Source organism: Streptomyces flavochromogenes (genome assembly GCF_000717595.1).
Taxonomy (GTDB): Bacteria; Actinomycetota; Actinomycetes; order Streptomycetales; family Streptomycetaceae; genus Streptomyces; species Streptomyces flavochromogenes.
The window spans coordinates 281,537-336,691 of sequence record NZ_JNZO01000006.1 but is presented as its reverse complement, the minus strand read 5'-3'; the positions used below and the strand labels follow the sequence as shown (position 1 = coordinate 336,691).

General features: G+C 72.7%; 51 protein-coding genes and 7 tRNA genes (1 of these 58 running past the window's edge). 22 read left to right on the top strand and 36 right to left on the bottom strand.

The features are described 5' to 3' along the window. On the bottom strand, positions 1–13 hold the 5' end (the start) of the coding sequence (gene pgsA / locus IF00_RS0109285; protein ID WP_030316221.1) for a phosphatidylinositol phosphate synthase. 650 nt of this gene lie to the left of the window's left edge; the window shows 13 of its 663 coding nt (coding positions 1–13); the start codon lies at positions 11–13; its stop codon lies off the left edge, out of view. A gap of 271 nt (positions 14–284) precedes the next feature. Here pgsA and IF00_RS0109280 point away from each other — a divergent pair, with 271 nt between their 5' ends. Then, positions 285–2,480: an elongation factor G-like protein EF-G2 gene (locus IF00_RS0109280; protein WP_030316218.1), complete on the top strand. Its 2,196-nt coding sequence runs from the start codon at positions 285–287 to the stop codon at positions 2,478–2,480. A 196-nt stretch (positions 2,481–2,676) separates the two neighbouring features. After that, positions 2,677–4,335 (top strand): hypothetical protein, encoded by a 1,659-nt coding sequence (locus IF00_RS0109275; RefSeq protein ID WP_030316216.1) that lies wholly within the window; start codon positions 2,677–2,679, stop codon positions 4,333–4,335. A 125-nt stretch (positions 4,336–4,460) separates the two neighbouring features. Here the strand turns inward: IF00_RS0109275 and IF00_RS0109270 are convergent, their stop codons facing one another. Then, positions 4,461–5,024, bottom strand: coding sequence for an HIT family protein (locus tag IF00_RS0109270; RefSeq protein WP_030316214.1), 564 nt, complete (start codon positions 5,022–5,024; stop codon positions 4,461–4,463). A gap of 65 nt (positions 5,025–5,089) precedes the next feature. On the opposite strand from IF00_RS0109270, the gene IF00_RS0109265 reads away from it, so the two are divergent. Further along, positions 5,090–5,767 (top strand): potassium channel family protein, encoded by a 678-nt coding sequence (locus IF00_RS0109265; protein WP_030316212.1) that lies wholly within the window; start codon positions 5,090–5,092, stop codon positions 5,765–5,767. 16 nt (positions 5,768–5,783) lie between these two features. Here the strand turns inward: IF00_RS0109265 and thrS are convergent, their stop codons facing one another. From thrS to IF00_RS0109250, 3 genes are all read right to left on the bottom strand, one after another. Next, a complete protein-coding gene (gene thrS / locus IF00_RS0109260) occupies positions 5,784–7,760 on the bottom strand; it encodes a threonine--tRNA ligase (RefSeq protein WP_030316210.1) in 1,977 nt (658 codons plus the stop codon). A gap of 150 nt (positions 7,761–7,910) precedes the next feature. Next, the gene (locus tag IF00_RS0109255; RefSeq protein WP_030316208.1) at positions 7,911–9,239 is read right to left on the bottom strand and encodes a hypothetical protein; all 1,329 of its coding nucleotides are present in this window, start codon (positions 9,237–9,239) and stop codon (positions 7,911–7,913) included. Next, positions 9,239–9,805: a DUF4365 domain-containing protein gene (locus IF00_RS0109250; RefSeq protein ID WP_030316206.1), complete on the bottom strand. Its 567-nt coding sequence runs from the start codon at positions 9,803–9,805 to the stop codon at positions 9,239–9,241. Before IF00_RS0109250 ends, IF00_RS0109255 begins: the two co-directional genes overlap by 1 nt. 121 nt (positions 9,806–9,926) lie before the next feature. Here IF00_RS0109250 and IF00_RS0109245 point away from each other — a divergent pair, with 121 nt between their 5' ends. Then, positions 9,927–10,655 (top strand): 3'-5' exonuclease, encoded by a 729-nt coding sequence (locus IF00_RS0109245; protein WP_030316204.1) that lies wholly within the window; start codon positions 9,927–9,929, stop codon positions 10,653–10,655. A gap of 67 nt (positions 10,656–10,722) precedes the next feature. Here the strand turns inward: IF00_RS0109245 and IF00_RS0109240 are convergent. Together IF00_RS0109240 and IF00_RS0109235 are read right to left on the bottom strand one after the other, a co-directional pair. Continuing rightward, positions 10,723–10,794, bottom strand: a tRNA-Val gene (locus IF00_RS0109240). A gap of 74 nt (positions 10,795–10,868) precedes the next feature. Continuing rightward, on the bottom strand, positions 10,869–11,330 hold the full coding sequence (locus IF00_RS0109235) for an SRPBCC family protein (RefSeq protein ID WP_030316202.1): 462 nt from the start codon (positions 11,328–11,330) through the stop codon (positions 10,869–10,871). Positions 11,331–11,422: 92 nt separating this feature from the next. Between IF00_RS0109235 and IF00_RS0109230 the strand changes: the two genes are divergently transcribed. Continuing rightward, on the top strand, positions 11,423–13,948 hold the full coding sequence (locus tag IF00_RS0109230; RefSeq protein ID WP_030316199.1) for an SCO7613 C-terminal domain-containing membrane protein: 2,526 nt from the start codon (positions 11,423–11,425) through the stop codon (positions 13,946–13,948). 58 nt (positions 13,949–14,006) lie between these two features. Here IF00_RS0109230 and IF00_RS0109225 read toward each other — a convergent pair. Together IF00_RS0109225 and IF00_RS0109220 are read right to left on the bottom strand one after the other, a co-directional pair. Continuing rightward, positions 14,007–14,081: transfer RNA gene (locus IF00_RS0109225), tRNA-Val, on the bottom strand. 54 nt (positions 14,082–14,135) lie between these two features. Then, positions 14,136–14,558 carry a TIGR02611 family protein gene (locus tag IF00_RS0109220; protein ID WP_030316197.1) on the bottom strand — a complete coding sequence of 141 codons (423 nt, stop codon included), beginning with the start codon at positions 14,556–14,558 and terminating at the stop codon, positions 14,136–14,138. 190 nt (positions 14,559–14,748) lie between these two features. Here IF00_RS0109220 and IF00_RS0109215 point away from each other — a divergent pair, with 190 nt between their 5' ends. Continuing rightward, positions 14,749–15,162, top strand: coding sequence for an SsgA family sporulation/cell division regulator (locus IF00_RS0109215; protein ID WP_015032345.1), 414 nt, complete (start codon positions 14,749–14,751; stop codon positions 15,160–15,162). A 191-nt stretch (positions 15,163–15,353) separates the two neighbouring features. Continuing rightward, positions 15,354–15,911 carry a CGNR zinc finger domain-containing protein gene (locus tag IF00_RS0109210; protein WP_030316191.1) on the top strand — a complete coding sequence of 186 codons (558 nt, stop codon included), beginning with the start codon at positions 15,354–15,356 and terminating at the stop codon, positions 15,909–15,911. A 101-nt stretch (positions 15,912–16,012) separates the two neighbouring features. Here IF00_RS0109210 and IF00_RS46065 read toward each other — a convergent pair whose 3' ends face one another. Further along, positions 16,013–16,177 (bottom strand): hypothetical protein, encoded by a 165-nt coding sequence (locus IF00_RS46065; protein ID WP_167346850.1) that lies wholly within the window; start codon positions 16,175–16,177, stop codon positions 16,013–16,015. Between the two features lie 122 nt (positions 16,178–16,299). Continuing rightward, entirely contained in the window at positions 16,300–16,749 is a 450-nt protein-coding gene (locus IF00_RS0109200) for a hypothetical protein (protein ID WP_051820006.1), read from the bottom strand. Between the two features lie 137 nt (positions 16,750–16,886). Here IF00_RS0109200 and IF00_RS0109195 point away from each other — a divergent pair, with 137 nt between their 5' ends. After that, positions 16,887–17,402, top strand: a complete 516-nt coding sequence (locus tag IF00_RS0109195; protein ID WP_030316188.1) for a DsbA family protein — start codon at positions 16,887–16,889, stop codon at positions 17,400–17,402. A gap of 43 nt (positions 17,403–17,445) precedes the next feature. On the opposite strand, the gene IF00_RS0109190 is transcribed toward IF00_RS0109195, so the two are convergent. Genes IF00_RS0109190 through IF00_RS0109180 form a run of 3 tightly spaced genes read right to left on the bottom strand, consistent with a single transcriptional unit; the run spans position 17,446 to position 20,235 of the window. Further along, positions 17,446–18,285, bottom strand: coding sequence for a GNAT family N-acetyltransferase (locus IF00_RS0109190; protein WP_030316187.1), 840 nt, complete (start codon positions 18,283–18,285; stop codon positions 17,446–17,448). A gap of 55 nt (positions 18,286–18,340) precedes the next feature. After that, entirely contained in the window at positions 18,341–19,171 is an 831-nt protein-coding gene (locus IF00_RS0109185; RefSeq protein ID WP_030316185.1) for an aminotransferase class IV, read from the bottom strand. Further along, positions 19,168–20,235: a chorismate-binding protein gene (locus IF00_RS0109180; RefSeq protein WP_030316183.1), complete on the bottom strand. Its 1,068-nt coding sequence runs from the start codon at positions 20,233–20,235 to the stop codon at positions 19,168–19,170. Before IF00_RS0109180 ends, IF00_RS0109185 begins: the two co-directional genes overlap by 4 nt. A gap of 232 nt (positions 20,236–20,467) precedes the next feature. Here IF00_RS0109180 and IF00_RS0109175 point away from each other — a divergent pair. The 5 genes from IF00_RS0109175 (at position 20,468) to IF00_RS0109155 (ending at position 20,953) form a co-directional block, all read left to right on the top strand. Continuing rightward, positions 20,468–20,540: transfer RNA gene (locus IF00_RS0109175), tRNA-Gly, on the top strand. Between the two features lie 39 nt (positions 20,541–20,579). Continuing rightward, positions 20,580–20,653: transfer RNA gene (locus IF00_RS0109170), tRNA-Cys, on the top strand. Between the two features lies 1 nt (position 20,654). After that, positions 20,655–20,726: transfer RNA gene (locus IF00_RS0109165), tRNA-Val, on the top strand. A gap of 39 nt (positions 20,727–20,765) precedes the next feature. Continuing rightward, a tRNA-Val gene (locus tag IF00_RS0109160) sits at positions 20,766–20,837 on the top strand. A gap of 41 nt (positions 20,838–20,878) precedes the next feature. After that, positions 20,879–20,953, top strand: a tRNA-Val gene (locus IF00_RS0109155). Between the two features lie 89 nt (positions 20,954–21,042). On the opposite strand, the gene IF00_RS0109150 is transcribed toward IF00_RS0109155, so the two are convergent. The 3 genes from IF00_RS0109150 to IF00_RS46060 all read right to left on the bottom strand — a co-directional run bounded on the left by IF00_RS0109150 (position 21,043) and on the right by IF00_RS46060 (position 22,683). Next, positions 21,043–21,333 carry a TFIIB-type zinc ribbon-containing protein gene (locus tag IF00_RS0109150; RefSeq protein ID WP_015032353.1) on the bottom strand — a complete coding sequence of 97 codons (291 nt, stop codon included), beginning with the start codon at positions 21,331–21,333 and terminating at the stop codon, positions 21,043–21,045. Positions 21,334–21,379: 46 nt separating this feature from the next. Continuing rightward, on the bottom strand, positions 21,380–22,366 hold the full coding sequence (locus IF00_RS0109145; RefSeq protein ID WP_030316182.1) for an aminoglycoside phosphotransferase family protein: 987 nt from the start codon (positions 22,364–22,366) through the stop codon (positions 21,380–21,382). A gap of 149 nt (positions 22,367–22,515) precedes the next feature. After that, the gene (locus tag IF00_RS46060; protein WP_030316180.1) at positions 22,516–22,683 is read right to left on the bottom strand and encodes a hypothetical protein; all 168 of its coding nucleotides are present in this window, start codon (positions 22,681–22,683) and stop codon (positions 22,516–22,518) included. 512 nt (positions 22,684–23,195) lie between these two features. Between IF00_RS46060 and IF00_RS0109135 the strand changes: the two genes are divergently transcribed. Then, on the top strand, positions 23,196–24,404 hold the full coding sequence (locus IF00_RS0109135; RefSeq protein WP_030316179.1) for a serine/threonine-protein kinase: 1,209 nt from the start codon (positions 23,196–23,198) through the stop codon (positions 24,402–24,404). Between the two features lie 127 nt (positions 24,405–24,531). Here IF00_RS0109135 and IF00_RS0109130 read toward each other — a convergent pair whose 3' ends face one another. From IF00_RS0109130 to IF00_RS0109095, 8 genes are all read right to left on the bottom strand, one after another. Then, positions 24,532–25,350, bottom strand: a complete 819-nt coding sequence (locus IF00_RS0109130; protein WP_030316178.1) for a TrmH family RNA methyltransferase — start codon at positions 25,348–25,350, stop codon at positions 24,532–24,534. 73 nt (positions 25,351–25,423) lie between these two features. Then, entirely contained in the window at positions 25,424–26,677 is a 1,254-nt protein-coding gene (cobA, locus tag IF00_RS0109125) for a uroporphyrinogen-III C-methyltransferase (RefSeq protein ID WP_030316177.1), read from the bottom strand. 222 nt (positions 26,678–26,899) lie between these two features. After that, positions 26,900–30,463 (bottom strand): nicotinate-nucleotide--dimethylbenzimidazole phosphoribosyltransferase, encoded by a 3,564-nt coding sequence (cobT, locus tag IF00_RS0109120; protein WP_030316176.1) that lies wholly within the window; start codon positions 30,461–30,463, stop codon positions 26,900–26,902. Between the two features lie 326 nt (positions 30,464–30,789). Further along, positions 30,790–32,022 carry a precorrin-6y C5,15-methyltransferase (decarboxylating) subunit CbiE gene (cbiE, locus tag IF00_RS0109115; RefSeq protein WP_030316175.1) on the bottom strand — a complete coding sequence of 411 codons (1,233 nt, stop codon included), beginning with the start codon at positions 32,020–32,022 and terminating at the stop codon, positions 30,790–30,792. A gap of 67 nt (positions 32,023–32,089) precedes the next feature. Further along, positions 32,090–32,725, bottom strand: coding sequence for a GNAT family N-acetyltransferase (locus IF00_RS0109110; RefSeq protein ID WP_030316174.1), 636 nt, complete (start codon positions 32,723–32,725; stop codon positions 32,090–32,092). A gap of 196 nt (positions 32,726–32,921) precedes the next feature. Next, the gene (locus tag IF00_RS0109105; RefSeq protein WP_030316173.1) at positions 32,922–33,779 is read right to left on the bottom strand and encodes a MetQ/NlpA family ABC transporter substrate-binding protein; all 858 of its coding nucleotides are present in this window, start codon (positions 33,777–33,779) and stop codon (positions 32,922–32,924) included. Positions 33,780–33,872: 93 nt separating this feature from the next. Beyond that, complete coding sequence (locus IF00_RS0109100; protein WP_030316172.1) at positions 33,873–34,541, bottom strand: methionine ABC transporter permease; 669 nt, start codon at positions 34,539–34,541, stop codon at positions 33,873–33,875. Continuing rightward, positions 34,538–35,605, bottom strand: coding sequence for a methionine ABC transporter ATP-binding protein (locus IF00_RS0109095; protein ID WP_030316171.1), 1,068 nt, complete (start codon positions 35,603–35,605; stop codon positions 34,538–34,540). Before IF00_RS0109095 ends, IF00_RS0109100 begins: the two co-directional genes overlap by 4 nt. A gap of 573 nt (positions 35,606–36,178) precedes the next feature. Between IF00_RS0109095 and IF00_RS0109090 the strand changes: the two genes are divergently transcribed. Then, positions 36,179–36,541, top strand: a complete 363-nt coding sequence (locus IF00_RS0109090) for a hypothetical protein (protein ID WP_030316170.1) — start codon at positions 36,179–36,181, stop codon at positions 36,539–36,541. A gap of 2 nt (positions 36,542–36,543) precedes the next feature. Then, positions 36,544–36,978 (top strand): hypothetical protein, encoded by a 435-nt coding sequence (locus IF00_RS0109085; RefSeq protein ID WP_030316169.1) that lies wholly within the window; start codon positions 36,544–36,546, stop codon positions 36,976–36,978. A 1-nt stretch (position 36,979) separates the two neighbouring features. On the opposite strand, the gene IF00_RS0109080 is transcribed toward IF00_RS0109085, so the two are convergent. The 3 genes from IF00_RS0109080 to IF00_RS0109070 form a co-directional block, all read right to left on the bottom strand. Next, the gene (locus tag IF00_RS0109080; protein WP_030316168.1) at positions 36,980–37,474 is read right to left on the bottom strand and encodes a GNAT family N-acetyltransferase; all 495 of its coding nucleotides are present in this window, start codon (positions 37,472–37,474) and stop codon (positions 36,980–36,982) included. A gap of 36 nt (positions 37,475–37,510) precedes the next feature. Next, complete coding sequence (locus IF00_RS0109075; protein WP_030316167.1) at positions 37,511–38,068, bottom strand: sigma-70 family RNA polymerase sigma factor; 558 nt, start codon at positions 38,066–38,068, stop codon at positions 37,511–37,513. Between the two features lie 178 nt (positions 38,069–38,246). Continuing rightward, the gene (locus IF00_RS0109070) at positions 38,247–39,434 is read right to left on the bottom strand and encodes a glycerophosphodiester phosphodiesterase (protein ID WP_030316165.1); all 1,188 of its coding nucleotides are present in this window, start codon (positions 39,432–39,434) and stop codon (positions 38,247–38,249) included. Between the two features lie 220 nt (positions 39,435–39,654). Between IF00_RS0109070 and IF00_RS0109065 the strand changes: the two genes are divergently transcribed. After that, positions 39,655–40,326 carry a lysophospholipid acyltransferase family protein gene (locus tag IF00_RS0109065; RefSeq protein ID WP_030316163.1) on the top strand — a complete coding sequence of 224 codons (672 nt, stop codon included), beginning with the start codon at positions 39,655–39,657 and terminating at the stop codon, positions 40,324–40,326. Between the two features lie 71 nt (positions 40,327–40,397). On the opposite strand, the gene IF00_RS0109060 is transcribed toward IF00_RS0109065, so the two are convergent. Together IF00_RS0109060 and IF00_RS0109055 are read right to left on the bottom strand one after the other, a co-directional pair. After that, complete coding sequence (locus tag IF00_RS0109060) at positions 40,398–41,942, bottom strand: MFS transporter (protein WP_030316161.1); 1,545 nt, start codon at positions 41,940–41,942, stop codon at positions 40,398–40,400. After that, the gene (locus IF00_RS0109055) at positions 41,939–42,490 is read right to left on the bottom strand and encodes a TetR/AcrR family transcriptional regulator (RefSeq protein WP_030316159.1); all 552 of its coding nucleotides are present in this window, start codon (positions 42,488–42,490) and stop codon (positions 41,939–41,941) included. The genes IF00_RS0109060 and IF00_RS0109055 overlap by 4 nt, the downstream gene beginning before the upstream one ends. 84 nt (positions 42,491–42,574) lie before the next feature. On the opposite strand from IF00_RS0109055, the gene IF00_RS0109050 reads away from it, so the two are divergent. Continuing rightward, positions 42,575–43,084: an HAD domain-containing protein gene (locus IF00_RS0109050; protein ID WP_030316157.1), complete on the top strand. Its 510-nt coding sequence runs from the start codon at positions 42,575–42,577 to the stop codon at positions 43,082–43,084. Between the two features lie 25 nt (positions 43,085–43,109). Here IF00_RS0109050 and argH read toward each other — a convergent pair whose 3' ends face one another. After that, positions 43,110–44,537: an argininosuccinate lyase gene (gene argH / locus IF00_RS0109045; RefSeq protein WP_030316154.1), complete on the bottom strand. Its 1,428-nt coding sequence runs from the start codon at positions 44,535–44,537 to the stop codon at positions 43,110–43,112. Positions 44,538–44,769: 232 nt separating this feature from the next. Between argH and IF00_RS0109040 the strand changes: the two genes are divergently transcribed. Together IF00_RS0109040 and IF00_RS0109035 are read left to right on the top strand one after the other, a co-directional pair. Then, positions 44,770–46,107: a hypothetical protein gene (locus IF00_RS0109040; RefSeq protein WP_051820004.1), complete on the top strand. Its 1,338-nt coding sequence runs from the start codon at positions 44,770–44,772 to the stop codon at positions 46,105–46,107. 186 nt (positions 46,108–46,293) lie between these two features. Beyond that, positions 46,294–46,998, top strand: a complete 705-nt coding sequence (locus IF00_RS0109035; RefSeq protein WP_030316150.1) for a L,D-transpeptidase family protein — start codon at positions 46,294–46,296, stop codon at positions 46,996–46,998. A 7-nt stretch (positions 46,999–47,005) separates the two neighbouring features. Here the strand turns inward: IF00_RS0109035 and IF00_RS0109030 are convergent, their stop codons facing one another. From IF00_RS0109030 to argC, 5 genes are all read right to left on the bottom strand, one after another. Beyond that, positions 47,006–47,536 (bottom strand): arginine repressor, encoded by a 531-nt coding sequence (locus IF00_RS0109030; protein ID WP_030316147.1) that lies wholly within the window; start codon positions 47,534–47,536, stop codon positions 47,006–47,008. A 7-nt stretch (positions 47,537–47,543) separates the two neighbouring features. Next, the gene (locus IF00_RS0109025; protein WP_030316145.1) at positions 47,544–48,758 is read right to left on the bottom strand and encodes an acetylornithine transaminase; all 1,215 of its coding nucleotides are present in this window, start codon (positions 48,756–48,758) and stop codon (positions 47,544–47,546) included. Next, complete coding sequence (argB, locus tag IF00_RS0109020; protein ID WP_030316143.1) at positions 48,758–49,678, bottom strand: acetylglutamate kinase; 921 nt, start codon at positions 49,676–49,678, stop codon at positions 48,758–48,760. The genes IF00_RS0109025 and argB overlap by 1 nt, the downstream gene beginning before the upstream one ends. Further along, the gene (gene argJ / locus IF00_RS0109015) at positions 49,675–50,853 is read right to left on the bottom strand and encodes a bifunctional glutamate N-acetyltransferase/amino-acid acetyltransferase ArgJ (protein ID WP_030316141.1); all 1,179 of its coding nucleotides are present in this window, start codon (positions 50,851–50,853) and stop codon (positions 49,675–49,677) included. Before argJ ends, argB begins: the two co-directional genes overlap by 4 nt. An 88-nt stretch (positions 50,854–50,941) precedes the next feature. Continuing rightward, positions 50,942–51,970 carry an N-acetyl-gamma-glutamyl-phosphate reductase gene (argC, locus tag IF00_RS0109010; RefSeq protein WP_030316139.1) on the bottom strand — a complete coding sequence of 343 codons (1,029 nt, stop codon included), beginning with the start codon at positions 51,968–51,970 and terminating at the stop codon, positions 50,942–50,944. 531 nt (positions 51,971–52,501) lie between these two features. Here argC and argG point away from each other — a divergent pair. Then, positions 52,502–53,956: an argininosuccinate synthase gene (gene argG, locus IF00_RS0109005; RefSeq protein WP_030316137.1), complete on the top strand. Its 1,455-nt coding sequence runs from the start codon at positions 52,502–52,504 to the stop codon at positions 53,954–53,956. 165 nt (positions 53,957–54,121) lie between these two features. Then, positions 54,122–54,988, top strand: coding sequence for a sigma factor-like helix-turn-helix DNA-binding protein (locus IF00_RS0109000; RefSeq protein WP_030316135.1), 867 nt, complete (start codon positions 54,122–54,124; stop codon positions 54,986–54,988). Positions 54,989–55,155: the final 167 nt, after the last annotated feature.

The window sequence follows — 55,155 nt, the reverse complement described above, 5'->3', positions numbered from 1 at the left end:
ACTTGTTCAGCATGGCCTTCCCGAGGTTCGGTGGGCCGCGCGGCCCCTACGACCACCGGCTCACCCATCGTAGCCACGCGCGCCCCGGCGTACGGGCGGCACCCGCCCCGTCACGCCCGCGTCCCCCACGACGGCCCTCCCCGTGTACGACGTATGGACGCCTCCTTGCGTCGGTGCAAAGCTCGAAGGACCACCGCGGGCACCCGCCGGAGCCGTACCGCGACACACCACTCCCCCGCGCCCGCGTCCCGCCGCACCGTGCGAGCAGTCGGGAGGAACACATCATGGGTGACAAGGCGAACACGGCCGCCGGAGCCGCCGGCAGGGCTTTGACGGCCGACCGGCCCGCGGCCGTACGGAACGTGGTGCTGGTCGGCCACAGCGGATCAGGCAAGACGACCCTGGTCGAGGCGCTCGCGCAGACCGCCGGGGCGCTCAACCGCGCGGGCCGGGTCGAGGACGGCGGCACCGTCTCCGACTACGACGAGATCGAGCACCGCCAGCATCGCTCCGTACAGCTCTCCCTCGTTCCGGTCGGCTGGGACGGGTACAAGATCAACCTCCTCGACACCCCCGGGTACGCCGACTTCGTCGGGGAGCTGAGGGCCGGTCTGCGAGCGGCGGACGCGGCCCTCTTCGTCGTCTCGGCCGCCCAGGAGGCGGACGCCGTCGCCGCCTCCACCCGGATGATCTGGGAGGAGTGCGCCGCCGTCGGCATGCCGCGCGCCATCGTCGTCACCCACCTCGACACCGCCCGCACCGACTTCGGCGAGCTCACCGAGGTCTGCGCCTCGCTCTTCGGCCACGACGACCCGGACGCCGTCCTGCCCCTCTACCTCCCGGTGCGCGGCGAGGAGGGCGCCGACGGGCACGCGCCCGCGACCGGTCTGGTCGGCCTGCTCTCGGAGCGGATCTTCGACTACTCGACGGGGGTACGGCAGGAGAACCCGCCCGACGAGGCCCAGCGGGAGCTGATCGCGGAGGCCCGTGCCCGGCTGATCGAGGGGATCATCGCCGAGAGCGAGGACGAGACCCTGATGGACCGCTACCTCGGTGGCGAGTCGATCGATGTGAAGACGCTCGTCGACGACCTGGAGAAGGCCGTCGCCCGGGGCGCCTTCCACCCGGTGCTCGCGGCCGCCCCCGCCGCCGACGGCGGTACGCAGGGCCTGGGCACCCTCGAACTCCTGGAGCTCATCACCGGCGGCTTCCCGTCCCCCCTGGAGCACGAGCCGCCCGCCGTGACCACCCCGGACGGGCAGCCCCGTCCGCCCCTCACCTGCGACCCCGACGGTCCGCTCGTCGCCGAGGTCGTGAAGACCGCCGCCGACCCCTATGTGGGCCGGGTCTCCCTGGTCCGGGTCTTCTCCGGCACCCTGCGTCCGGACGAGACCGTCCACGTCTCCGGTCACGGCCTGGCCGACCGGGGTCACGAGGACCACGACGTCGACGAGCGGGTCGGCGGCCTCACCTCTCCCTTCGGCAAGCAGCAGAGGCCCATGGCGCACTGCATCGCCGGGGACCTCGCCTGTGTGGCCCGGCTGGGCCGCGCCGAGACCGGCGACACGATCTCCGCGAAGGACGATCCGCTGCTGATGGAGCCGTGGAGCATGCCGGAGCCGCTGCTCCCGCTGGCCGTCCAGGCCCACGGCAAGGCCGACGAGGACCGCCTCTCCCAGGGTCTCTCCCGGCTGGTCGCCGAGGACCCCACGCTGCGCCTCGAACAGAACCAGGACACCCGGCAGGTGGTCCTGTGGTGCCTGGGCGAGGCCCACCAGGACGTCGTCCTCGAACGCCTCCGCGGCCGGTACGGGGTCCAGGTCGACGCCGTGCCGTACAAGGTGTCGCTGCGCGAGACCTTCGGCGGCGCCTCGGCGGGCCGGGGCCGGCACGTCAAGCAGTCCGGCGGCCACGGACAGTACGCCATCTGCGAGATCGAGGTGGAGCCGCTCCCGCCGGGCAGCGGCATCGAGTTCGTCGACAAGGTGGTCGGCGGCGCGGTCCCCCGGCAGTTCATCCCCTCGGTGGAGAAGGGCGTACGGGCCCAGGCCGCGCGCGGTGTCGCGGCCGGCTATCCGCTCGTCGACATCCGGGTCACCCTGAAGGACGGCAAGGCCCACTCGGTGGACTCCTCCGACGCCGCGTTCCAGACGGCCGGGGCGCTCGCCCTGCGCGAGGCGGCGGCCGAGGTCGCCGTCCACCTCCTGGAGCCGGTGGCCGAGGTCCAGGTCCTGGTGCCCGACGAGTACGTCGGTCCCGTGATGAGCGATCTGTCGGGGCGGCGGGGCCGGGTCGTCGGCACCGACCAGGCCGGTCCCGGGCGGACCGTGGTCCGGGCCGAGGTGCCGGAGATCGAGATCGGGCGGTACGCGATCGATCTGCGCTCCGTGTCGCACGGCACCGGCCGGTTCGACCGTACGTACGCCCGGCACGAGCCGATGCCTTCGCACCTCGCCGAGAAGGTCCGCGAACAGGCCTGAAAGGGCGCGTGGTTGAGGGAGTGGCAGGGAAGTGAAGCGGTGAACGTTCGCCCGGCACCTGTCGGGCGAACGTCATTCGGCCTCGATATCCACAGGCGGTGACGCACACGACGGTACCCGGTTACGCTGTGGTGCCCAGCTCAGAAGGTGTGCGGGGCGCGGCAGTTGGGAACAGCCCGCACAAGTAACCGCGGCGATGGGGGCGGCAGTGGCGATCGATGGCTTCGGACCCGGGGCGCAGGTCCCCCTCATGGGCACGGGCGGCGGTACGGGGGCGACGAACGCGCTCGCGTCCGCCGCGTACCGCGACAGCCCGCTCGACACGATCCAGCAGGCCGACAACGACCTCTACAAGACGACGCTCAAGGCCGGGAAATGGGAGAAGCTCTTCCGCCCCGACCTCGGCGAGGCCTTCTCCCGCGCGGTGCAGGTCCGCCTGCTCGGCGGCGGACGGAAGGCCCTCATCCAGTCCTTCGGCGCCGAGCCGCAGCCGGTCGTCGAGCACTGCCTCGCGGCCACCCACATCCGCCGCCGGCGCGACGCCCGGCTGACCCTGGTCACCTTCGTCTGCGGCGTCCTCTTCCTGCCCGGGCTGCTGCTCTGGCTCGGTGTCATCCAGCTGCGCCGCCTGGCCGCCGGCTCCGAGAACAAGCGGACGAGCGTCGTCGGCACGGTCCTGCTGTGGGCGGCGGGGATCTTCACCGCGCTCGTGCTGCTCAAGCTGCCCTTCGACGGGATCCTGCCGAACTATCTGCGCGCCATGCTCGTGGCGCCGGTCATCGGCTGGTTCCTGGCCCGCCGGATCTGCGACCGGTCCGCCGTCGACCTCCGGGAGCGCTGGACGGGTCTGCTGAGCGGCAGTGGCGCCGGTCCGCAGGTGCCCAAGTCCGTTCCGCAGGACCCGGGCGAGAAGTCGGCGGAGGAGCTCCGGCTGAACCTGGAGAAGCTCTCGGCCGAGCAGCAGTCCAACATCGCGTTCTACGCCGGGCCCAAGGGCATCCTCGGTCTGGGCACCCGCTGGGGCAGCTGGACCCTCGCCGAGGAACTCGTCCCCGTGGCCGGACGGGAGATCCACGACTTCCGCGCCTGGGACGTCATCCGCAAGATCCACGATCAGCTCACGCTCCTGGAGCGCGGCTCCCTCAAGACCGGTTTCCCGAAGCCGACCGTCAAGCACTGGGTCGTCTCCGCGGTCGGCGAGGGAGCCGACGAGGTCACCCGGCCCGAGGGCGACAACATCGTGCACTTCCAGGTCAAGCCGCACGAGATACAGCGCATCTGCAACGACCAGCAGTTCGGCGCCGGCAACCGTCACTATCTCGGCGTGCAGTTCACCCTCTGGGACGGGAACCTCGTCCTCACCATGATGGTCACGGTGACCTCGCTGCACCACACGCTCAGGATCGAGGTCACCGGCCACGCGCTCGGCCCCGTGCACGGCCTGTTCACCACGAAGCCGAAGGCCAAGACCAAGGAGGTCTCCAAGTCGGTCCGCTTCTGGGAGACGAAGGAGATCCAGCAGCCGCTGCTGACCACCGACGACATCGTCCGGCTGGCGGTGCGCGCCCCGCTCACCTGGTACCCGCCGGTCCTGGAGTTCCTCGGCGGCAAGATGGTCCTGCCCGAGCCCTTCGGTCTGCGGCACGTCTGGGCCGGTCCGCTCTGGAAGAACCGCTTCATGGCCGACGACGCCATACGGATGGCGACGCCGGTGCTGCGCGCGGTCCACTCCGCGACCCTGAAGTTCCTCGACGAGCACAACGTGGACACGGAGCGCTTCACCAACCGCTCGCTGGTCCTCAGCGGCGGCATCCAGGAGCCAGGACCCAAGAAGGCCGACGTCTACGACGCGTGACGGGGCGCCGTACGCGAGGGGGCCGGGCGACGACCGTGACGGCCCCCGCAGGCAACGGCCGTGACCGGATCGCACGGCGAAGGGCCCGGGTCCACTTCTGTGACCCGGGCCCTTCGTCGTGCGGATCAGACGGTGGCCGGCCAGGCGTCGGCCAGCATCTTCCGGGTGTCCGCGAGGAGCTGCGGCAGCACCTTGGTGTGCCCGACGACCGGCATGAAGTTGATGTCCCCGCCCCAGCGCGGCACCACGTGCTGGTGCAGATGGGCGGCGATCCCGGCGCCCGCGACGGCGCCCTGGTTCATGCCGATGTTGAAGCCGTGCGCGCCGGAGGCCGCCCGCAGCGCGACCATGGCGCGCTTGGTGAATTCGGCGAGCTCCGCCGTCTCCGCCGCGTCCAGGTCCGTGTAGTCGGCGACGTGACGGTAGGGGACGACCATGAGGTGACCGCCGTTGTACGGGTACAGGTTGAGGACCGCGTACACGCTCTGGCCGCGGGCGATCACCAGACCGTCCTCGTCCGACTTCGCCGGGATCGAGCAGAACGGACAGCCGTCCTCGGCGCCCGGCCCGGTCGGCTTGTTCTCGCCCTGGATGTACGCCATCCGATGAGGCGTCCACAGGCGCTGGAACGCGTCCCGCGTCCCCACTCCGATCTGCTGCTCCGGCTCAGTCGTCATGCTGTGCAGCATATTGCGTCGCCCGTTCGGAACGTGTCGCCGGGGCGGAAGATCCATTCAGCGGCCATGCTGATCCGATGGACGCGAGGCCGGAGAAGCAGGAGCGCTGGGACCGCCGCATGGAAACGCCGCTCGCGGTGGCATCCCTGGTCTTCCTCGCCGGGTACACGGTGCGGGTGCTCGCCCACGGGATGGACCAGGTCTGGCTGGACGTCTGCCTGGCGGTCACGCTCGGGGCGTGGGGCGTCTTCATCGTCGACTACGTGGTGCGGCTCCGGCTCAGCGGCCTCGGTCCCCTGCGCTTCGTCCGCGCGCATCTCCTGGGCACCATCGTGCTGCTGCTGCCGCTGCTGCGGCCGCTGCAGATGGTGAGGATCTACGAGCGGATCCAGCGCCGCCGCGACAAGCCGCGCCTGACCCTCTACGCCCGCGTCATGGCCTACTGCAGCCTCACGGTCGGCCTGCTCGGTTTCGCGGGCGCGCTCGGCGTCTACCAGCACGAGCGCACCGCCTCCGGGGCGACGATCCGCACGTTCGGCGACGCCCTCTGGTGGGCCGCCGAGACGCTGACGACGGTCGGCTACGGCGACGTCACCCCGGTGACCACGACCGGCCGGTTCATCGCGGTGGGCATGATGGCGTGCGGAGTGGCTCTGATCGGGGCTGTCACGGGTTCGTTCTCGTCCTGGCTGATCCAGACGTTCACGCGGGAGGACGAGAAGAGGCCCCCGGGCGGTACCCCGGGGGCCTCCTGAGCTCGTTCGCGGTCCGTCAGACCTGGACGCGGTCCTCGACGATCTTGGCGATCTTGGCGATGGCCTCGTCGACGGGGATGCCGTTCTCCTGCGAACCGTCGCGGTAGCGGAAGGAGACGGCGCCGGCGGCCATGTCCTCGTCACCCGCGATGATCATGAACGGAACCTTCTGCTTCTGCGCGTTGCGGATCTTCTTCTGCATCCGGTCCGAGGACGAGTCGACGTCCACCCGCAGGCCCTGCTTCTTCGCCTTGGCGGCGAACTCGTGCAGGTAGTCGACGTGCGCGTCGCCGATCGGGATGCCGGTCGCCTGGACGGGCGCCAGCCACGGCGGCATCGCGCCCGCGTAGTGCTCGAGGAGCACGGCGAAGAAGCGCTCGATCGAGCCGAACAGCGCGCGGTGGATCATGACCGGGCGCTGCTTGGTGCCGTCCGGGGCGGTGTACTCCAGGTCGAAGCGCTCCGGCAGGTTGAAGTCGAGCTGCACGGTCGACATCTGCCAGGTACGGCCGATGGCGTCGCGTGCCTGCACCGAGATCTTCGGGCCGTAGAACGCGGCGCCGCCCGGGTCGGGGGTCAGCGGGAGCCCCTGCTTCTCGGCGACCTGCTGGAGGACCGCGGTGGCCTCCTCCCAGATCTCGTCCGAGCCGACGAACTTCTCCGGGTCCTTGGTGGACAGCTCCAGGTAGAAGTCGGTCAGGCCGTAGTCGCGCAGGAGGTTCAGGACGAAGGTGAGGGTCTTGTCGAGCTCCTCCGCCATCTGCTCCTTGGTGCAGTAGATGTGCGCGTCGTCCTGGGTGAAGCCGCGGGCCCGGGTCAGGCCGTGCACGACGCCCGACTTCTCGTACCGGTACACGGTGCCGAACTCGAAGAGACGGAGCGGCAGTTCACGGTACGAACGGCCGCGCGCGTCGAAGATCAGGTTGTGCATCGGGCAGTTCATGGGCTTGAGGTAGTAGTCCACGCCCTCGTCGAGCTGCATGGGGGGGTACATGCCCTCGGCGTACCAGTCCAGGTGGCCCGACTTCTCGAACAGCTTGCCCTTGGTGGCGTGCGGCGAGTAGACGAACTCGTAGCCCTCCTCCTCGTGGCGCTTGCGCGAGTAGTCCTCCATGACCCGGCGGATGATGCCGCCCTTGGGGTGGAAGACGGCGAGGCCGGAGCCGATCTCGTCCGGGATGGAGAAGAGGTCGAGCTCGTTGCCCAGCTTGCGGTGGTCGCGCTTCTCGGCCTCGGCGAGGAAGTCGAGGTGGGCCTTCAGCTCGTCCTTCGACGGCCAGGCGGTGCCGTAGATGCGCTGGAGCATCGGGTTCTTCTCGCTGCCGCGCCAGTAGGCGGCGGCGTTGCGCATCAGCTTGAACGCCGGGATGTTCCGGGTGGTGGGCAGGTGGGGACCGCGGCAGAGGTCCTTCCAGCACAGGTCGCCGGTCTTGGCGTCGATGTTGTCGTAGATGGTCAGCTCGCCGCCGCCCACCTCGACGTCGGCGCCGTCGTCGGTCGACGCGGAGCCCTTGATGCCGATGAGCTCCAGCTTGTACGGCTCGTCCGCCAGCTCGGCGCGGGCGTCCTCGTCGGTCACCACACGGCGGGCGAAACGCTGGCCGCGCTTCTGGATCTCCTGCATCTTCTTCTCGATGACCTTGAGGTCCTCGGGAGTGAAGGGCTTCTCGACGTCGAAGTCGTAGTAGAAGCCGTCCCGGACCGGCGGGCCGATGCCCAGCTTGGCCTCGGGGAAGAGCTCCTGCACGGCCTGGGCCATGACGTGCGCGGTCGAGTGGCGCAGGATGTCGAGACCGTCCGGGGAGGAGATCTCCACGCCCTCGACGACATCGCCGTCGGCGAGCTCGTACGACAGGTCCTTCAGCTCGCCGGCCACACGGGCGGCGATGATGGTGCGGTCGTCGGCGAACAGGGCGCCGGCGGTGGTGCCCGCGCTCACCGCCCTCTCCTCTGCTTCCGAGGCGGACTGGACGGTCACACGGACTTCAGACACGGGTACTCCGTACATAGGGGCGCAAGCAGACACGAGGTGCCGGCGCCGGCGGTGCGCGACAGGTACGAGGTGCCGCGCACGGCCGATCCTACCGAGGCCGCGGGGGCGCCCGCGAAACGGTTTCCCGCCCGCCGGGCCCCGCCGCGGACCTCACTCCTCGTCCGGCCCGCACGCCTCCTCGAAGAAGTCCGCGTTCTCGGTGGCCCCCTGGAGCGACTTCATCAGCCGGTCCCGCTCGGTCTCGTCGACATGGACGGGGACGACCCCGGAGGCGTCCGTGAGGCGGCGGAAGCCGCCCCGGCTCTCCAGCCGGCCCACCACCCGGATCGGGAGCCCGACGAGATGGGCGTGCCCGGCGGTGCGGTACGCCTCCTCGTCCAGGCTGACACGGACGTGCGGGACCTCCGCCCCGCCGAGCACCCGGAGCCGTACGGTGCCCTCGCCGCGCGGCCCGGAGCGGCGCATCCGGACGACGGCGCCGGTCAGCCGGACCGGTACGGAGGGCTCGTCGGTCAGGTAGCGGGCGCTCGCCTCGCGCAGCGCGGGCAGGTCGCCGGGCGAGAACTCGACCGGTTCGGGACGGGCGGCGCAGCCCTCGGGCGCCCCGGCGGACGGCGCCCACTCCAGGGCGATCCTGGCTCCCTCGGTGCCCCGGACCAGGGCCACGAGCGCCTCGGTGAGTTCGCGGCTGACGCCCGCCTCGACGGCCGCGTCGAAGGCCTCCATGCCACCGGTGGCCCGCTGGTAGTCGGTGGCCTCACGGGCCGCGTGGAGGGCGTGGTAGAGCCGGACGGCGATGGGGCGGCCGGGCGAGACGGGCAGGAACGCGGTGAGCCCGCGCCCGCCGGGTGCGGCGCCGACGACGACGGTCTCCAGGGAGGCCTGGGCGGGGCGCCGGTGCCGGGCCCCGTGGTAGCCGGCCCGGCCCCGTACGGCGAGGGCGCCGGCGAGGAGGAGCTGGCGCGCGGCGGACCTGAGCTGTTCCTGCACGGTCCAGGGGACGATGCCGGCCGGGCCCGGGGGCACGTCGCGCCACCAGCGGATCTCGTCGCTGGGCACGGCGAGGCCGGTGAGGACCTCGCGGGCGGAGGGCGTGGCGCTGCGGGCGAGGGCGGTGAGCGCCTCGCCGAGCAGGTCCTCGCAGTCCGGGAAAGCACGGCTCTCCGGCACGAGCAGGCTGGTGCCGGTGCCGCTGCCGGGCGGCGTCCAGCGGCTGTAGCGCCCGGCCGCCCCGCCCCGCCGCCGCCAGCCGTGGCGGGCGAGCAGGGCGCCGAGGACACGGGGGTCGACCCTGCCGGGGTCGGGTGTGCCCTGGCTGTCGGCCCAGGGGCCGGTGGGCGGTGCCGGAACGCCGGTCCACGGCCCGGGGGTGTCCCCGGGCGCCGGATGGGGACGGTAGGGCGGAGGAACGGAGACGGGGCCGTGTCCGGCCCCGCTGCCCTCGTCCCCGAACCCCGGTTCGTCGATCGGTCGGTGCATCAAGGTCTCCCTCCCACGCCGACCCGGGTCATGATCTCGCAGAGCGCCCGGTCGTCGAAGATCCGTGTCGTCGGTACGCGCACGGTGGTCCGGCGCTGCCCCGTGACCGGGTGTCCGGCCAGGTTGATCCAGTAGCAGCAGTGCCGCAGGTCCAGCCGGTCGTGGCTCGCTCGCAGCCAGTCCTCCTGTGACCTCGGGACGAGCATCACGACGAGGATCTTGTGCACGGACACCGGGGTCCTGGCGAGCTTCACCAGGTGGTCGTTGTCGAGGGTGAACGAGAAGGTCTTCCCGGGCGGGCGCGGCGGTATCTGGTAGGTGCACTTGAGCTGCACCTTGATGGTCACCTCGTCGTCGACCGTGTGGCCGGGCGAGCCGTGGCTCACGTGCCAGTCGATGCCGTTGTCCGGAAAGGGCTGGGACAGCGAGCAGCCGGCCGCGGCGGCGACGGCGTGCAGGTATCCCACCTGGAGGGTCTCCATGCAGGCGGTGGTGGCGAGTGAGCCGCGCGTCGGTGCCAGCCGCTGGGGCGGCAGCCCTCCCGACTCGGGCTGGGCGAGCGCCATGTCTTCTTCCTTCCCCGTCCCTTGTGTTGTGACCGGTCCGCGTACGGCGCAAACAGTCCGGGTATCACCGTTTCGGGGCAGGGGGTTGGCCATCTGCCGCACGTGTGCAGGGAGTTCAGTGATGACGATGCACTGGTACGAAGGGCCCCTGGCCGCTTTCGACACGGAGACCACAGGAGTCGACGTCGAGGGCGACCGGATCGTGTCCGCCGCCCTCGTCGTGCAGGACACGGTGGGGGCACGGCCGCGGGTGACGCGGTGGCTGGTCAATCCGGGCATACCGGTGCCCGAGGGGGCCACCGCCGTGCACGGACTGACGGACGATCACCTCCAGCGGAACGGCCGGTGGCCGGCTCCGGTGATGGAGGAGCTGGCGCGCGCGCTGGCGGAGCAGAGTGCGGCGGGGCGTCCGCTGGTGGTGATGAACGCGCCGTTCGATCTGACGATCCTCGACCGCGAGCTGCGCAGGCACCGGGCGTCCACGCTCGGCGACTACCTGGGGGGCACGCCGCTGGTCGTGCTCGACCCGCGGGTCCTGGACAAGCATCTGGACCGCTATCGGAAGGGCCGCCGGACGCTCACGGACCTGTGCGCGCACTACGAGGTGGAGCTGGCGGGGGCGCACGACGCGGCGGCGGACGCGACGGCGGCGCTCGATGTCGTACGGGCGGTGGCGCGGCGCTTCTCGTCGCGGCTGGAACGTCTGACGCCGGCGGAGCTGCACACGCTGCAGGCGGTGTGGCACGCGGCGCAGGCGCGGGGCCTGCAGGCGTGGTTCACCCGGCAGGGGACGCCGGAGACCGTGGACCCGTCGTGGCCGCTGCGGCCGGAACTCGGCACGGCGGCCTGAACCGGGCCCGGCGGCCCGGCACATGAGAGAGGCCGGCCCGTCTTTCGACGGACCGGCCTCTACCCGGTGGGCGATACTGGGATCGAACCAGTGACCCCTTCGGTGTGAACGAAGTGCTCTCCCGCTGAGCTAATCGCCCGGGAACGGGTTGAACCATACAGGCCTCCCGGCCCTTCGTTCAAACCGTCCCGCCCGCCGCCCGGCCACCGCCTCTCAGGGACGCCCTTCGAGCGGCCTCCGCAGAGCGGCGGCGATCCCCCTCCTCCCTCCCCGCATCATCAGGGCGTGGTTGGCACGGAAGACGGGCCGTCCGGGGACGGCGAGGGCGCGCAGCAGACGGGCCCGGACCTCGACCTCCTGCTCGTACAGGGCGTGGGTGCCGGTGCCTTCCGGGGTGAGGGTCCAGCGGGCCCAGCCCTCCAGGTCGCCGTCGAGTCCGAACTCCAGGACCCCGGCCGCGGGGTCACGGCGCAGGGCGCGGGCGGTGACGACGATGTCGTACGGGAGCAGGGAGCGAAAGCGGGCGGTGCCGGTGGTGTCGTCGACGGGGACGACCTCGCGGACCTGGGGCCACCAGCGCGGGTACTCCTCGGCGCGCTCCAGGACGGCGTAGACGGCCTCGGGCGGGGCGGCGAGCCGCCAGACGCTGCGGAAGCGGTACCGGCACCAGTCCATGCCCCCAGTGTGGACGTACTCAGGCCGCGGGAGCCGGAAGATGAGTATCCGCACGCATTCCCGCCGGGTGTGGCGGGGGCCACACTCCGGGCATGGACAACTCCCTGCCGCCCGCGGAAGAGCTCGCGCTCGTCGACCGTGAGCTGGCCCAACTCGACGCACGCCGGTCCCAGTTGCTGGCCCGGCGGGCATGGCTGCTCCGCGTGCTGTACGCGCCGGTGGCGTCGACGGCACCCGGCCCGTTCCCGGCGGCGCCCGGCCCGCGCCCGCCGGTGGCGGACTCGACGCCCCGGAGCGCGCAGAACGTGCTGCTGACGCTCGGCGGCACGCTGCTGACGATCGCGGCGATCGCGTTCACCCTGGTGAGCTGGGGGTCGATGGGGATCGGCGGTCGTTCGGTCGTCCTGTTCGTGGTCACCTCTGCCGCGCTGGCGGCGCCGGTGGCGCTGCTGCGCCGGAGCCTGGTGTCGACGGCCGAGGCGGTGGCGGCGCTGGGTCTGGTCCTGATGGTGCTCGACGCGTACGCGCTGCACCGGGTGGCACTGCCGGAGACGGACGGCCTCGGGTACACGGCGGTCGCCGCCGCGGTCCTCGCGGGCGCGTGGACGGCGTACGGCTCGGCCCTGTCCCGGCTGCGGATCCCGCTGCCGGTGGCGGTGGTCGCGGGGCAGCTGCCACTGCCGCTCGGTGTGCTGGCGGCCGGTGGCGGCCCGACGGCGTTCGCGTGGGCGGCGCTCGTCACGGCCGCGGCGGACGGCGCGGTGATCCTGTGGACCCGCCCGGCGGCGGTCCGGATCACGGCGGCCGTCGGTGCGACGGCACTGGGCGGCTGGACGCTCCTGACGGGCGGCTGGCTCTCGCTCACCTCGCCGTGGAGCGGCGCAGCGCTGCTCCTGGCGGCCGCGGCGCCGACCTTGTACGCGGCCCGGCGCCTGCCCACCCTCGCGGTGGCGGCCTCGGCCGTCGCCGGCCTGGCGGCGGTCGCGGCGGCGGGCGGCCTGCTCCGCCCGGCCGTCCCGACGGACTGGACCGTGCCGGCGTACGTCCTGTGCGGACTCGCGCTGGCGTCGGTGTGGCTCCTGAGCGCGGCCACGACCGGGGACGGAGCCGCCGAGGAGGCCGGGAGGCGGCTGCCGGGCGGCATCCGGCTCGGGCTCGCCGGCGCGGGTGCCGGAGTCGCGGCGCTCGGGGTCGTCTGGGCACTGCCGCCGGTGGCGGCGGGGCTCCTCGGGCCCATGGCCCGGACGACGGAGGTGTGGTCCGGTGAGCACGCCGGGCGGGCGCTGACCTCGTACCCGGGGACGGCCGTCCTCGTCCTGGCGGTGGCCGCCGCCGTCCTCGCGGCCGTCCCCCGGCTGTGGGCCCGCTGCGGCACCCTCGCCCTGGTCTGGGCGCTGCTCACGGCGCTGCCGGTCTCCCTCGGCCTGCCGTACGCGGTGACGCTCGCCCTCCAGCTCCTGACGACCGCGGCCGCGCTCGCGTGCGCCGTCCGGCCGGGCCCACTGACGGGTGGCCTGCGCCGCCGGGAACCGGCCGAAGGCCCCGGCACGCCGGGGTCGGCGCCGCCCGCCGCCGCGGCAGCCCCGTCCGCTCCCGGCTCCCCCCGGGGCACCTGGGCGCCTGCCCGGCCCCGCCCCCAGGCTCCGGCCACGGAGCCCGGGACCGTCCTGGGCTGGATCGCGTACGCCGGCGGGCTGGCGTCCGCCGTGAGCGCGGTCACGCTCGCTCTGGACGTGCGGGAGGCCACGTTCGCCGCGCTCGGGACGCTGCTCGTACTCCTCGTCGGCGTGGCGGTGCTCGGGGCGGGCGCGCGCCGGGTGGTCGCCGCCTGCGCCGCGGTGCTCACCGCGACCGGGCTCGTGGTGGCGGTGGCCGCCGCCGGCGGGTTCGAGGACCACTGGACGGCGCTCGCCCTGCTGCTCGTCCCGGCGGCGACGGCCGCCGTCGGCGCCAAGGCCCGGCCGGTGGCCCTGCCGGTCGAGATCACCGGTGCGGTCGTGGCGCTCCCGGCGTTCGCGCTCGCCGTCTCCCGGCCCGCGTTCCTCGCGCTCGCCCTGGCCGGCGGCGGCGTGATCGCGGCGGCGACGGCCGTGCGCCCCGAGCGGCGGCGGTTCGCCTCGTGGACGGCGGCGGTGCTCTTCCTGCTGGCCACCTGGGTGCGGCTCGCGGTGTGGGAGGTGACGACCCCTGAGGCGTACACCCTGCCGGTGACCGTACCGGCCCTCGTCGTCGGCCTCCTGCGGCGGCGCCGGGACCGGGAGGCCTCGTCCTGGACGGCGTACGGACCGGGTCTCGCGGCGACGCTGCTGCCGAGCCTCGTCGCGGCCTGGACGGACCCGGAGTGGGCGCGGCCGCTGACCCTGGGGGTCGCCGCCCTGGCCGTGACACTGCTCGGCGCACGGTTCCGGCTGCAGGCGCTCCTGGTCCTCGGCGGCTCGGTACTCGCCCTGGACGGACTGCACGAGCTGGCGCCGTACGTGGTGCAGGCCGTGGGCGCGCTGCCGCGCTGGCTGCCGCCGGCCCTGGCCGGACTCCTGCTGCTCGCGGTGGGCGCCACGTACGAGCAGCGGCTGCGGGACGCCCGGAGGCTGCGGGACCGGGTCGCGCGGATGCGGTGAGCGGAGGGGGTATGCCGAAGGCCCGAGACGAGGTTCCGTCTCGGGCCTTCGGACCGGGTGGTGGGCGATACTGGGTTCGAACCAGTGACCCCTTCGGTGTGAACGAAGTGCTCTCCCACTGAGCTAATCGCCCCGGTGCACCGCAAACATTACCGCATGTCAGCGGGGCTCCCGCACCATCCCAGGGTCACTCGTCGATCTTCCACGGCATGACGAAGCCGAACTTCCACAGGTAGACGCCGAGCAGGGCGGCGATGATCACCAGGCCGACGGTGGTGAGGATGATGTTCCTGCGGCGGACCTTGGGGTCGAGTGCACGCTGTGCGGCCTCCGTGACCTTGCGCTTGGTCCAGCGGAGCACCAGCTGGGCCCAGACGAACTCGGTCGCCCAGATCGCCATGCCGCCGAAGATGACCAGCCAGCCGGGGCCCGGGAGCGGCAGCATGACCACTCCGGCGCCGACCACGGCGAGTCCCACGATGAAGACGCCGACCTGCCAGCTCAGATGGAGGCCTCGTCGGGACTTGATGAAGTCCGGTGCGCGGGATCCCAGTTCGGCTTCCTGGCCGTCTGCGGACTCCCCGGTGCGCTCGTCACTCTCCGCATTCATGGTCCCCAACTTACCGGACGCGGAGCCCCCACCGGAATGGCGGTATTACCGCAGGTCACACGCCCCCGAACGAGCTACCTGAACGATCACAAAACCGACAGAGGGGTTTACAACGGCACCGGAGGTGGCATGTCGATTTCGCCGACGTGCGAATCCCCGAGCGCACACTGAGCGAAAGGCCCTGGCGCTTATGAACACCACGGTCAGCTGCGAGCTGCACCTGCGCCTCGTTGTGTCGAGCGAGTCCTCACTGCCTGTACCCGCGGGCCTGCGGTATGACACGGCCGATCCCTATGCCGTGCACGCCACCTTCCACACCGGAGCCGAGGAGACGGTCGAGTGGGTCTTCGCCCGCGACCTTCTCGCCGAGGGGCTGCACCGGCCCACCGGCACGGGCGACGTCCGCGTCTGGCCGTCCCGGAGTCACGGTCAGGGAGTCGTCTGCATCGCGTTGAGCTCCCCCGAGGGAGAAGCCCTGCTCGAGGCCCCGGCGAGGGCCCTGGAGTCGTTCCTGAAGCGGACCGACGCCGCCGTGCCACCGGGCACCGAGCACCGGCACTTCGATCTCGATACGGAGCTCTCCCACATCCTGGCCGACAGCTGAGCCAGGCCGAGAGCCGCACGGCGCCGTCCGACTCGGGGCGACGGCGCCGCGCGGGCAGCCACATAGGCACGACACCGGCGCTCCCCACCGCGCAGCCGGCGCGGTGGAGGGCGCCGTTGTCCTTTTCCCGGTCGCGCTAAAGTCAGCGCCATTCCGCGGGCGCCCGCCCGCGGCCGGCCAGGGAGCGAATCGTGCTGATCCCCCACGACACCCGGATCGCCCTCGACACAGTCGTCGATCTGATGAACACCGCGCCGCAGGGCGACCGGGCCGACGAGCTCGCGGACATCCAGGGGCTGCGGACCTTCGTACGCGCCCACAAGATCAGTGACGTGGGCGACCTCGGTCCGGCCGATCTGCGGGCCGTGCGCGAGGTGCGCGAGAAGTTCGCGGCGGTCTTCTCGGCCCCCGAGTCCCGGATCGCGGCCCCCCTGATCAACCAGCTGGTGGCGGGTGCGGGGACCACGCCCCAGCTCACCGACCACGACGGCTACGACTGGCACGTGCACTACTTCGCCCCGGGCGCATCGGTGGCCGACCACCTCGCGGCCGACTGCGGCATGGCGCTGGCGTTCATCGTGGTGGCGGGCGAGCAGGAGCGGCTGCGGCGCTGCGAGGCGCCGGACTGCGGCCGGGCCTTCGTCGACCTCTCCCGCAACCGCTCGCGCCGCTACTGCGACAGCCGCACCTGCGGCAACCGACTGCACGTGGCCGCGTACCGGGCACGCCGCAAGGAGGCCGCCGGCTGAGGCCGAGGCAGCGGCCGGGCTCGGGGCCGGGGCCGCAGCCGGGGCCGCAGCCGGGCCCGAAGCCGAGGCCCGGCCCGCGACGGGGCCCGGGCCGGGGGTCTTCACAGGACGAAGAGATCGTGCACGGCGGCCATGAGCAGCAGACAGCCGATCACCCCGAGAAAGATCATCAGCGGGGGCTGGGAGAGCGCGAACAGACAGCCGCGCGGCTCTTCGGCAGGGGCATCGGGGGCGGCGGGGACGGTCTCCCGCGAGGTATCCAGCATCTCGGGGGGATGATCGCGCACGCGGGACCCGGAAAATCCCGCAACACGCCCCATCGCAAGGGGTGTTCACCCCTTCCCGTGGATCGCCGGACGATCACGGGAACGGGAACGGCCAGAAGCGGTCAGATTCCGTGCTTCTTCAGAATCGCCTCGATGTCGCTGAAGTCCTCTCCGGCCGGCGCGCCGGTCCGTGGCTTCGCCGTCACGGCGCGCGAGGGCGACGACGCCGCCGGGGCCACGGCACTCGGCTCCGTCCCGCCGGTGGTCTCCTTGCGGCCGCCCCGGCGCCGCTCCACGGCCCGGGTGGACATGAACAGCAGCCAGGCGGCGCCCAGGACACCGAAGCCGGCCCAGGCGACCGGGCTGAACGCCGTGTCCACGAGCCATTCGACGGCGCCCGTCATCACCAGACCGATCGGCACCAGGGAGTAGGCGGCGATCCGGGCCGCGGCCAGGAATCGCTTCCGGTACGCCGTGATCGCGGCGATGCCCAGGCCCGCCGCGGACACCGCGGAGCAAATGGTCTCGGCGAGCATGCGGTCCTCCAGGTCCGGGTGATACGTCCCTTCCATCCTGCACCGCCGAGGCCGTCCGCGGCCATGTCCCGGGCCCGGTCTCAGGGAGATCTCCGGGTCGCCCCCACCCGGATCTCCTCCGCAGGTCCCGGTCGGGAGGCACCCCCTCCTCCCTGGTGAGGGAGACTGCTGTCATGAGTGACTCCACCACCGCACCCGCCTCGCCCGTCGTCGTCGAGGCGTGGTTCGACCTCCAGTGCCCCGACTGCTTCCAGGCTCTCGACGACGTCCGCGCGCTCCGCGAGAAGTACGGCGACCGGCTCGACGTACAGCTGCGGCACTTCCCGCTCGCGAAGCACAAGCACGCGTATGCCGCCGCGCAGGCCGCCGAGGAGGCCTTCGAGCAGGGCAAGGGCTGGCCGTACGCGGAGGCGCTGCTCGCCAGGACCGCGGAGCTCGGCGAGCGGGGCGAGCCGGTGCTCATGGAGGTCGCCACCGAACTCGGCCTGGACGCAGAGGAGTTCGACACGGCACTGATCGACGGCCGGCATCTCCTGACCGTCGACGCGGACGAGGCCGAGGGCAAGGCGATCAAGATCACCGGCACGCCGACCTATGTCGTCGACGGCGAACGGCTGGACGGCGGCCAGAGCCAGGACGGTCTGCGCGAGCGCATCGAGGAGATCACCGACCGCCTCCTGAAGGGCTGAAGGACCGAGGTCCGGGGCTCCGCCCCCGCCCGCCCTCCCTCGCCTACAGCAGCTCCTTCGCGCTGTTGATGGAGGTCGTGCGGTAGCCCAGCGACTCGTAGAGCCGGATCGCCGGGGTGTTGCCCGCGAAGACGTGCAGTCCGAGCAGGGTCTCCCCGGCCTCCCGCGCGACCCGCTCGGCGAGCAGCATCAGCGCCCGGCCGTAGCCGTGCCCGCGGTGCGCCTCCTCGACCTCGATGTCGTACACGAAGGCCGCCCAGTGGCCCGGCTCCAGCTCGATCCGGCCGGTCCACAGGAAGCCGGCGGGCCGGCCGTCCCGGACGACCACGTGGATCGCGACGCCGGGGGTGGCGAGGCCGTCCGGAAGGTACTTCGCGTGGCTGCTCTCGGCCTTGGCGCGCGCCTGCTCCTCGGGCACACCGCGGTCGATCCAGCTCCGCGCGAAGCCCTCCTTGGCCCGCGCCTCCCACGCCACGTACTCGGCCTCGGTCATCGGCCGCACCTCGACGCCGTCCGGCAGGGCCGGCGGCTCGGCGGGCAGTTCCTTGACCATGTTCCGGCTGCGCTCGGTGTAGCCGAGCGAGCGGGCCATCCGCAGCGCGGGTCCGGCGTCGGCGGGCACGGAGATCTGGACCTCGACGCAGCCCCAGCCCCGCAGCACCTCCTCCGAGGCCAGTGCCGCGACCGTGCCACGGCCGCGCCCCCGGTCCGGCTCGTGGACCCCGAGGCGGCTGATCACGCCGGAGGCGGCGCCGAAGCCGGGGTCGGTGGAGAGGTGCACGGAACCGACGCGGCGGCTGTTCACGCACACGTCGTAGGTACGCGAACGGCCGCCGTCGGGCGTCTGCTGAAGCGGCTCGGCCGGCCGCAGGGTGGTGGTCATCAGTCGTGTTCTACCCACCCGGGGGCCGTCCGTCATCAGGTTTTGCGCGAGACGGCTACGCGAGGCGCGGGTCCCGGTCCCGCGCGGCGTGCTCGTCGAAGATCCGCATGGCCTTGGCGGTGACGGGACCGGGCACCGGCGACAGCTCGCGTCCGTCGACGCGGTGCACGGCCTGGACGTCGCGGAGCGTCGAGGTCAGGAAGATCTCGTCGGCGCTCTCCAGGACGTCCAGCGGCAGATCGGTCTCCTGCGCACCGGTCCACTCGACGGCGAGGGCGCGGGTGATGCCCGCGAGGCAGCCGGAGGAGACGGGCGGAGTGAGGATCCGCCCGTCGACCACGACGAAGACGTTCGAGCCGGTGCCCTCGCAGAGCTGCCCGACCGTGTTGGCGAAGAGCGCCTCGGAGGCCCCCTGCTCGCGCGCCCGGGCGAGGGCGACCACGTTCTCGGCGTACGAGGTGGTCTTGAGCCCGGTGAGGGCACCGCGCTCGTTGCGCGTCCAGGGCACGGTGATCACCGCGGTGGAGTCGGCGCGACGGCTTGTCTCCCCCAGGCCGACGACCAGGCCCGCCCCCGCGTCACCGCGCTCCGAACCGAGCGGCGAGAGGCCGCCGGTGTACGTGATGCGGAGCCGCCCGAGCTCCATCGGGTTCGCCTCGAGGACGGCGGCGCAGGCGCGGCGGACCTCGTCGAGGTCCGGGTCGGGCAGGCCGAGGCCGCGGGCGGAGCGGGCGAGGCGCTCCAGGTGGAGGGTGAGGGCGAAGGTCTCGCCGCGTACCGCCTTGACCGTCTCGAAGACGCCGTCACCGACGGTCAGTCCGTGGTCCAGTACGGAGACCAGTGCGGTCTCCGCGTCGCGCAGCACGCCGTTGACCCAGATTTTCATCGAGAAGTCGCCTTTCCGCTCGCCTCAAGGGCGCCAGACTCGTAGGCGCCCGACGCTATCGCGACCAGCCGGGACGCCTTCAGCTCGGTCTCCTCCCACTCGCGCTCCGGGTCGGAGCCCCAGGTGATCCCCGCGCCGGTGCCGAAGCGGAGTACGCCCTCCGGGCGGTCGATCCAGAAGGTCCTTATGCCGACGGCCAGCTGCGCCGTGCCCGCGTCGGCGTCGACCCAGCCGATGCCTCCGCAGTACGGGCCGCGGGGGGCGGTCTCCAGGGCCTCGATGATCCGCAGCGCGCTGGACTTGGGCGCGCCGGTCACCGAGCCGGGCGGGAAGGTGGCGTCGAGCAGCTCGGGCCAGCCGGCGTCCTCGCGCAGCAGACCGGTGACCGTGGAGACGAGGTGGACGAGGCCGGGGTGCTCCTCGATCGCGCAGAGGGCGGGGACGGCGACGGAGCCGGTCTCGCTGACGCGTCCCAGGTCGTTGCGGACCAGGTCGACGATCATCACGTTCTCCGCGTGGTCCTTGGGAAGGAGGTCGGCGGCGGTGCGTCCGGTCCCCTTGATGGGGCCCGAGGAGATCAGGGCCCCCTCCCTGCGGAGGTAGAGCTCGGGGGAGGCGGTGGCGATCTCCACGCCGTGCGCGGGCAGCCGGATCGTTCCGGCGTAGGGGGCGGGGTTGCCCCGGGCGAGGAGCGCGGTGAGGGCGTCGACGTCGGCGGTGGCCGGGTCCGGCAGCGGCGCGGTCAGCACCCGGCAGAGGTTCGCCTGGTAGACCTCGCCGCGCGCGATGTGCTCGCGCACGCTCCGGACGCCCGCGATGTACGCGGCGCGGTCGAGGGAGGACGTCCAGTCCCCGGCGGCGGGGCCGCGCCAGCCGCCGGGGACGGGCGCGGGGACGGGGTCGGCCCGCACGTCGCCGAAGCGGGCGCAGGTCAGCCGCCCCTCGAAGTCCGCGCATACGGCCCAGAAGCCGGCGGAGTCCAGTGCTTCGGGGTCGTGGGTGACGTCCCGGAGGTCGGTCGCGAGGAGGCCGCCGAAGCGGGCCAGCGGAGCAAGGTCGTACACGCATCGAGTCTAGGTCCGCCGGAGGAGGGACACCGGGGCACCGGCGGAGGAGGCTCCCCGCCACCTCGGGAACACGGCGAGTGAACGTGGCGCGAACCCTCCGGGACGCCTCGCCGGTCACCCGGATCGGCGCGCAGGTCAGCACGCTGCGGAAACGCGTTTTTGTGCTGGCCCAGGAATCCGCTAGAGTTCAACACGTCGCCGGGACGCGCAAGCGAAACGGAAACGACAAGCGGACGTGGCTCAGTTGGTAGAGCATCACCTTGCCAAGGTGAGGGTCGCGAGTTCGAATCTCGTCGTCCGCTCGATGTGGGGGATCTTCCCGAACCCCTGTATTCACTCCTGGTGGAGTGGCCGAGAGGCGAGGCAACGGCCTGCAAAGCCGTCTACACGGGTTCAAATCCCGTCTCCACCTCCAAGCGCGATTAGCTCAGCGGGAGAGCGCTTCCCTGACACGGAAGAGGTCACTGGTTCAATCCCAGTATCGCGCACGCAGAACAACCGAAGATCCGGTCCGTACGGACCGTCCCGCGCGATTAGCTCAGCGGGAGAGCGCTTCCCTGACACGGAAGAGGTCACTGGTTCAATCCCAGTATCGCGCACGCAGTACGCAGTGCCTTCGGGTACGCCGTGTGCACCACCCGCGCGATTAGCTCAGCGGGAGAGCGCTTCCCTGACACGGAAGAGGTCACTGGTTCAATCCCAGTATCGCGCACCACCGAAGAGCCCCCGGCCGCATCTCGCGGACGGGGGCTTCTTCACGTACGAGGAGACTCGTCGTGCACCGGGAGACCCGGTGCACCCTTGTCAGGAGGAGAAGAGCATCCGGCCGAAACCACGCTGACGGTAGTGACCGCCGCCGTGGTGACCGCCGTGGTGCGGGGCACCCCACGCGGGGGCGGCGGGCTGCGCGGCCGGGTAGGCCTGCGGGGCCGGCGGGGCGGGCGGGGCCTGCTGGACCCACTGGGACTCCAGGCGGGTCAGGGCCTCCAGCTCGCCGTAGTCCAGGAATATCCCGCGGCAGCCGCTGCACTGCTCGATCTGGACGCCGTTGCGGTTGTACGTGTGCATGGCCGCATGGCACTTGGGACACTGCATGGTCGGCTCAACTCCCTGACTTCGCCGTTCGAATGGTGGCTTCACCTTACGTGGACGCCGTAGCGGCCGAGTCGGTTCGATGCCCGGCGATACGGGCGCAGGTGTCGATCATCACGTCCTCGACCTCGTCGAGCGGCCGGCCCTCGACCGTCGACTTGGCGACGGCGAGCGCCGCGGTCTGGACCGTCAGGGCACGGGCGGGCACGTCGAGTTGGACCCACGGATCCGCCCCCACGGCCGGGCCGCCCGCCTCCTGGTACGCGCCCAGGAAGCGGGACCAGATCTCCGGGGGCAGGATGCCGGCCGCGAACCAGGCTGCGGGGCGGGCCAGATCCCACGCGGGGTCGCCGAGACCGGCGTCGTCCATGTCGATCAGCCGCCAGGGGGCGCGGACGGGCGGGGGCGTACCGGGAGACTCCACGGGCTCGGCGTCCCGGACCAGTTGCCCCAGGTGGAAGTCGCCGTGGCAGAGGAGGCGGGGGCCGTCCGGTGCGACGCGGCCGGGGATCGACCGCCAGGCGGCCAGGACGGTCGTGGCGGCCGGGTGGTCCGGTGCCGTGCGGCACATCCGGTCCACCGCGAGGGCCGCTTTGGCGGGAGCCCTCATCTCGGGAAGCCGGGCGGCCGCCCCCGCGGGCGGTGGGGTGCGATGGAGGCGGGCGAGGAGCGTCGCGGCCTCCTCCCACGGGGCGGCGTCGGGGTCCGCAGGGTCGACGGGCGAGCCGTACGGCCACACGCTGACCGGCCGGCCGTCGAGTTCGCCGGGCGTGGACATCGGGAGCGGCGGGAGGAAGACCTCGCGGACGTCCGGGTGGGCGGCGAGCGCGATCCGCGCCCGGTGGGCCTCGGGGTCGGTGCCGGCGGCGTGCGCCTTCGCGACCAGTCGCCCGTGCCGTACGACCGTGCCGTCGTCCCGGTCCGCCAGCACACGGACGTGGCCGCCCGCGCAGTGGCAGGGCGTGCCGGGGCGGTGGGCGGCGGTGCGCGCGTAAGCGGCGAGGCCGTCGAGGAGGGGCCGGTCGGGGAAGTCCACGGGGGCGAGCGTACGGGGCGGGGACGCGCGAGGGCCGGTCAGCTCCCCAGCTGACCGGCCCCACGCTGCCGTCCGCCGCACCCCCGTCCCCACGGGGTTGAAGGCCGGATGTCCCGACCCGGGCCGCTCTCCCGGGTCCGGGGCGCTGATCAGCGCCCCAGCATCACGCCCACGGACGACGCCTGTGTGACCACTGCGTCCCAGCCGCCGAAGACGACCACGAGCAGGGCCGCGAGAGGGAGGACCATGGCGGTGGCCACCAGCGGGTGGCGCCGGCTCGAAGGCTGGGTGCTCGTCCGCAATGCCGTGAAAGCCATGGTTCCTCTCCTGTCGTGTCTGGCGCGGCGGGTGCTTGACCTCGGGGGACGAGTGCTGCACCCGCCGCTTGACATCAACATTAGGGAGCCGGGGCCGCCCGGACGTCATGCCCGCGTACCGACTTGCGGGCCTCCCGGAGGATGACGCCCGGCCGTACGGCGTACTCCCCTGGGTGGAGACAGGGGCGCGGAACCCGGGGTCTTCCCTGAGGGGTTCCGGACGGGCCGGTGGAGGGGCGGTCGGGGCGTGACTTCGCTCACTTCCCCGATCGTCGCGCGAACGCCCTGGTCGGAGAGGGTCGGGAGAGCCTCACGGGGCACGCGGAGCCCACCCTCGGTGGATCGTCAACTGGGTTGGCGGGGTGGGTGGTTGGGGTGTCCGCCGGAGGCGCACATTCCTCCCGCGTACCCCTCAGCACTGACAATCGATCCGGGTGCGAGGGCGCGGCCTATGAGCGCGTGCGGGCGCCACTACGTAAGCTGTGCCACGTCGAACGGACGAGGGGACGGACATGGCGATGATGCGGCTCCGGCGCGAGGATCCGCGGATCGTCGGGTCGTTCCGGCTCCACCGCAGGCTGGGGGCCGGCGGAATGGGCGTCGTGTACTTGGGGTCCGACCGGCGCGGCCAGCGGGTGGCGCTCAAGGTGATCCGGCCCGATCTCGCCGAGGACCAGGAGTTCCGGTCCCGGTTCGCCCGTGAGGTCTCGGCCGCCCGGCGGATCCGCGGCGGCTGTACGGCCCGGCTCGTCGCCGCCGACCTGGAGGCCGAGCGCCCCTGGTTCGCCACCCAGTACGTGCCCGGTCCCTCGCTGCACGACCGGGTCGCCGAGGAGGGCTCGCTGCGCGCCGCCGACGTGGCCTCGATCGGGGCCGCGCTCTCGGAAGGCCTCGTCGCCGTCCACGAGGCAGGGGTCGTGCACCGGGACCTCAAGCCCTCGAACATCCTGCTCTCCCCCAAGGGCCCCCGGATCATCGACTTCGGCATCGCCTGGGCCACCGGGGCCAGCACCCTGACCCATGTCGGTACCGCCGTCGGCTCCCCCGGCTTCCTCGCCCCCGAGCAGGTGCGCGGCGCGGCCGTCACCCCCGCCACCGACGTGTTCTCGCTCGGTGCCACGCTGGCGTACGCGGCGATGGCCGACTCACCCTTCGGGCACGGCAGTTCCGAGGTCATGCTCTACCGGGTCGTGCACGAGGAGCCGCAGCTGCACGGCGTGCCGGACGCGCTGGCACCGCTCATCCGGGCCTGTCTCGCGAAGGACCCCGAGGACCGTCCCAGCACCCTTCAGCTGTCGATGCGGCTCAAGGAGATCGCGGCGCGCGAGGCGCAGGGGCTGCCGGTCTCACGGCCGCCCGTGCAGCGGGAACGCACCGAGGAACGCAACACCCTCCGTCCGACCGAGCGCTACACCGAGCGGGACGTGCCCGGTCGTGGGCCGGAGCGGGGCGCTGAACGGAGTGCGGAGCGCGGTGCGGATCGTGGCACCGAGCGCGGTGCGGAGCGGGATCGCGGCGGACGTGGGCCCGGGCCGTCGTCCCGGCCCTCCGCCGGGCCCCGGACCGGTGGCCGACCCGCGACCCGGCCGGGTGCGCGGTCGACGTCCACGGGCCGCCGGCCCGCCAACCCGCGGCTGCTGCGCCAGCGGCTCTTCGTCTTCGTGGTGGTGACGCTGGTGGTGGCCCTGGGCATCGCCGCCGCACAGGCCCTTCAGGGGTAGATCTCCGAGGGCGGGGCCTGGGCCCGGGGCTGCGCCGGAGCTGGGGCTCGGCCGGGGGCGTACCGCGGCGGAGCCGGTGAGCGGATGACGGGTTCCGCGCCGGGCCCGGTGGGCCCGGCGCCCGCTCTCAGGACTCCGGGCGGCCCGTCGCCACCGCGTAGAACGCCACCGCCGCCGCCGCGCCCACGTTCAGCGAGTCGACGCCGTGGGCCATCGGGATGCGGACCCACTCGTCCGCGGCCCGCAGCGCCTGCGTGGAGAGACCGTCGCCCTCCGCGCCCAGCATCAGGGCCACGCGCTCCATACGGTGCGGGGCGGCCTCGTCGATCGACATCGCCTTCTCCGCCGGCGTCAGCGCAAGAAGCTTGAAGCCCGCCTCCCGAACCGTCTCCAGGCCCCGCGGCCAGGTGTCGAGCCGGGCGTACGGCACGGAGAACACCGCACCCATCGACACCTTCACCGAGCGCCGGTACAGCGGATCCGCACAGTCCGGCGACAGCAGCACCGCGTCCATGCCGAGCGCCGCGGCGCTGCGGAAGATCGCGCCGATGTTGGTGTGGTCGTTCACCGACTCCATCACGACCACCCGGCGGGCGGCGCCGAGCAGCTCGGCGGCGTCCGGGAGCGGCTTGCGCTGCATCGAGGCGAGGGCGCCCCGGTGCACGTGGTAGCCGGTGACGCGCTCCGCGAGGTCCGGCTGGATCGCGTACACCGGTGCGGGGACCTCGTCGATGACGTCGCGCATCGCATCGACCCACTTGGCGGAGAGCAGCATCGACCGCATCTCGTACCCCGCCTGCCGCGCCCGGCGGATGACCTTCTCGCCCTCCGCGATGAACAGGCCCTCGGCCGGTTCCCTTCTGCGGCGGAGTTCGACATCGGTCAGACCGGTGTAGTCGCGCAGGCGCGGGTCGTCGGGGTCGTCGATCGTGATGAGTTCGGCCACGAGGTGATACTGCCTTGTCCGGGGTGTGGTGCCAATGTGTGTGCGGCTGTGCGTCGCCCGCTCCCGAGCGGTGCTACATGACCAGGCGGTCCGGGCCTTCCGCCACGACGTCACCGATCACGATGACCGCCGGCGGGCGGACCTCTTGCGTCCGCACCGTCTCCGCCACCGTCGCCAGCGTCGCGTCCACCCGGCGCTGCGAGGCCGTCGTGCCCTCCTGGACCAGGGCGAGCGGAGTCTCCGGGTTCTTGCCGTGGGCGATGAGCGCCTCGGCGATCTTCCCGATCTTGTCCACGCCCATCAGGATCACGAGCGTCCCCGTGAGCTTCGCGAGCGACGCCCAGTCGACCAGCGAACGCGGGTCTTCCGGGGCCACGTGCCCGCTCACCACAGTGAACTCGTGTGCCACGCCCCGGTGCGTCACCGGGATGCCCGCCGCGCCCGGGACCGAGATCGAGCTGGAGATGCCCGGCACCACCGTGCAGGCGATGCCCTCGACGGCGAGCGCCTGCGCCTCCTCCATGCCCCGCCCGAAGACGAACGGGTCGCCGCCCTTCAGACGTACGACCGACCTGCCGGCCTTCGCGTGCTCGATCAGCGCGTTGTTGATGGCCTCCTGGGCCATGAACCGGCCGTACGGGATCTTCGCGGCGTCGATCACCTCGACGTGCGGGGGCAGTTCGTCCAGCAGGTCGCGCGGGCCCAGGCGGTCGGCGATGACCACGTCCGCCTCGGCGAGCAGCCGGCGGCCGCGCACCGTGATCAGGTCCGGGTCGCCGGGGCCGCCGCCGACCAGCGCGACGAAGGGGGTACGCGCACGGTGCTGCGGGGCCGCGATCGAGCCGTCCCGCAGACCCTCGACGATCGCGTCGCGCACGGTGGCGGAGCGGCGCGGGTCGTGGCCGGTGAGCACCGCGACGGTCACGCCCTCGCTGCGGCCCGTCGCCGGAGTCCAGGCCGTGGCCGCCTCGGCGTCGTCGGAGCGCACGCACCAGGTCCTGGTGCGCTCGGCCTCCGCGGAGGCGGCGGCGTTCGAGGCCGGATCGGTCGTGGCGACCAGGGCGTACCAGGCGTCGGCGAGGTCGCCGTCCTCGTACCGCCGCTTGGTCCAGGTGATCTCTCCGGCCTCGGCCATCGCCTCGACCGAGGGGGTCGCGGAGGGGGAGATCAGCGTGATGTCGGCACCCGCGGCGATCAGGGCGGGGAGCCGGCGCTGGGCGACCTGCCCGCCGCCGAGGACGACTACGCGGCGGCCGGCCAGGCGCAGGCCCACGGGGTAGGCGGGGTGCGTCGTCGGCTGGGCGGTGTGATCGGCGTGCTCGGCCATGGGTGAGCGGCTCCTCGGAGGGCGGGTGCTGGCCGCTGCTGCGATGAAGCGGCTGGTGGGGCGGCGGCGGGGCGCCTGGTGACCACGATATCGGTGTGGTGGGGGCGTCACGCTGTGACGGATGTCCCGGGGGCTGGGCTTGGTCTGCCTACGCCTCACGTCCCGAAGACGGTCCCCGCGCGTCCCCCACTTCCGTGTGTGGGTGGGGGACGCGCCTCGGAGCTACTTCTCGGTGACGCCCGCCGAGTCGAACGTGGCCACCTCGTGCATCGCGCGGGCCGCGCTCTGCACCAGCGGGAGGGCGAGCAGTGCGCCCGTGCCCTCGCCGAGACGGAGGTCCAGGTCGACCAGGGGACGCAGGCCCAGCTTGTTGAGCGCGGCCACGTGGCCCGGCTCGGCGCTGCGGTGTCCGGCGATGCAGGCCGCGAGCGACTCCGGCGCGATCGCGCGGGCCACCAGGGCCGCGGCTCCGGTGGAGACGCCGTCGAGGATCACCGGGGTACGCAGGGAGGCCGCGCCCAGGATCAGGCCGACGAGGGCCGCGTGCTCCAGGCCGCCGACCGCCGACAGGACGCCGATCGGGTCCGCCGGGTCCGGCTTGTGCAGGTCCAGGGCGCGACGGACGACGTCCACCTTGCGGGCGTGCGTCTCGTCGTTGATGCCCGTGCCGCGGCCCGTGACCTCGGTCGGGTCGACGCCCGTGTAGACCGAGATCAGGGCGGCGGACGCGGTGGTGTTCGCGATGCCCATCTCGCCCGTGAGCAGGGCCTTGTTGCCTGCGGCGACCAGGTCTCGGGCCGTTTCGATGCCCACCTCGATCGCCGCCAGGACCTCGTCGCGGGTCATCGCGAGACCCGTGGTGAAGTCGGCGGTGCCGGGGCGGACCTTGCGGGGCAGGAGTCCGGGGGTGGCCGGGAGTTCGGAGGCCACGCCCACGTCGATGACGCAGACCTCCGCGCCCACCTGGTTGGCGAAGGCGTTGCAGACCGCTCCCCCGCCGAGGAAGTTGGCGACCATCTGGCCGGTGACCTCCTGCGGCCAGGGCGTCACGCCCTGGGCGTGGACGCCGTGGTCGCCCGCGAAGATCGCGACGGCCGCCGGCTCCGGGATCGGCGGCGGGCACACCCGGGAGAGTCCCGAGAGCTGCGCAGCGATGATCTCCAGCATGCCGAGCGCACCGGCCGGCTTGGTCATCCGCTTCTGGCGCTCCCACGCCTCGCCGAGCGCCTTCGCGTCCAGCGGGCGGATGTTGGCGATGGTCTCCTGGAGGAGGTCGTGCGGCTCCTCGCCGGGCAGCGCGCGGCGGCCGTACGTCTCCTCGTGGACGACCCAGGCCAGCGGGCGGCGCTTGGACCAGCCCGCCTGCATCAGCTCGGGCTCCTCGGGGAACTCGTCGACGTAGCCCACGCAGAGGTACGCGACCACTTCGAGGTGCTCGGGGAGGCCCAGGGTGCGGACCATCTCGCGCTCGTCGAAGAAGCTGACCCAGCCGACGCCGAGGCCCTCGGCGCGGGCGGCGAGCCAGAGGTTCTCGACAGCGAGCGCCGAGGAGTACGGGGCCATCTGCGGCTGCGTGTAACGGCCGAGGGTGTGGCGGCCGCCGCGGGTCGGGTCGGCCGTCACGACGATGTTGACCGGGGTGTCGAGGATGGCCTCGATCTTCAGTTCCTTGAACTGCTTCGCCCGGGCCTTCGGCAGCGACTTGGCGTACGCATCGCGCTGCCGCTGGGCCAGCTCGTGCATCGTCTGCCGGGTCTCTGCGGACCTGATGACGACGAAGTCCCAGGGCTGCGAGTGGCCGACGCTGGGCGCCGTGTGGGCGGCCTCCAGAACGCGGAGCAGCACCTCGTGCGGGATCGGGTCGGAGCGGAAGCCGTTGCGGATGTCGCGGCGCTCGCGCATCACGCGGAGGACGGCCTCGCGCTCGGCGTCTGCGTATCCGGGGGCCGGGGCCGATTCGGCCTCCTCCGCGTCCTCCGCGACGGGAGCCGTCTCCGGCTGTGCCTCGGGGGCGGCCTCTTCGGCCTCCGCGGGCGCCTCGGGGGCGACGGCCTCCGCGGGCTCGACCGGCTCCGGGTTCTCGCCCTGCGGGGCTTCGGCGGCGGGAGCCGCCTCGGTCGCGGTCCCGGTCTCCGGGGTCGGCTCGGTCCCCGGGGTCGGCTCGGTCCCCGGGGTCGGCTCGTTCGAGGCCTCGGGGGTCTCTTCCGGAACGAAGGGGATCTCCTCGGCGACCGCCTCGACGGGGGCCTCCTCGGGGAGCGGCTCCTCCGCGGGCTGCTCCTCCGTCACGGCGACCGGCTCGGCCGGGGCCTCCGTCGCGGCGACCGGCTCGGTCTGTACCCCGGTCACCGCGACGGGCTCGGCCGGGGCCTCGGTCACGGGGACCGGCTCGGCCGGGGCCTCGGTCACGGCTTCCGCGACGGGCTCGGGCTGCTCCTCGGGCTGCGGCTCGGCGTCCGGGATCCGCGCGGCCTCCGGAACCTGCTCGGGCTCGGGTGCGGCCACGGGCTCCTCCGCCTCCACCGGCGCGGGCTCGGGGGCCTCGGCGGCCGGCTCGCCCTCACGCGGGGCGGGGACGGTGGCCTGGACCTCGGGGGTCTGCGCCGGGGCCTCCGGTGCGGTCTCCTCGACGGCGGCCGGGGCCTCGGGCTCCGCCTGCTCTTCCGGCGCGGGGGCCGGCTCCGGCGCGGGGGCCGGCTCCGGCGCCGGCGCCGGGGCAAGGTGCGGGGTCGTCGGGATGGTGCCCTCGACCTGGACGAACTGCCCGCTCTGCGGGACGACCGTTTCTGCGGGCAGGTCCGGGGCCTGCGGGGCCTCGGACTCCTGCGGCTGCGCGGCCCACGGCTCGGCGCCCTGCGGCGCGAGCTGCTGGTCCTGCGCGATCTCGAAGTACTCGGGGCCGCCGGTCGGCGGGCCCGGGTTCCGTACGGGCATCGGCGCGGGGCCGGTGGCCACGAGCGGCTCGGGTGCGGGGACCGGCGCGGGCTGCGGGGCCGGCGCGGCGGCGGGGCCGCGGTCGGCCAGCGAGAGCACGACGCCGCCGGCCTCGGGCATCGGCGGGCCCATGTGCAGCGGGCGGCGGGCCGCCTGCGGGGCCGGGGCCGGCGGGGGCACCCGGACGCCGCTCAGGTCGACGGAGCCGGAGTCACGGCCGGCGGCCTCGTGCGCGCCGGTGTCGAGGATGCCGGGCTCGTAGCCGTGCTGGGTGGGCGCCTGCTCCTGCGGGGCCACGGGGACGCCGTGCGCGGGGGTGCCGGTGAGCTGGTCCAGCGGGATGCCGTGGGCAGGGGTGCCCGCCGGCTGCTCCGCCGGGGCGCCGTGCGCGGGAGTGCCGGTGAACCGGTCCACGGGGACGCCGTGCGCGGGGGTGCCCGGCGGGACGCCCTGCGGCGGGGTCTGGTGCTGCGGGGCCGTGAGGACGTCGGCGAGGGCGACGGAGTCCAGCGGGGCCGTGAGCGGGTCCGGCAGCGGGTCGGTGAGCGGGTCACCGATCACGGCCGGCGCCTCCGGATGCACGGCCGGCACGCCCTGATGGGGGGCCGACCGGTTCGGGACCACGGGTGCCACCGGCGGCGGCACGGCGACCGGGGGCGCGGGCGCGACGCCCGGCGGGTGCTCGCTCCAGGCGCCCTGGGCGCCCGGCATCAGCAGAAGGTCGTCGTCCGCGGTGGTGTGCTCGGAGGGGTCCAGGAAGGTGTACGCGCCCGGTGCGGGGATGCCCGGCTGCTCGACCATGCCTGCGTTCTCCGGCAGCCCCTCGCCCGGGACCTGGCCGGTGTCCGTCATGCGTACCCCTCGCCCATCGCTTGTGCTCCTTCAGACCTGCGCCCGTCGACAAGAACGAGCGGGCGCGCCGCGCGGCACGAAGGACACGCGGACACCCACACATTGTCGCGGCCCCGGGCCCTCGTGGCAGGGAGATTTGCCACGGTGCGCTGTGGACTGCGCCACGTCGCGCGGTCCCCCCTTGTCGCGTACCACGTCAGCGGCGCAATGTGGCCACCAATTCAGGACATTGACGAACGAAGCGCCGAACATCCGGATGCGGTACAACAATCGGCCAGCCTACCTGCCCCGGCGGGCGGCACGGTCACGGGTGGGGGGTGCCGGGACTAGCCGTGGGGGGTGTCGGTCCTGCGGCCGGAGAGCAGGAAGACGACCGAACGCTCGCGCTCCGACCAGTCGTGCGGATCGAGTCCGACGGTCTGGAGGAGCAGGCTCTCGACGGTGTAGCCGCCGTCGGCGAGGGCGGCGCCGATCGCCTCGGCCTCGTCCCGGGTGGAGGCGTGGGCGACGATGCGTTCCGGCCGTCGGTCGGTGCAGGCGGTGACGACGGCGACCCCGCCGGCCGCGACGCGGACGACATCGGGTTCGGGCAGGTTCTCCAGGACGTGCGGAGCCCGGCCTCGCACGGTCTGCAGGGGTACGCCGTGACGGCGGGCGGCCTGCTCGGTGCGGGCGCAGGCCGTCGGGTCGAGGTCCACGGCGATGACGGCGGCGCCGAAGCGGGCGGCCTCGACGGAGAAGGCGCCTCCCGCGCAGCCGATGTCCCAGACGAGGTCGCCGGTGCGGGGCCCGAGGCGGGCGAGCTGGGCTGCACGCAGGGACGGGTCCTCGCCCGCGCGGGTCCGGGCGCCCTGCGCGGCGGGGTCGTACTCCTCCGTGGGCAGGCCCCAGCCGCGGACCGGGGGCGCCGCCGGGTCCTGGCCCATCAGCCAGGGGGCTGCGGGGGTCCCGCCCGCGGTGCCGCCGATGACGAGGACGACGTTCGGGTCGCGCCAGCTGTGGTCGGCTGCCTTGTCGGACGTGAGGACGGAGACCTGCTCGCGGTCGGTGCCGAGCTCCTCGCAGACGACGAAGGTGCGATGGACGCCGTCGAGGAGCAGGGCGAGTTCGGCCGGTCCGGCGCCGGGCGAGGTGAGGACGGCGACCTTGGGGTGGGCGCGGCAGACGTTGACGGCGCGGCGCAGGGTGCGCTGCTGGGCGACCACGATCCGGGCGTCCTCCCAGGGCATCCCCGCGCGGGCGAACGCGGCGGCGACGGAGGACACGGCGGGGACGACCTCGACCTCGAGGCCGTGTTCGGGGGCACGCAGGGTGCGGACGACGCCGAAGAAGCCCGGGTCGCCGTCGGCGAGGACGACGGCGGTGCCCCGGTGGCCGGCGATGCGGCGGGCGGCGAGGTCGACGCTGCCGAGGCGGATGCGTTCGGCGCCGGGCGGGACCTCGGGCAGGGCCAGGTGGTGGGCGGCGCCCGCCACCAGGGTGGCGGCGGAGAGCGCGGACCGGGCCGCCGCGGTGAGGGGCGAGCCGTCCCAGCCGATCACCGTGACGCGGTCGGCCATTCGTCGTCTCCTGGTGTTGTCGCAGGTCGGGGGCGTGCCGAGCGTACCCCGGGTGGGGCCGCGGGGTTCAGCTCCAGTCGGTGTACGAGGAGTATCCGGCCTCGGCCATCTGGTCGGCGACGCCGTCGAGGTCCTCGGGGAGGAGGCCCCAGACGATGAAGTCGGTGCGCAGCTCGGTCCAGCTGCCGTCCTCGGTGCGGGTGCGGGCTATGCAGGCGTTGCGCAGGACGCCTTCGCTGATGCAGCCGATCTTCTGGGCGACCTGCTGGGAGGCGGTGTTGTCGGCGGCGGTGCGCAGTTCGAGGCGCTCGAACTTCTGGTCGCCGAAGAGCCACTGGGCGGTGGCGAGGGCGGCTTCGGAGGCGTATCCCTCCCCGCGGGCCCAGGGGGCGACGATGTAGGAGAGTTCGGTCGAGCGGACTCTCCAGTTGGTCTTGCCCAGCTGGATGATGCCGACCAGGCGCTGGGTGAGGAATTCGGTGACGGCGAGGTCGATGCCCCGGCCCGCGGCGCGTTCGGCGGGCGCGTACTCGGTGATCCAGCGGCGGGCGGCCGCCTCGGTGAAGGGTTGGGGCACCGCGGTCCAGGCGCCGACGAGTTCGTCGTTCATCATCTCGGCGAGGGCGGGGGCGTCCGCCTCCTCAAGCGCGCGCAGCACCAGCCGGTCCGTGTTGATGGAGATGTCCGGAAAGGTGGTAGTCATGCGCAGCTCCATGCCGTGGACCGTCCGAATCGACCGTGAACGCACAGCATGCAGCATGGGGGCGCCGGTGCGCATGGCCGGGTCGGTGTCGGGTGGGGGTGTGGCGAAGGCCCCGCGCACCGGACGGGGTGCGGGGGGCCTTCTGCTCAAGGACTGTACGGGGGAACCGGTCTGACGGTCCCTCGGGTGCCGGAGTCTACTGGGCGGCGCCGAAGGCCGGGATGACCGAGCCCTTGTAGGTGTCCTCGATGTACTTCTTCACCTCGGGCGAGTTGAGGAGCTTGGCGAGCTTCTGCACGCGGGCGTCCTTCTCGTTGCCCTCCTTGACGGCGAGGAAGTTGGCGTACGGGTTGCCGTCCGCCTTCTCCAGGACGAGGGCGTCCTTCACCGGGGAGAGCTTGGCCTCGATGGCGTAGTTGCCGTTGATGACGGCGGCGTCCACGTCGTTCAGGGCGCGGGGCACGGTGGCGGCCTCCAGCTCCTTGAACTCCAGGCCCTTCTTGTCGGTGATGTCGGAGAGCTTGGCGTTGGTGCCGACACCCGGCTTGATGGTGATCAGGCCGTTCTCGGCGAGCAGCTGGAGCGCGCGGCCGCCGTTGGTGGTGTCGTTGGGGACGGCGATGGTCTGGCCCGCCTTGATGTCCTTCACCGACGTGAGGTTCTTGGAGTAGAGGCCCAGCGGCTCCAGGTGGACGTTGACCACCGGGACGACGTGGGTGTTGTTCTTCTTGTTGAAGTCGTCGAGGTACGGCTTGTGCTGGAAGTAGTTGGCGTCGACCTGGCCGCTCTCGGTGGCGGTGTTCGGCAGGACGTAGTCCGTGAACTCCCGGACCTCCAGCTTCAGGCCGGCCTTCTCGGCCAGGTTGTCCTTGACGTAGTTGAGGATGTCGGCGTGCGGCGTCGGGGACGCGGCGACGACGAGCGCCTTGGTGGCATCGCCGGAGCCGGCCGAGTCCTTGGACCCGGGGTCCGAGGAGGTGCCGCAGGCGGTGAGGCCGAGGGCGAGGGCGGCGGTGGCGGCGATACCGGCGGCGAGCTTGATGTTCTTACGCACGAAGAGTGCCTCTTTCCGGTGGTGCGGTGGTCGCCTGGACAACAAGTCCGGGCTGTTCTTCGAAAGGACGAAGTCTGGGGGGCCGGGAGGCCGTTACGCGGTACGGCCCCGGCGGGCGAGGAGTCGTACGACTCCGTCGCCGATGAGCTGGACGACGGTCACGATCAGGACCAGGACGACGACGGTGACGAGCATGAACGTGGTGTCGAAGCGCTGGTATCCGTAGGTCACGGCCTTGGAGCCGAGGCCTTCGCCGCCGACCGCGCCGGCCATCGCCGAGTAGCCGATGAGGACGATGACCGTGGTGGTGACGCCCGAGATCAGCGAGGGCAGGGCCTGCGGGAGCAGCACCTTGCGGACGATGGTGGGGATGCCGCCGCCCATGGCCTGGACGGCCTCGACGAGCCCGTGGTCGACCTCGCGGACGGAGGTCTCGACGAGGCGCGCGAAGAAGGGGATGGCGCCGATGGCGAGCGGCACGATCATGGCGGTGGGGCCGATGAAGGTGCCGACGACGAGGGTGGTGAAGGGGATGAGGGCGATCAGCAGGATGATGAACGGCAGCGAACGCCCGATGTTCACGATCGCACCGACGACCTTGTTGACCGGCAGGTTCTGCAGCAGTCCGCCCTTGTCCGTCAGGACGAGGAGGATGCCGAGCGGCAGGCCGCCGAGCACGGTGACGACGGTGGCCCACAGGACCATGTAGAGGGTGTCGACGGTGCCCTGCTCCAGCAGTGGCTGCATCTCGGACCAGGTCACTTGGCACCTTCCTTCACGAGCAGGGTCGCCGCGTCCTGGACAACCGTTTCTTCGGTGAGCGTCTCCTCGACGACCTCGACCTGGAGGCCCTGCTCGCGCAGGAAGCCGACCGGGACGACGTTGTCCTCGTACCGTCCGGGCAGTTCGATCCGCATCCGGCCGATCTGCCGGCCGCCGACGGTGTCCATCGCCGCCCCGAGGATCGAGATGTCGATGTTGTACGTCCGGGAGAGCTGCGAGATCACCGGCTGGGTCGCGGCGTCGCCGTGGAAGGTGACGTCGACGACCGTGCGGTCGGGGCCGGTGTGGGCGCCGCTGACCGGGAAGAGCTCGGCCGCCAGCTGGGAGCCGGGGGTGGCGAGCAGCTCGCTCACGGTGCCGGACTCGACGATCCGCCCCTTCTGCATCAGCGCGGCCGAGTCGCAGATCGTCTTGACGACGTCCATCTCGTGCGTGATGAGCAGGACGGTGAGGCCGAGCTGCTGGTTGAGGTCGCGCAGCAGCTGGAGGATGGAGCGGGTGGTCTCCGGGTCGAGGGCGCTGGTGGCCTCGTCGGAGAGCAGGACCTTGGGCTCGCCCGCCAGGGCGCGGGCGATGCCGACGCGCTGCTTCTGGCCGCCGGAGAGCTGACCCGGGTAGGACTTGGCCTTGTCGGCGAGGCCGACCAGGTCGAGGAGTTCGAGGGCGCGGCGGGAGCGCTCGGCTCCTGAGACGCCGAGGATCTCCAGGGGAAGCTCGATGTTGTCCTTCACCGTGCGGGAGGACAGCAGGTTGAAGTGCTGGAAGACCATGCCGATGCTGCTGCGCGCCCGGCGCAGGTCCTTGCCCGCCCGGCGGCCCTTGCCGGCGAGGGCGGTGAGGTCCACGCCGTCGACGGTCACGGTGCCGGAGGTGGGGCGCTCCAGGAGGTTGACGCAGCGGATGAGCGAGGACTTGCCGGCGCCGCTCTGGCCGATCACGCCGAATACCTCGCCCTCGCGGACGTGGAGGTCGACACCGTCCAGAGCGGTGACCTGTCGGCCGCGCGACTCGTAGACCTTGGTCAGGCCCGAAGTGGTGATCACAGGGGGTTTCCGTCACTGTCGAGTGCGCGACGCGGGGTCCGTCGTGCACGGGGCATTCGTCTTCGGACAGTCAGGCGCACGGAGGCCGGTCCGGCGGGTGGCCGGGAGTCTCGGCGGTGCGCGGGGCGGGCGCGGTCCACCGCCGGAAGGCGGGAGGAACGGCACGGCCGTCGGTCTCGCTTCGGGGCGCGAAACTCAGGCGGGGGCCCTCAGAAGGCGCACATTCGACACATACAACGAGCACCGGGCGTGGGGATCGCCTCGGTCGCAAGGGTGCGGCTGCTCGTCGTGGTCATGTCTGCAAGTAAAGCATGCGCAGGTGCGAACGAAAGGAGGCTGTCCGAATAGCGGACGTCATTGAGACGCCATGCGGACACTTCGGAAGCCTTGATTCCGCCCGCTTTCCCCGTGTGGCCTGCGGGGACGGGCGCCCTGCACCGGAACCCGCGAGGGGCCCGCCGGGGACGTCACGGGCGGGCCGGCTGTGGTCAAGACCACGGTCCCCGCGCGCCCGCGGCGACGGCACGGGGGGCGAGCGCATCGGGCCATTCGCACCGTAATACCCTCGGGCGCATGCTTGACGCCCTGACGGTCGCGGTCTCCGTGGCCGCGCTCGCCCTCGCCGCCTGGTGCGGCTACGCCGCCTTCCGCGACCAGTCGACCAAGGACTGGCACTTCATCGGCATGGCCGTGGTGACCTTCCTCGTCCTGGTCCAGCTGATCGTCGGGATCGTGCAGCTGACCCGCGGCGAGAAGGCCGAGGAGGGTGCGACGATCTTCGTCGCCTATCTGCTCGGGGCGCTGTGCGCGGTGCCCATCGCCGGCTTCATGTCGCTCGCCGAGCGCAGCCGGTGGGGTTCGGCCACGGTGGCCGCCGGCGCGGTCGTCCTGGCCGTGCTCGAAGTGCGTCTCTACGACATCTGGACGGTGGGCTGACCATGACCGAGACGCAGGAGAAGGCCGCACAGGGCACGAAGGCCCGTCTCGTCACGGGCCCCGGCATCCTGCTGGTCTGGCTCTACGGCGTGATGTCGGTCGGCGCGGTCTCGCGCTCGATCTACCAGATCGCGACCGAGTTCGACCGGGCACCGCTCGCGTACACCCTGTCGGCGGTGGCCGCCGTCGTCTACGCCTTCATCACCTACACGCTGGTGCGGGGCGGGGAGACGGCCCGCAGGGCGGCGCTGGTGTGCTGCGCCGCCGAGCTCACGGGCGTACTGATCGTGGGGACCTGGACGCTGATCGAGCCGTCGGCCTTCCCGGACGCGACGGTCTGGTCGGACTACGGCTACGGCTATCTGTTCATTCCGGTCCTGCTGCCGCTGAGCGGCATCTGGTGGCTGCGCCGGTCGCGTACCGCGACGGCCGCCTGAGTCAGGCCGCGACCTTCTCCAGGGTCACCAGGGTGAGCCTCGGGCCGAGCTCGCGGGTGGCGACCTGCGCGTACCCCTTGCTGCGGTAGAGGCGCAGATTGCCCTCGCTGCGGTGGCCGGTGAACAGCTGGAAGCGCTTGGGCGACGGAGCCGGCTGTACCGCCGCCTCGGCGAAGTGGCGCTCGATGCCGTCGAGAAGGCGGCCGCCGAGGCCGTGCCGCCGCATCCGCGGGTGCACGATCAGCTTGGCGATCCGTACCGTGCCGTCCTCGTCGAGCCTGGCCCGCACGGAGGCGACGACCTCGTCACCGAGCCGGGCCACCAGCCCGTACCCCTCGGCCAGTTCGGCGCGCAGGTCGTCGAGCGACTGGGTGAGCGGTTCGATGGACCAGTCCCCGTAGAGCTCCGCCTCGCTCTGGTAGCAGAGGTACTGCAGCTTCAGGATGTGCTCCGCGTCCGCCGCGTCCGCCGCTGAGATGGTCACACTCAGGCCCATGTGTGCACGCCTCCCGCTCATCTGTGGATCATCGGTTTACCGCACCCTTCCCCGTCGGCCGGGGGCGGGAACCTCTGCAGCCAGCATTCTGCGCAGGCATCCCAGGCAACGGGAACGCATCGGCCCCAGACTGCCCTGTGAGATACCCAACTCTCCTGCGATTTCCCGGTACGTGGGGTCCTCGGGATCGAGCATCGCGGTCAGCACCCGGGGGCAGCGGCCGGGCGTCCTGGTGACGGCGGCGCGCAGGGTGCGGCGGCCCTCGGCGGCCATCAACGCGTGCTCCGGGGAGCCGGGGGGCTCCGGGGTGCCCGGGTCGTGGCCGGGTTCGTCGCGGTAGGGGCGTTCACGGTCGCTCGTCCTACGGGCCCGGCGGGCCTCCGCACGGACGGCGCGGCGCAGCCACTCGGCGGGGTGTTCGGGGGCGGTACCCGTGTCGCGGAGCTGCTCCAGGAGGCGGAGCCAGACGGCCTGTTCCAGGTCGCTCGGCTCGACACCGGCGGCCGGCGCCTCCGCGTCGGACTCGGCGGCGAGCAGCGGGGCGAGGGCGGCGAGGAGCCCGGGGGTGGCGTCCGGGGCGAACTCGGGCGTCATGCCCGGCGCGGACTCGCGCGTGGTGTCCTGGACGGACTCGGGGTTGGTCACGGGGGTGGTCATGCACCGCACCATGCCGGGGCACGCGGGCGTGGTTGCGGTTCGGACGTCAAACCACCCGGGAGGAGGGCGTGCGGGCCCGATCGGCGGACCCGCACGCTCTTCGGGTACGCGGCGATCAGTCGCGGGCGGCGAAGTCCGCCGCGCCCAGCAGTGCGGTGTCCGGGTTGTCGGAGAAGATGCCGTCGATCCCCGTCTCCAGATAGCGCCTCAGGGCCCCGAAGGAGTCGCCGTACGCCGTCGGGTCCGTGCCCCTGCGGAAGTCCGCGGGCAGGAAGGAGTTCTCGTTGCGGTGGGTGTACGGGTGGAGGATCAGGCCCTGCGCGTGCGCGTCGCGGACCAGGGTGGTCGGGTCGCCGAGGCGGCCGCTCGCGTCCTTCGGTATCACCAGGTCGAGGGTGGGGCCGATGCCCTTGGCGTACGAGGCGATCCAGCGCAGGCCCTTGGGCGTGACCAGGTCGGCGACCGTCCTCGGGTCCCCGGCCTGGACGAAGTCCCAGGGGCGGCTGGCCGCGCCGGAGAGCAGGACCACGCCGGGCGAGTCGACCAGCTTCGCGAGCCGCTGGATGCTGGTCGGCTCGAAGGACTGCAGGAAGACCGGGGAGTCGGCGCGGTGGCGGCCGTACCGGCGGAGCAGCCTGGCGAGGCGCTCCTCCAGGCCGAGGCCGAGGGAGCGGAAGTAGGTGGGGTGCTTGGTCTCGACGTGGAGCCAGATCTCGCGGCCCCGGCGGCGGCCCTCCTCCTCGGCCCAGCGCAGCACCTCCTCGAAGGTGGGGACCGTCCAGCGGCCGTCGTAGAGGGTGTTCTCCTGGCGGACGGCCGGAATGCGCTCCTTGGCGCGGAGGGTCCTGAGCTCGGCGAGCGTGAAGTCCTCGGTGAACCAGCCGGTGAGGGAGACGCCGTCGACGCTCCTGGTGGTCTTCCGGGACGCGAACTCGGGATGGTCGGCGACGTCGGTGGTGCCGGTGATGTCGTTCTCGTGACGGCAGACCAGGTGCCCGTCCTTGGTGGGGACGAGGTCCTGCTCGATGACATGGGCGCCGAGGTTCAGGGCGTGCCGGTAGGAGCCGAGGGTGTGCTCGGGGCGGTAGCCGCTGGCGCCCCGGTGGGCGATGACGGTGGGAACGGGGAGGGAGCGGTAGCCGCGGCCGTGGCTGCGGCCCGCCGCGGCGGACGGCGCCCCTGCGGTCGGCGCCGCCTGTGCCACACCGCTGCCGGCGAGGGCCGTGGAGGCGCCGAGGACGGTGGCGCCCGCCGCTCCGAGAACCGTGCGCCGGGCCGGGATCCGGCGTTCGCCCTGGGTCATGTGGTGTCCTCCTGTGTCGTGTCCCGCACCTGTCGACGGGTGCCCCCGACGCTAGGCATCGGGGCCCTACGGGCGGCAGACCTACGCCGAACATGGCGGAAACACACGTCAACACTGCGTATCCACTCGGTGAACCCGATGTGCGCACGGACGTGACCCGCGAGTATCGTCGCCAGCTGCACCGTCAGCTCGACTGACCCGCATCCCACCGGAGGAACCGTTGTCCCGTCTCGCGATCATCAAGGCAGTGCTCGGGCCGGTCATGCGCCTGATGTTCCGCCCCCGCGTGGAGGGCGCCGAGAACATCCCGGGGACCGGTCCCGTCATCCTCGCGGGCAACCACCTGACCTTCATCGACTCGATGATCATGCCGATCTGCCTGGACCGTCCGGTCTACTTCATCGGCAAGGACGAGTACGTGACGGGCAAGGGCATCAAGGGCCGGGCGATGGCCTGGTTCTTCACCAGCGTCGGCATGATCCCGGTGGACCGGGACGGCGGCCGCGGTGGTGTGGCGGCCCTGATGACCGGTCGCCGGGTCCTCGAGGAGGGCAAGATCTTCTCGATCTACCCGGAGGGCACCCGCTCCCCCGACGGCCGTCTGTACCGGGGCCGTACGGGCATCGCGCGGCTCACCCTGATGACGGGCGCACCGGTCGTCCCGTTCGCGATGATCGGCACCGACAAGATCCAGCCGGGCGGCGCGGGCTTCCCGCGTCCGGGCCGGGTGACGGTCCGTTTCGGCGAGGCGATGGAGTTCTCGCGGTACGACGGGATGGACCGCGACCGCTATGTGCTGCGGGCGGTGACGGACTCGGTGATGGCCGAGGTCATGCGGCTGTCGGGCCAGGAGTACGTGGACATGTACGCCACGAAGGCGAAGGCCGCGTAGTCCCCACGGACATGTGACGGTGCCCCGTACGGCCTCCTGGCCTCACGGGGCACCGTCGCATCCGCCGCGCGTCAGTGCTCGACGCCGTCCTCCAGCCTCTGGCCCTTGAGCAGGAACCAGGCCGCGACCGCCGTCGCGAGGAGAACCGCCGCGCCGACGCCGGCCGCGATCCGCAGACCGTCGACGAAGGCCTCCTGGGCGGCCGACACCAGGGCCGTCGCGGTCTCCGGGGCGAGGGCGCCGGAGGCCTCGACCGCACCGCCGAGCGATTCGTGGGCGGCGGACGCGACGTCGGAGGGGACATCGGCCGGAGTGGCGAAGCCCCGGTAGACGCCGGTCACGATCGAGCCGAGGACGGCGATGCCGAGCGCAGCGCCCAGTTCGTACGCGGTCTCCGAGACCGCCGAGGCGGAGCCGGCCTGGTCCTTCGGGACGCTGGACAGGATCACGTCGGCGGTGACCGTGAAGGCGAATCCGGCGCCCACACCGACCACGAGCAGCGCGGCACCGAGGAGCGGATAGCCGGTGTGCTGGTCGAGCGTCGTCAGGACGGCGAGCGAGAGGCCCACCGCCGCGAGTCCGCCGGCCACCACGGACCGTACGGAGAAGCGACGGGCCACCAGACCGGCGATCAGACCGGCCGTGACCGCGCCGACCGCCGCCGGGAGTTCGGCGAGTCCGGCCTCCAGGGGCTGCCGACCCTGGACCAGCTGGAAGAACTGGGACAGGAAGAACACCAGGCCGGAGAGGCCGAGGATGGTCAGCAGGTCGGCGAGGACGGCACCCGAGAAGCCGCGGTGACGGAACAGCCGCATGTCCAGGAGCGGCGCGGGCAGGGTGAGCTGCCGGCGGACGAACCAGGTCAGGGCGGCCACGCCGAGGAGGGCGGCGGCGCCGGCGTCGAGCGAGGGGCCGTGCGAGGCCAGTTCCTTGATCGCGTAGACGATGCCGATCATGCCGATGAGGGAGAGGCCGACGCTCGGCATGTCCCAGGGGCCCGGGTTCGGGTTCTTGGACTCGGGGATCAGCTTGATGCCGACCAGGACGAGGACCGCCATCACGGGCAGGTTGATCAGGAAGACCGAGCCCCACCAGAAGTGCTCCAGGAGGAAGCCCCCGACGACCGGTCCGACGGCGGCACCGGCCGAGGCCATGGCCCCCCAGATGCCGATGGCGAGGCTGCGCTCGCGCGGGTCGTGGAAGAGGTTCCGGATGAGCGCGAGGGTGGACGGCATCAGGGTCGCGCCGGCGACACCGAGCAGGGCGCGCGCCACGATCATCATCTCGGGGCTGGTCGCGTAGGCGTTCAGCACGGAGACGGCACCGAAGGCGGTGGCACCGATCAGGAGCAGCTTCTTGCGGCCGATGCGGTCGCCGAGGCTGCCCATGGAGACCAGGAGTCCGGCGATGACGAAGGAGTAGACGTCACCGATCCAGAGGAGCTGGGTGCCGGAGGGCTCCAGGTCCTCGGAGAGGAAGGGGGTGGCGAGTCCCAGCACCGTGGCGTCGACCGCCACGAGGAGGACGGCCAGGACGAGAACGGAGAGGGCGAGCCACCGGCCGGGGCGGCGCACGCCCTCGGTATGGCCCGTGGTCTTGAGGGTGCTGACGGTCACTTCTCCACGCTCCTGCGCGCTCCGCCGAGCAGCAGCTCGGCGATCATGTACTGAAAGTCCTTGGCGGCGACCCGGCCGTCCTGCACGGCCCAGGCGCCGGAACCGACGAGCCCGTAGAAGGCCTCGGTGAGCCAGGCCGGGGTCAGATCGATCCGGAAGGCGCCGCTCTCCTGTCCGCTCCGGAAGAGCGCGGAGACGCGGGCGTCGATGCGTGCCCAGCCGACGTGCTGCTGGTCGCCCTCGAAGAGCTGGTTCTCGGTGACGAGGAACGACAGCAGGGGTGCGACGTGCTCCACCTCGGCGACGAGCCGGCGCAGAGCCTCGTCCTCGGGCCCGTCGTCGAGCGCGGCCCGGTCGAGGGCGCCTTCCATCTCCTGCAGACCGAGCTCTTCGAGCGCCCGGACCAGGGCGTCGCGTCCGGCGAAGTGCCGGTGCAGCGTGGCGCGGCCGATCCCGGCGGCCCGGGCGACCTCGTCCATCGTGGCGGTCGCCTTGCGGGTGAGCAGGGCGGCGGCTGCGTGGAGCACCTGGGTGCGGTCGACTGACATGGGACGACCATACACCGAATGAGACATCAATGTCTCATTCGATAATTCAACGCCTCACAGGGGCGGGAACGGAATGCTGCGATCATGACAAAGCCACTGCTGCTCATCGATGTCGACGGGCCACTGAATCCGTACGCGGCGCAGCGCGAGCGGCGGCCGGAGGGATACACGACCCACCGGATGCGGCCGGGCGGCTGGTTCGAGACGAAGCCGCTGCGGGTGTGGCTGAACCCCGCACACGGGGGCGAGCTGCTCGCACTGGCGGAGGCGTACGAGCTGGTCTGGGCGACGACCTGGAAGGACGAGGCGAACGACTGGATCGGGCCGCATCTCGGTCTGCCCGAGCTGCCGTTCATCGACTGGCCCCAGATGCACGGAAGGGCTCCCCGCGGGACCTTCTGGAAGACGCAGTACATCCTGGAGTACGCGGCGGGGCGGCCGTTCGCCTGGGTCGACGACGACATCACCGCGTACGACCACGAGTACGTGGAGCAGAAGCACCTCGCCGCCGCCCTGTTGCTGCACGTCGACCCCCGGCTCGGACTGCTCCGGCCGGACTTCGACGCGCTCGCGGAGTGGGCGGCGGCGCTGTGACGTTCCGAGGGCTGCGGGGCTCGGGCTACTTCTTGGCCTCGGCCCAGGCGTGCTGGATCACCAGGTCGGCCTTGACCTCGACGAGCTGGACGGCGACCGCCGAGGGGGCGGTCCCGCCGCGACCGCTGCGGGAGGCGAGGGCGCCGGGGACGTCGAGGACCGTGCGCACCTCGGGGGTGAGGTGCTCGGAGATCTTGGCGAACTGCTCGTCCGTCAGCTCGTCCAGCTCCTTGCCCTCCGACTCGGCGACCTTCACGCACTCGCCGGCCACCTCGTGCGCCACCCGGAACGGCACGCCCTGCTTGACCAGCCACTCCGCGATGTCCGTCGCGAGCGAGAAGCCGGCCGGGGCCAGCTCCTCCATGCGCTCCCGGTTCACGGTGAGCGTGGCCATCATGCCGGTGAAGGCGGGCAGCAGGACTTCGAGCTGGTCGCAGGAGTCGAAGACCGGCTCCTTGTCCTCCTGGAGGTCACGGTTGTAGGCGAGCGGAAGCGCCTTGAGCGTGGCGAGGAGGCCGGTGAGGTTGCCGATGAGACGGCCGGACTTGCCCCGGGCGAGCTCGGCGATGTCCGGGTTCTTCTTCTGCGGCATGATCGACGAGCCGGTGGAGAAGGCGTCGTGGAGGGTCACGAAGGAGAACTCCTTCGTGTTCCAGATGATGATCTCCTCCGCGATCCGCGACACGTTGATGCCGATCATCGCGGTGATGAAGGCGAACTCGGCGACGAAGTCGCGGGAGGCCGTGCCGTCGATCGAGTTGCCGACCGAACCGCGCTCGAAGCCCAGGTCCTTGGCCACCGCCTCCGGGTCGAGCCCGAGGGAGGAGCCGGCGAGGGCGCCGGAGCCGTACGGGGAGACGGCCGTCCGGGTGTCCCACTGCCGCAGCCGCTCGGCGTCCCGGGAGAGGGACTGGGCATGGGCCAGGGCGTGGTGGGCGAAGAGCACCGGCTGGGCGTGCTGGAGGTGCGTACGGCCGGGCATGGCGACGTCCGGGTGCGCCTCGGCGAGGCCGACGAGGGCGTCCTGGAGGTCGGCGACGAGGCCGCCGATGATCCGGGCGTGGTCGCGCAGGTACATCCGGAAGAGCGTGGCGACCTGGTCGTTGCGGGACCGGCCGGCGCGCAGCTTGCCGCCGAGGTCCGGGCCGACGCGCTCCAGGAGACCGCGCTCCAGGGCGGTGTGGACGTCCTCGTCGGCGATGGTGCCGACGAGGGTGCCGTCGGCGACGTCCGCCTCCAGCCGGTCGAGGCCGGCGAGCATGCGGGTCAGCTCGTCGTCGGTGAGCAGCCCGGCCTTGTGCAGCACGCGCGCGTGGGCGCGGGAACCGGCGATGTCGTACGGCGCGAGCCGCCAGTCGAAGTGGACCGACGCGGACAACTTCGCCAGTGCCTCGGCGGGGCCGTCGGCGAACCGTCCGCCCCAGAGCCGGACGTCACCGTTGTTGCTGCTCACAGCTGCTGCTCCTCAGGAGAGTGGGGTCTACCGCCGCCTCCCTGCCCGGGCCTTGGACGGGGAAGCGGCCTGTTCAACGCGTGCGGGTCACGCCAGGTCGCGCCGGGCGGCGATCACACGCCCCTCCGGTAGGCATAACTATGCAATCGGCCGTATGTTTTGTCAATGTGGGGCCCGGTCGCGCGCCCTGAATCCGGCTACGCCCCCACCCCTCCGGACCTAGACTCCGGCCATGCCGAGCACCACCTTCGACGACGTCGCCGCCCGCCTCGCCCGGATCCTCCGAGGCGCTGACGCGGGCGCGTGGATCGGTCTCGACCGGGACATCCGCGCCGCCCTCCGGTGGGGCCACCGCATCCCGCCCGTCCCCACCTGGTTCCCCGCCGCCGCGGAACGGGGCCCCACCGCCCCCGAACTGGCCGTCGCCCTGTGCGGCCCCGACGGCCGGGCCAGGGAGGCCGCCCTCTCCCACGTGAGCCGCTCGCCCGAGCTCCTCCCGCTGGCCGTCGTCCGGTGCGCCGACTGGGCCGAGCCGGTACGGGTACGGGCTCTCGCCGTCCTGCGCGCGGAGCTTCCGGGGCTCACGCCCGAGGCCCTCGCCCGCCTCGCGGCGGTGGCCCTGCGCACCGGGGACCGGCTGCACGGAGGCGAGGCCAGGGAGCTGCTGACCGCGAGCCTGTGGGAGGAGCCGCAAGCGGCCACGGAGGCCCTGCTCGGCAGTGGGGACCGGGCCGTGCGGCGGCTCGCGCACCGGGTCGCCGTCGAGCGCGGCCTCCTCTCCCCCGCCCGGCTCGCGGCGATCGCCGCCGCCGGCACCGACGTGGTCGTCCAGGACCTGTGCGCGAACGCCGCGCTCGCCACCGTGGGCGACCCGGCCGACGACGCCGTCGTCGGCCCCCTGCTGGGCTCCCGGCTCGGCCGGGTGCGGGCGGCCGGGGTCACGGCGCTGCACCGGGCCGGGCGGCCCGGAGAGGCGGTGCCGTTCCTGTACGACCGGTCCGCACTCGTGCGCGCCTGCGCGCGGTGGGTCCTGCGGCAGGCGGGCACAGATCCCCTGCCGCTCTACCGGGCCGCCTGCGCGGCCGGGGACGCGGTGCACTCCGACGCCCCCCTCGGCCTCGCCGAGTGCGGCGACCGGGTCGTGGACGGCCCGGCGCTGTGGACGCTGACGGAACATGCCGGACCCCGGGTGCGGGCGAGCGCCGTGGCGGGGCTGCGTGCGCTCGACGCCGTACGGCTCGAACGCCTCGCGCCTCTGCTGGCCGACACGTCCCCTCGGGTCGTCCGTGAGACCGCGCGGGCGCTGGCGCCCTGGGCGGACCACTTTCCGGCCGGCACCCTCTGCCGGCCGACGGCCCGGCCGACCACCGCGCACGACGATCACGAGGAGGTCCAGGGGCGTCAAGAGGGCGACGGAGCCTGCGGAACCGCGCCGACCGAGGCGGCGGCCCCGCGCCGGAGTACCGCACCTCCCCCGGCCGACGGTGCACTCGCGCACGCGCGCGCGTGGGCGCCCCGGATCCGGCGGGCGCTCCGCCTCGGCCCCGGTCCCGGGCCCAACCACCGGTGACCGACCGGGGCTTGAGACGGATGCGCCGAGGGCGGCCGGCCCGGCCGGCGCCGTCGAGGGGCAGGGCAGCGCGGGCAGCCTCGACGGGCTGCCCGCCCTTCCGCTCCCCCGGCCGCCGCTGCCGGTGACCGCCGAACAGCCGCGTCCCGCGCGCGTGGTGCGCCGCGTGGCCCTAGCCTCGCGCCCATGCGCACCGCACTCCCCCGCACCCTCCTCGTCCTCGGCGCAGCCCTGATGTCCCTCGGCGCCGCGCCCAGCCCCGTACCGCTGCCCGCGCGCATGGCGGACACCGGCGGCGGCTCCCAGCTGATCACCGCGGAGGCCGCCGGGACCGCATCCACCACGGGCACACTGACCTGGTGGGACCGGCGCGGAGGCCGGTGGGTGAAGGCCGGTTCGGCACCCGCCCGGTTCGGGGCGAAGGGGCTCGCCGAGGGCGGGCGGCGGCGGCAGGGGACGAAGACCACGCCCACCGGGCTCTACCGGCTGCCGTACGCCTTCGGCATCGAGCCCGCGCCCGCGGGGACCTCGTACCGCTACGCGCGCGTGACCCAGCGGTCCTGGTGGTGCCAGGACAACGACTCGCGCGCGTACAACCGCTGGGTCGAGGGCCTGCCCCGGGACTGCCGGGCCGCCGAGGCCGAGCACATGGTCACGTACCGCCGCCCGTACGCGTACGGGCTCGTCATCGGCTTCAACTACGACCGGCCGGTACGCGGGCGTGGGGCCGGGATCTTCCTGCACGTCAACGGGCGCGGGGCGACCGCGGGTTGCGTCTCCGTCCCGGCGGACGCGATGCGCGCGGTGCTCGCCTGGGCCGATCCCGCGCGCCGGCCGCACATCGCCGTCGGCACACGGGGCGGGGGGCCGACGGCGATCACGCGCTACTGAGACGTGCCTACTTCTGCGCGAGCTTCAGCAGGTGGTCCGCGAGCGCCTGGCCGCCCGCCGGGTCGCGGCTGATGAGCAGCAGGGTGTCGTCACCCGCGATCGTACCGAGGATCGCGTGGAGTTCGGCCTGGTCGATGGCCGACGCGAGGAACTGGGCGGCGCCCGGCGGGGTCCGCAGGACCACCAGGTTGGCGGACGCCTCGGCGGAGATCAGCAGTTCGCCGGAGAGGCGCCGCATGCGCTCCTCCTTCGCGGACTCGCCCAGCGGAGCCTGCGGGGTGCGGAAACCGCCCTCGCTCGGCACCGCGTAGATCAGCTCGCCGCCGGTGTTGCGGATCTTCACCGCGCCCAGCTCGTCGAGGTCGCGGGAGAGCGTCGCCTGGGTGACGCTCAGCCCGTCGTCCGCGAGGAGCTTGGCGAGCTGGCTCTGCGAGCGCACCGGCTGCCGGTTGAGGATGTCGACGATCCTGCGGTGGCGAGCGGTGCGGGTCTGCGGAACCGACGGCCCTCCGTGCTCGTTCTCCTGCGCGTCGGTCATCGTCGTCTCATTCTCCGGTTCGTCCTTGCCCGTTCGCCACGTCGAGGACTCCGGGCAGGGCCTGGAGGAAGGCGTCCGCCTCGGCGTCGGTGAGGACCAGCGGAGGCATGATCCGTACGACATCGGGGGCGGGCGCGTTCACCAGGAGGCCGGCGTCCTGAGCCGCCTGCTGCACCTGAGGTGCGAGGGACTCCGTGAGCACGATACCCAGCAGGAGGCCCGCACCACGGACGTGGGAGACCAGCGGGTGCCCGAGACCCTCGATTCCCTGCCTCAGCCGTTCCCCGACCGCCTTCACGTGGTCGAGGGCCGCGTCGGCGCCGAGGGTGTCGAGAACGGCGATTCCGGCGGCGCAGGCGACCGGGTTGCCGCCGAAGGTCGTGCCGTGGTGGCCGGGCGCGAAGAGGTCCGCGGCGGGGCCGAAGGCGACGGTCGCGCCGAGCGGGAGGCCGCCGCCGAGGCCCTTGGCGAGGGTCACGACATCGGGCTCGACGCCCTCGTGCGCCTGGTACTCGAACCAGTGGCCGCAGCGGCCGATGCCGGTCTGCACCTCGTCGAGGACGAGGAGGGTGCCGGTCGCGCGGGTGATCTCCCGGGCCGCCTTCAGATAGCCGGCGGGCGGGACGACGACGCCGTTCTCGCCCTGGATGGGCTCGATGATCACGAGGGCGGTGTCCTCGGTGACGGCGGCGCGCAGCGCCTCGACGTCGCCGTACGGGACGTGGGTGACGTCGCCGGGCAGCGGCAGGAACGGGGTCTGCTTGGCGGGCTGGCCGGTGAGCGCCAGGGAGCCCATGGTCCGGCCGTGGAAGCCGCCCTGGGTGGCGACCATGTGGGACCGGCCGGTGAGACGGCCGATCTTGAAGGCGCCTTCGACGGCCTCGGCTCCGGAGTTGCAGAAGAAGACCTTGCCGGGCCGGCCGAAGAGCGCGAGGAGCTTCTCGGCGAGGACGACGGGCGGCTCGGCGACGAAGAGGTTGGAGACGTGGCCGAGGGTCTGGATCTGCCGGGTGACGGCCTCGACGATCGCCGGGTGGCCGTGGCCGAGGGCGTTCACCGCGATGCCGCCGACGAAGTCCAGGTACGCGTTGCCGTCGGCGTCCCAGACCTTGGCGCCCTCACCGCGGACGAGAGGCAGCCGGGGGGTGCCGTAGTTGTTCATCAGCGAGCCCTGCCACCGCTGGGTCAGCTGCTCGTTGCCGGGCTCCGTGGTGCCGCTCATCAGTCCCCCTGTCCGTCCGGCACGACCATCGTGCCGATGCCCTCGTCGGTGAAGATCTCCAGCAGGATCGAGTGCTGGACCCGGCCGTCGATCACGCGGGCCGTGGTGACCCCGTTCCGAACGGCGTGCAGGCAGCCCTCCATCTTGGGGACCATGCCGCTGGAGAGCTCGGGCAGCAGCTTCTCCAGCTGGCTCGCGGTGAGCCGGCTGATGACCTCGTCGCTGTGCGGCCAGTCCTCGTAGAGGCCCTCGACGTCGGTCAGGACCATCAGCGTCTCGGCGCCCAGCGCCGCAGCGAGTGCCGCAGCCGCCGTATCAGCATTGACGTTGTAGACATGTCCGTCGTCCTGGGAGCGGGCGATGGAGGAGATGACCGGGATCCGGCCGTCCTCCAGGAGCGCCTGGATGGCGCCGGTGTCGATGGCGGTGATCTCACCGACCCGGCCGATGTCGATCTGCTCGCCGGCCACGACCGGCCGGTGCCGGGTGGCCGTGATGGTGTGGGCGTCCTCGCCGGTGAGGCCGACGGCGAGGGGACCGTGCTGGTTGAGCAGCCCGACGAGCTCGCGCTGGACTTGGCCGGCGAGGACCATCCGTACGACGTCCATGGCGTCCTCGGTGGTGACCCGCAGACCCGCCTTGAACTCGCTGACGATGCCGTGCCGGTCGAGGGCGGCGCTGATCTGGGGTCCGCCGCCGTGCACGACGACGGGCTTGAGGCCGGCCTGGCGCAGGAAGACGACGTCCTGGGCGAAGGCGGCCTTCAGGTCCTCGTCGATCATGGCGTTGCCGCCGAACTTGATGACGACCGTCTTGCCGTTGTGCCGCGTGAGCCAGGGCAGGGCCTCGATGAGGATCTGGGCCTTGGGGAGCGCGGTGTGCTTCCGGGTCGTGCTCTCGGGGTTCTGGGGGTCGCTCATGACGAGTACGCGCTGTTCTCGTGGACGTAGTCGGCGGTGAGGTCGTTCGCCCAGATGACGGCGGACTCGGTGCCGGCGGCGAGGTCGGCGGTGACGGTGACCTCCCGGTAGCGCATGTCGACGAGGTCGCGGTCCTCCCCGACGGAGCCGTTCTTGCAGACCCAGACGCCGTTGATGGCGACGTTGAGCTCGTCGGGCTCGAAGGCCGCCGCCGTCGTGCCGATGGCGGAGAGCACCCGGCCCCAGTTGGGGTCCTCGCCGTGGATGGCGCACTTGAGGAGGTTGTTACGGGCGATGGACCGGCCCACCTCGACGGCGTCGTCCTCGGTTGCGGCGTTGATCACCTCGATGCGGATGTCCTTGCTGGCGCCCTCGGCGTCGCCGATGAGCTGGCGGGCGAGGTCGTCGCAGACCTCCCGTACGGCCCCGGTGAACGCGTCCGGCTCCGGCGTGACGCCGGACGAGCCGGAGGCGAGGAGGAGGACGGTGTCGTTGGTGGACATGCAGCCGTCGGAGTCGACCCGGTCGAAGGTGACACGGGTGGCGTCCCGCAGGGCGCTGTCCAGGCCCGGGCTGTCGACGTCGGCGTCGGTGGTGAGGACGACCAGCATCGTGGCGAGGCCGGGGGCGAGCATGCCGGCGCCCTTGGCCATGCCGCCGACCGTCCAGGTGCCGCCGGGGCCGTCCTTCGTGACCACGGAGGTCTTGTGGACGGTGTCGGTGGTCTTGATGGCGATGGCGGCCTTCTCGCCGCCGTGCTCCGACAGCTCGGCCGCGGCCTTCTCGATGCCGGGGAGGAGCTTGTCCATGGGGAGCAGGACGCCGATGAGGCCGGTGGAGGCGACGGCGATCTCGCCCGCGCCGACGTCCGTGCCCTTGGCGCCGAGGACCTCGGCGACCTTCTCGGCGGTGGCGTGGGTGTCCTGGAAGCCCTGGGGTCCGGTGCAGGCGTTGGCGCCGCCGGAGTTGAGGACGACGGCGGTCAGCTCGCCGTCGGCGAGGACCTGCTGGGACCAGACGACGGGGGCGGCCTTGACGCGGTTGGAGGTGAAGACTCCCGCGGCGGCGCGGCGGGGCCCGGTGTTGACCACGAGGGCCAGGTCCGGGTTGCCGTTCTGCTTGATCCCGGCGGCGATGCCCGCCGCCGTGAATCCCTTCGCTGCGGTGACGCTCACTGTGCTTCTCCGTTCGCTTCTCCGCCCGCGCGGAGCAGAGGTGCGGGCTTCGTCGTGGTCGTGGGACCGGTGGCCGCGCGCGCGTCGCTCACGGCGCCACTCCGATCGTGGAAAGTCCGGTGCTCTCGGGGAGGCCGAGGGCGATGTTCATGCTCTGCACCGCGCCGCCGGCGGTGCCCTTGGTGAGATTGTCGATGGCGCTGATCGCGATGATCCGGTTCGCCGCCGCGTCGTACGCGACCTGTACCTGAACGGCGTTGGAACCGTAGACGGACGCGGTCGCCGGCCACTGCCCCTCGGGGAGCAGATGGACGAACGGCTCGTCCGCGAAGGCCTTCTCGTAGGCGGCCCGTACGGTCTCGGCGGTGACGCCCGGCTTCGCGGTGGCGGTGCAGGTGGCGAGGATGCCGCGGGGCATCGGCGCGAGGGTCGGCGTGAAGGAGACGGTGACCCGCTCCCCCGCCGGCCCGCTGAGGTTCTGGATCATCTCGGGGGTGTGCCGGTGGCCGCCGCCCACGCCGTACGGCGACATGCTGCCCATGACCTCGCTGCCGAGCAGGTGCGGCTTGGCCGCCTTGCCGGCGCCGGAGGTGCCGGAGGCCGCGACGATCACGGCCTCGGGCTCGGCGAGTCCGTTCTCGTACGCGGGGAAGAGCGCGAGCGAGACGGCGGTCGGGTAGCAGCCGGGCACGGCGACCCGCTTGGACCCGGCGAGGGCGGCGCGGGCACCCGGAAGTTCGGGGAGGCCGTACGGCCAGGTGCCGGCGTGCGGGGAGCCGTAGTAGGTCTCCCAGTCGGCGGGCTCCTTGAGCCGGAAGTCGGCGCCCATGTCGACGACGAGGACGTCCGGGCCGAGCTGCTCGGCGACGGCGGCGGACTGGCCGTGCGGCAGGGCGAGGAACACGACGTCGTGACCGGCGAGCTCGTCGGCGGTGGTGGGCACGAGGACGCGATCGGCGAGCGGCAGCAGATGGGGCTGGAGGGCCCCGAGCCGCTGGCCGGCGTTGGAGTGGCCGGTCAGGGCGCCGATCTCCACGTGGGGGTGGGCGAGAAGGAGGCGCAGGAGCTCTCCGCCCGCGTATCCGCTCGCACCCGCCACTGCTACTCGTACCGTCATCGAAACCCTCCTCATGGATGGCATGACTATACGTATCCCAGCAGTTTTATGCAACGACACCCCGGGCGTCGCCCCGCGACCCCCCGCCGGGGAGATCACCCCGGCCCGGCGTCACCCGCAACAGACCGCCCCGCCCGCCGGCTGGCGGACACCCGACGACCCGCGCGCCTCGGACCTCGCCTTCGAGTGCCGGCCGGACGGGCGGATCCCGCCTCACGACACGGGCGGGCGGACCCCGCCTCACGGCGCGACCCCCGCCACAGCCCGCACCGAAGGAAGGAAGGCTCGCGGGAACGCGCCCGCGCGGTGAGCGCCCCGGCCGCCGAGATCGACGACGGCCCGCCCGGACCGCGGTGGCGGCCCACCCGGCGGGAGACCGGAGAGCCGGGCGGGGCGACCCCCGGCCCACGACCGGATGCGGCGAGCGCCACGACCGCGCATGCTGATCGTGCAGGGCGCCGGAAGAGGAGATTCCACAGTTCTCCACCGGCCCCCTTTGCATGACCATGCGAGATGATGCATACTCTTCCTATGTCCAAGGTCCTCACCTCCCTGCCCGCCGGCGAGCGCGTCGGCATCGCCTTCTCCGGCGGCCTCGACACCTCCGTCGCGGTCGCATGGATGCGCGACAAGGGCGCCATCCCCTGCACCTACACCGCCGACATCGGCCAGTACGACGAGCCCGACATCGCCTCGGTGCCCGGCCGCGCCAAGACCTACGGTGCCGAGATCGCGCGCCTGGTCGACTGCCGCGCCGCGCTGGTCGAGGAGGGTCTCGCCGCACTCACCTGCGGGGCGTTCCACATCCGCTCCGGCGGCCGCGCGTACTTCAACACCACGCCGCTCGGCCGTGCCGTCACCGGCACCCTCCTCGTGCGGGCGATGCTCGAGGACAACGTCCAGATCTGGGGCGACGGCTCGACCTTCAAGGGCAACGACATCGAGCGGTTCTACCGCTACGGCCTGCTCGCCAACCCCCACCTGCGGATCTACAAGCCCTGGCTGGACGCGGACTTCGTGACGGAGCTCGGCGGCCGCAAGGAGATGTCGGAGTGGCTGGTCGCCCACGACCTGCCGTACCGCGACAGCACGGAGAAGGCGTACTCCACCGACGCCAACATCTGGGGCGCCACCCACGAGGCCAAGACGCTGGAGCACCTCGACACCGGCGTGGAGACCGTCGAGCCGATCATGGGCGTCCGCTTCTGGGACCCGTCGGTCGAGATCGACACCGAGGACGTGACGATCGGCTTCGCGCAGGGCCGGCCGGTGTCCATCAACGGCAAGGAGTTCGCCTCCGCCGTCGACCTCGTCATGGAGGCCAACGCCATCGGCGGCCGCCACGGCATGGGCATGTCGGACCAGATCGAGAACCGGATCATCGAGGCCAAGAGCCGCGGCATCTACGAGGCGCCCGGCATGGCCCTGCTGCACGCCGCGTACGAGCGGCTCGTCAACGCCATCCACAACGAGGACACCCTCGCGCAGTACCACAACGAGGGACGGCGCCTCGGCCGGCTGATGTACGAGGGCCGGTGGCTGGACCCGCAGGCGCTGATGGTCCGCGAGTCCCTCCAGCGCTGGGTCGGCGCGGCCGTCACCGGCGAGGTGACGCTGCGGCTGCGGCGCGGCGAGGACTACTCGATCCTCGACACGACGGGCCCGGCGTTCAGCTACCACCCGGACAAGCTGTCCATGGAGCGCACCGAGGACTCGGCCTTCGGACCGGTGGACCGGATCGGCCAGCTCACGATGCGGAACCTCGACATCGCCGACTCGCGCGCCAAGCTGGAGCAGTACGCGGGCCTCGGCCTGCTCGGCACCGGCAGCCCCGCGATCGGTGCCGCCCAGGCGGCCGCGACCGGCCTGATCGGCACCCTCACGGAGCTCCCCGAGGGCGGCGCGGAGGCCATCGCGTCCCGCGGCGAGGCCACCGACGAGGACGAGATGCTGGACCGCGCCGCGATGGAGTTCGGCACCGACTGACCCGGCACCGCACCACCGACCCACCCCCGTCGAGCACCACGCGCTCGACACCCCCGGAAGGCCGGCCCGACGTCCCCCGCGTCGAGCCGGCCTTTCCGTGTGCTGTCACATCGTGGCGGGGCCTCACGTCAACGCGGTGACGGAACCGACGAGGAGTGAGGCGCCATGCACGACGACACCTTTCCGGCCGCGCTGGCCGGGCGTTTCGACGCCCACGAGGAGCAACTGCGGCGCGCGGCCCTGCGGATGACGGGTTCGAAGGCCGAGGCCGATGCGGCGCTCGCGGCGGTGCGGGCGGGGCTGGGGCGGGACGTCGAGGCATCGGTACGAGCCTGGCTGACGGCACTGGTCACACAGGAGTGTGTCCGCGGGCGCGGGAGGCGGCGGGCGGGCGAGGGGCCCGGGCGCAGGAGCGCGGCCGGGGCCGGGGGCGGAGTCGAGGACACGGCCGGAGTCCGGGCCGGGGGCGAGTCCGGAGGCGGGGGCGAGTCCGTGTGGCTCGCGCTGATCCTCGTCCTGGAGTCCCTGGGGGACGAGGAACGGATCGCCTATGTGCTGCACGACGTGTTCGGGCTGCCGTCGTACGAGACGGCCCGCATCACCGGCGACTCCCCCGAAAAGGTGGCACGGCCGGCCCGGCGGGCCCGGGAGCGGGTACGGGGCCGCGGGACGGCCCACGAGGAGGGCATCCGGCGGCAGCGGGCGGTGGTGGACCTGTTCCTGGCCGCCGCACGCGCGCGTGACGCCCATACGCTGGCGGCCGTCCTCGACCCCGACGTGGTCGCCCACTCCGACCGCGGCCCGGTGCACGGCGCACCCGCCGTCGCCGAGGGCGCGGCCGCGTTCGCGCGGTTCGCGGACGTGGCCCGGCCCGCGCTGGTCGACGGGGCCGTCGGGGCGGTCGCCTTCGTCGACGGGCGGCCCGTGTCCGCCGTGGCGTTCGCCCTCCGCCGGGACCGGATCGTCACCGTCTCCGTCACCACCGGGGAGGACCGGGTACGCGCCCTGGACCTGGTCTTCTCCGACGGGTGACGGGGCGGGACCGGCTGCGGGGACCGGGGGCGGGGACCGGGGGCGGGACGAAAGTCCGGTGCGCCGGCACCCCTCCTCCGTTAGCCTCCACACCATGTCAACGCCCCGAATCTCCTAGCTGAGGACACGCACCCACGCCACCCGTGTGCCCTCAAGTCCTTTCGGAG

Excerpts from the sequence above, each read along its gene's own strand:
- argC (WP_030316139.1), bottom strand. The coding sequence starts at position 51,970 with ATGACGGTACGAGTAGCAGTGGCGGGTGCGAGCGGATACGCGGGCGGA.
- IF00_RS0109150 (WP_015032353.1), bottom strand. The coding sequence starts at position 21,333 with ATGCAGTGTCCCAAGTGCCATGCGGCCATGCACACGTACAACCGCAAC.
- IF00_RS0109270 (WP_030316214.1), bottom strand. The coding sequence starts at position 5,024 with ATGCTGCACAGCATGACGACTGAGCCGGAGCAGCAGATCGGAGTGGGG.
- IF00_RS0109040 (WP_051820004.1), top strand. The coding sequence starts at position 44,770 with ATGCCGAGCACCACCTTCGACGACGTCGCCGCCCGCCTCGCCCGGATC.
- IF00_RS0109085 (WP_030316169.1), top strand. The coding sequence starts at position 36,544 with ATGACCGAGACGCAGGAGAAGGCCGCACAGGGCACGAAGGCCCGTCTC.
- IF00_RS0109110 (WP_030316174.1), bottom strand. The coding sequence starts at position 32,725 with ATGACTACCACCTTTCCGGACATCTCCATCAACACGGACCGGCTGGTG.
- IF00_RS0109030 (WP_030316147.1), bottom strand. The coding sequence starts at position 47,536 with ATGACCGACGCGCAGGAGAACGAGCACGGAGGGCCGTCGGTTCCGCAG.
- IF00_RS0109265 (WP_030316212.1), top strand. The coding sequence starts at position 5,090 with ATGGACGCGAGGCCGGAGAAGCAGGAGCGCTGGGACCGCCGCATGGAA.
- IF00_RS0109025 (WP_030316145.1), bottom strand. The coding sequence starts at position 48,758 with ATGAGCGGCACCACGGAGCCCGGCAACGAGCAGCTGACCCAGCGGTGG.
- cbiE (WP_030316175.1), bottom strand. The coding sequence starts at position 32,022 with ATGGCCGACCGCGTCACGGTGATCGGCTGGGACGGCTCGCCCCTCACC.
- argG (WP_030316137.1), top strand. The coding sequence starts at position 52,502 with ATGTCCAAGGTCCTCACCTCCCTGCCCGCCGGCGAGCGCGTCGGCATC.
- IF00_RS0109250 (WP_030316206.1), bottom strand. The coding sequence starts at position 9,805 with ATGGCGCTCGCCCAGCCCGAGTCGGGAGGGCTGCCGCCCCAGCGGCTG.
- IF00_RS0109055 (WP_030316159.1), bottom strand. The coding sequence starts at position 42,490 with ATGTCAGTCGACCGCACCCAGGTGCTCCACGCAGCCGCCGCCCTGCTC.
- IF00_RS0109035 (WP_030316150.1), top strand. The coding sequence starts at position 46,294 with ATGCGCACCGCACTCCCCCGCACCCTCCTCGTCCTCGGCGCAGCCCTG.
- IF00_RS0109090 (WP_030316170.1), top strand. The coding sequence starts at position 36,179 with ATGCTTGACGCCCTGACGGTCGCGGTCTCCGTGGCCGCGCTCGCCCTC.
- IF00_RS0109215 (WP_015032345.1), top strand. The coding sequence starts at position 14,749 with ATGAACACCACGGTCAGCTGCGAGCTGCACCTGCGCCTCGTTGTGTCG.
- IF00_RS0109280 (WP_030316218.1), top strand. The coding sequence starts at position 285 with ATGGGTGACAAGGCGAACACGGCCGCCGGAGCCGCCGGCAGGGCTTTG.
- IF00_RS0109135 (WP_030316179.1), top strand. The coding sequence starts at position 23,196 with ATGGCGATGATGCGGCTCCGGCGCGAGGATCCGCGGATCGTCGGGTCG.
- cobA (WP_030316177.1), bottom strand. The coding sequence starts at position 26,677 with ATGGCCGAGCACGCCGATCACACCGCCCAGCCGACGACGCACCCCGCC.
- IF00_RS0109230 (WP_030316199.1), top strand. The coding sequence starts at position 11,423 with ATGGACAACTCCCTGCCGCCCGCGGAAGAGCTCGCGCTCGTCGACCGT.
- IF00_RS0109255 (WP_030316208.1), bottom strand. The coding sequence starts at position 9,239 with ATGCACCGACCGATCGACGAACCGGGGTTCGGGGACGAGGGCAGCGGG.
- IF00_RS0109070 (WP_030316165.1), bottom strand. The coding sequence starts at position 39,434 with ATGACCCAGGGCGAACGCCGGATCCCGGCCCGGCGCACGGTTCTCGGA.
- IF00_RS0109220 (WP_030316197.1), bottom strand. The coding sequence starts at position 14,558 with ATGAATGCGGAGAGTGACGAGCGCACCGGGGAGTCCGCAGACGGCCAG.
- IF00_RS0109050 (WP_030316157.1), top strand. The coding sequence starts at position 42,575 with ATGACAAAGCCACTGCTGCTCATCGATGTCGACGGGCCACTGAATCCG.
- IF00_RS0109235 (WP_030316202.1), bottom strand. The coding sequence starts at position 11,330 with ATGGACTGGTGCCGGTACCGCTTCCGCAGCGTCTGGCGGCTCGCCGCC.
- IF00_RS0109000 (WP_030316135.1), top strand. The coding sequence starts at position 54,122 with ATGCACGACGACACCTTTCCGGCCGCGCTGGCCGGGCGTTTCGACGCC.
- IF00_RS0109245 (WP_030316204.1), top strand. The coding sequence starts at position 9,927 with ATGACGATGCACTGGTACGAAGGGCCCCTGGCCGCTTTCGACACGGAG.
- IF00_RS0109185 (WP_030316185.1), bottom strand. The coding sequence starts at position 19,171 with ATGAAAATCTGGGTCAACGGCGTGCTGCGCGACGCGGAGACCGCACTG.
- IF00_RS0109275 (WP_030316216.1), top strand. The coding sequence starts at position 2,677 with ATGGGGGCGGCAGTGGCGATCGATGGCTTCGGACCCGGGGCGCAGGTC.
- IF00_RS0109200 (WP_051820006.1), bottom strand. The coding sequence starts at position 16,749 with ATGGAAGGGACGTATCACCCGGACCTGGAGGACCGCATGCTCGCCGAG.
- argB (WP_030316143.1), bottom strand. The coding sequence starts at position 49,678 with ATGAGCGACCCCCAGAACCCCGAGAGCACGACCCGGAAGCACACCGCG.
- cobT (WP_030316176.1), bottom strand. The coding sequence starts at position 30,463 with ATGACGGACACCGGCCAGGTCCCGGGCGAGGGGCTGCCGGAGAACGCA.
- IF00_RS46060 (WP_030316180.1), bottom strand. The coding sequence starts at position 22,683 with ATGGCTTTCACGGCATTGCGGACGAGCACCCAGCCTTCGAGCCGGCGC.
- IF00_RS0109190 (WP_030316187.1), bottom strand. The coding sequence starts at position 18,285 with ATGACCACCACCCTGCGGCCGGCCGAGCCGCTTCAGCAGACGCCCGAC.
- IF00_RS0109195 (WP_030316188.1), top strand. The coding sequence starts at position 16,887 with ATGAGTGACTCCACCACCGCACCCGCCTCGCCCGTCGTCGTCGAGGCG.
- IF00_RS0109075 (WP_030316167.1), bottom strand. The coding sequence starts at position 38,068 with ATGACGCCCGAGTTCGCCCCGGACGCCACCCCCGGGCTCCTCGCCGCC.
- IF00_RS0109080 (WP_030316168.1), bottom strand. The coding sequence starts at position 37,474 with ATGGGCCTGAGTGTGACCATCTCAGCGGCGGACGCGGCGGACGCGGAG.
- IF00_RS46065 (WP_167346850.1), bottom strand. The coding sequence starts at position 16,177 with ATGCTGGATACCTCGCGGGAGACCGTCCCCGCCGCCCCCGATGCCCCT.